The organism is Providencia vermicola, from assembly GCF_010748935.1.
Lineage (GTDB): Bacteria > Pseudomonadota > Gammaproteobacteria > Enterobacterales > Enterobacteriaceae > Providencia > Providencia zhejiangensis.
The window spans coordinates 3,002,830-3,060,500 of record NZ_CP048796.1 but is presented as its reverse complement, the minus strand read 5'-3'; the positions used below and the strand labels follow the sequence as shown (position 1 = coordinate 3,060,500).

Below are 57,671 nucleotides of genomic sequence, written 5' to 3'. Positions count from 1 at the left end.
CAAAAATATAAAGATTGTTTTTCCTATCCCTAAAAATGAACGTGGTCAAGAATTTTCAAACCTAGATGAAATCATGGCGCATGTGAGCGGGGAATCGACAGGGAACTACTTGTTGGGTCGTAATGGAATGTGGCACAGCGGTATCCATATTACCAATGCGACTACGCCTTGGTGTGCCTTAAGTGGTAATGCCATCACCGAAAAGGCGAGTTTCCCTATTCCTTATAAAGGGCAGCAAGCTATTCGCTGTATGGCGGATGGAGAAATCGTTGCCTATAGAATGAATAAAGATTATCTACCTCTAGGTTGGAAAAACGGTAATTTAAATTTATCTGGTTCATTTGTATTGGTGCGCCACTATATCCAACCAGGTGAAACACAAAAGAGCGGACTGCACTTTTATACCCTCTATATGCACCTTGCTCCATATTCCGCCTATCAAGCCAATCCCTCATGGATTACACAAGATAAGCTGCCGACTTATTCACCAGAATGGAAAGCGGTTGCTGGCACGAATACTTATAAAGACCAGAACAAATTAGACGCGCTACCAAAAGGCTCCATTGTTTCTTGGGATAAACATGATAGTCAACGCCAGCTTAAAGCAGTGAATGGGCGACTTTATGGCTTGGTGACAATTGAAAAAATAGCAGGCACATCAAAATTAAACGTGGGAGACCAATGTTGGACGTTGGTGGATAACAATAACATTTTGCCTGAGATAGAGCCGAGTTGGTGGCAACAGTTAGTCAGCCCTGCCAAAGAAATGATGCAATTTGATAAGGTGGTCAGTTTAACGACACCAACAACCATTAAGGCAGGCGATAGTATTGGCCATATGGGCTTCTATCAAGCGCCTAAAGAACAAGGGATTGATTCACGCTATCAAGTCCATATAGAGTGTTTTAGTGCCGATGACAATTTGCCTCAATTTTTGCAAAATCCAGAAAAGATTGGGCATGATAAGCCCCTGTATTTAAAATGTTTGCCCGATTTAATGCTGTGGGACAAGCAAGGTGATGATTTTATAAAAACAGAACGCGTGGTTGAGTGGGAAAAAATATTTAAACTGAGTGAGTTAAAAACAGAAAAAGGCAAAGATAATAAAGAGTTTTACTTGCTACCAGAATATTTAGGGGCAATACCGAAAATAACGTTAAATGAGCTCAACGAAACTGACAAGAAAAAATTACAAGAGTCAGCTTTCGGAGCATTAGGCAAAAAAACAAATGAGCTCGGGGCTATGGGGCATCAAGACCAACTTATTAAAGAAAATATCGCCCAATACTCAAAATTTCTTTCCCAATGCGACCTTGCAGAGTTAGGATTTAAAGCCTTAGTTGCAAATGCAGATGCATTTGACCACTTAAATGGTCATGTGCAACCCCAAGTCGAATTTATCAGCTCAGTTTATGAAAATATTAAAGCCGAAATCACGGGTTCCTCTGTGCCGCAAAAAGGAATTATCGCCCATAATTATCAGCGACTAATTAATAAGATTAAATCGGATAAACAAGAAACTTACTCACCCGAGGAATACCGCCGCGCTTTTCATAACCCGATGTTTTCCCATATCGTCAATAAAACCATAGTCAAACACCCTAGTGATTGGTATTACAAGAAAAGCGATAGTGTTTGGCAAAAATTTTTAAATATACTCAGTGAAGAAGCGCCCTTATGGCGTTCTTACAGCGAAGAGTTTCTTGATAGTATGGTTTGGATGCAGGATGTGACTAATGAAAAAATCGGTCCTGAAGTGTGGCATATGCATCCGTTAGTTTTTTTATCGGCAATTAAAACAGATTATGAATGCGTCAAATTAATATGGGGTAAAACTGTTTCAGAAAAACTTGGAAACACCAAAGGATGCGAATTTAGACGAAAAATTTTACGAATCTGTTCTGAACTATGGGGGGAGGAGAAAAAGTATGATTATGCCAATGTTTTAATGGCGTGTATTGCAGCGGAAACATCAAGAACGTTTTCATCTTCAGTGATAAAATTACTTCCATATACTGATTCAAGTGGAAAAACAAAAAAAAGATATCAAGGAGTACCTAGAGAAAATATAATCTCGGATCCTTCGATTGCTAAAAATAATGCCGTAGGTCTAATTCAATTTACAGGTGAAGCAATAACTCAGATAAATAACATTAATAACAAAAGATATACAAAACAAGATCTTGCATTAATGGATGAATTGGAGCAACTAGATGTTGTGAAACTATATTTTCTCTGCAATAAATTAATATTGAACAGAGTTAAATCTCCTGAAGATATTTATTTGTATATTTTTTGTCCTGAAGCTGTGGGTAAAGATAACGACTACATTATGTACAGTGTAGAAAAAGACAAATTAAGTGGAAAAAACTTTTATGAAGCGAATAAAAGTATAGACACAAAAGACGGTAATAGTGATGGTAAAATAACAAGAAATGAGTTGCTTGTTAGATTAAATAGACTTATATCGGAAGGCCAACAATTAATAAATAATTGTACATGCTTCGCTGAACAGGATAATACAATAAAAATAAAAGAACCTAGTGGCGTACACTGGGTTAGTCGATTTCCGACAAGCGTCGATGTTAATGACTTGACACCTGATTTTTCTTCCTCTGTCACCCGCTTTATACAAGCTATAAGAGATGCAGGGGGAAATGTAAGAATTTCTGCCACATTCAGACCACCAGAACGCGCTTACCTTATGCACTATGCATATGCCATCTCGCGGGAAAATTTTGACCCGAGTAAAGTTCCAGAAAAAGAAGGAGTCAATATTGATTGGACGCACAATGGTGATTTAGCATCAGCAAAAAAAGCTGCGCAGCAAATGGATAGGGCATATGTCATTAAATATAAACCATCATTGACCTCTAGGCACACCCAGAGAAGAGCTATTGATATGACGATTACGAATATAATTGGAAAAAGCTTGATTAACGGCAGTGGTGCAAACGTTCCAATTAAAAATTTGAAAAATCTTTTTGATGCAGGGGCATCTTTTGGGGTCATTAAATTAGTTGTTGATGAACCGCATTGGTCGGATGATGGTGCATAAATCTTTTATTAAAATGGGAGTTTAATCATATGAACTATAAACTATTAATTATATTATTATTTAGCGGCATGACTTATGCGATGAATGATAATTCATTAAGCATTGGTTTTTTTTCCTATTCACCAAATGAAAAAATATTGTACTCAACTGAAAATGACTTAAACAATAAAATGGTTACAGCCTGTGTAAATAATCAATATAACAACAGTGAATTTAAGTGTTACAATATGAATGGGAATGACTTTCAAAAAACCGAAAAAGGAAATGATGGATATAATTTGATAAATAATTTACCGTTAGTTAAATATAATTACAAAAAGAAACTACATGACGATAGTGATGGTATATTTTTTGCCTATATTTATGATAAGGGTCACAAGGTGAAAATCCATTTCACTGCCCAAGATCCATCAAGTTTCACTGTAAATTATAATAATCACACTTTAAAGCTTGCGACTTGCTTAAGCACGGAAGGGCTTTACTTTTATGATAAAAATAAGCCTAACAACCTTAAATTATACTACTATCTCGGTTACGATGTTGAAAGCAGTTGCCCTGAATATTTATATTCAGTTCAATAATCATCTTTCTTGAAGACATGTATATTACAGCTTAATATCGAAGTCTTTTTGCGAAAATTTCAAGATAAGGAAAATCATCACATTGATGATTAAATGGTTGAGGTGATTTTGTCAATTAAATTAGTGTACGATACAGCAAGGTTAGGTATAAGCGTCAATCTAAAGTCAAGCGTGTAATATATAATAAATAACGTAATTAAAAAGGAATAGCAGGTTGCTAAATAGAATTTATACAGCGGCATTATTAATGGCCGTCTCTTTTTCATCTTATTCGGTGCAAAACATCCGCGGTGCATACTCATATGAATATACAGGTGAAAAATTAAATGATGGTAACACATCTTTTATTAATTGGACGTTCAATTTTATTGACAATAGAACGGCAAAATTATCCATATCATCTTGGCATGAACTTTTTCGGTGTGATGGAAATTATGACATTCAGCACAATAAAAATGAAATTGAATTGATTTACAATAAAAATAATGAGGATAAGTGTGACGAAAACCCACCACAATTTACCATTAAAAGGGCTAATGGTAAATATTTTGTAAAAAGCCCATTATTCTACAACGATGTTTGGCACCCACTGAAAAAACTACCAAGGAATTAATCGGATGAAAACGTTTGTTTTATCTGGAATCGCATCGATGTTAGTTTTATTCAGTTACGGTGCAAATGCTGAGCGTCATGAACAATGCTATGATTATATTACAGAACTTGTCAGAAGTAGTAACTTTGATTTATCACAATGGAAAGTAAATTCTGCGGATATTAATTTAATTATTGACGAAGATAATGATGATTTTATCCGAGCAAAGCTTTTTATAGAGACGATTGGAACAGGAACAATAGGCTGGGTCTATTTTAATAAAATGAATAATACCTTGCATGATATTACATTTGATCCAGATAACACGGTGAATTTAACGTTTAATCATCAATATTTAAAAGCCTATAAAGTGTGTTTAAACGATAACGTAGCTTATTAAGCAATGACTCGGTTAAAAATTAAAGGACTAAACCATGCAACAAATTATTCGTAAAGGGGATAAAACCACCCACGGTGGCACCGTGCTAACGGGCTCTGACACCATGAAATTCGGGGGCATTGGGGTGGCACGCAAAGGCGATCAGGTTTCTTGCCCGAAAAAAGGTCATGGTCCCACGACCATCATTGAAGGCAATCCTAACTACCTCGATAACGGGATACCTGTCGCTTTTCAGGGGCATAAATGCGGTTGCGGCTGCACCTTAATCAGCTCCTTTTCCCCTGCCAAGGTAGGCTGACATGCCTGTTTGGCTTAACACCATTCCGCCTGCTGCCACGAAAGTGCCTCGTCCTAATACACGCCGCTGGTTAGTGGCGTTATTGATTATCGTATTTATGGGTTTTGCGCTGACCTTATGGTTTTGGACAAAAGACAGAACGGGATTAATTTTTTGGTTTACTGCCGTGGGATTACCTATTTGTGGTTGGGGTTTAGCCTTCGGTGCGCGGCGGATGGCGTATAAAATGCAACAGGTGGCTGCAAGCACGTGGAATGACGAACGCGAAACACTGATCCAATCTGAAATCAAACGCGGTCAGCGATTCGCCTATTTATTGGATGCTTATATTGAAACGCCTGCGGGGCAAGGTGCAAATCGCAGCCTTGAAGCGATCAACAAATCGGTTCCCTTTGTGGCATTACAACCTTCTCGTTCAGGCTCTCAGCCTCTTCGTTATGCGCCTTTAGCTGCGTTTGACCAGCCAGACTCGATGTTGATGCTCACCGACTGCATCAATAACATCGCAGTAAAAATTCAACCGATATTACAAAAAATCCCCGATGATATCCCTTGTTACTGCGTATTGGAAATCGATAGTGCGTTACAGCCACTAACTGAGCCAATCTTGTTGGAAACCTTAAAAAAGCAAAGCTCACACGTTTTTCGTCTTATATCGGGGCAAGGACTAGAGGCCATCGATGCATGGTTAGATACCCGCTGGGATGTTCCTTCACTGTTTCTTGTCGTGTCTATCGGCTATCACTCAAAGCCTGAGGAAGATAATGGTGAGGCCATTGGCAGTCTTCTCCTGAGCAATCGACTAATCCGCGATATCCCTTGTACCACTCGCTTTCATCGCCCAGAAAAAAGTCACCATGACAATCTGTCTCAAGGTTTATCTCAAGCCATGTTATGGGGAAATGTCCCCCCTGAAACGATCTCTGCGGCATGGGTTGCAGGGCAGTCAGTAGACGAAGAGGGGGACTGGAGCAAAGCCTGCGAACACAACCAGTTGCAATTTAGCATGAGCAAGGCCAATAAAATGATTGACCCGGTTCTAGGGAATACAGGAAAAACGGCGCCTTGGATAGCCACGGCCTTAGCCGAGGCCAGTTTGAACCAAGACAATGCTTCTGCTGCCCAGCTGATAGCAGTTCAACCTAAGCTCGAAGATAACGAAATTTGGATAACGGTGATTTCACGCCAAACAGACAATAATAAGGAAAGCACAAGACATGTCTAAGGTGAAAGTAAAAACATTGATGGGTGCCACCGCCGTCGTGTTGATTTTTTTAATTATCATTGTGGCTTTCTTATTTTACGCTTTTCCTGAATCGATGGCGTCATCCCTCGGATTAGGCCCTTATGAGGGTGATCGCATTTTAACCGTGAGTTGTTTGGTCGCTGTATTCGTTCTGCTATTGGGCTGGATCACCGAAAAGCTGTTTACGCTCTCTGGAAAATCCGGGCTGTATGTTCAATGGGGTAAAAATAAGCAACAGCAATTATCAAAAAATGCCTCCGTGATTGGATTCGATGACGAGCAGGGTGAGGCGGTCATTGATGCCAATACGATACAAGTTCACCTTCGATTACGCTATGGGCGCTTTTGGCGACGCAAGGTCAAATTATTGTTGGTTCAAGGGCAAGATGCGGAGATTGAATTCGCGACCCCTGGATTAAAGCAAGAAGGTTGGCAAGAACAGGATGGCGTGGTGTTATTTTACGGCGGGGCTCCGGAGCAAGTTTTACCGGATCAATACCTTTCCTCAATCCAAGCGGTGAGTCCAACGCGTCCATTAGATGGTTGTGTTCTTGTGTTTGACTTACCATCTCTGCCTACGCAGGTTGAGCGAGATAATGTTTTACGCCGCCATCAACAGCTGTCTTCATCGCTGGGTTGGCGTGTACCCGTTTGGTTGTGGTTAATTGAAAAGCCGCTATGGAAGGAAGAAAGTGGCACATCATCGCCCATTGGTGCTGTTTTTCAGTCAAGGGCAACACCTGAACAGGCCATCGCAGATTTAACTGATTTAGTCACACCTTTGCGGGACGCGGGCATGGAAGTGCTATTGCAATCACCTCAGCAGAGTTGGCTATTACGTGTCAGTGAGCAGTTACAAAAGCAACTCCAATCTCAATTGGGGGCGCTACTTCAGCACATTATGAAGGGGCATGCTTCATTACAAGTTCAAGGGGTGATCCTCAGCGCGGAGCAACGCTTTCCTCACCGCCAGAGTAATGCGCTTGGGAGTTCACCCGTCTGGCAAACCTTCTTCAATACCGCATCCGGCCTCAAAGCCAAAAAATTAGGTTGGAATGCAAGGCAAGCCGCTCAGGTTACCATCCTCATCTTATTATTGTTGTGGTGTGCAGGCGCAATCACGTCATTCATCGTGAACCAAACCGCTATTCGGCATGCAGAAGAAACCGCTCGCATTGCCGCAGATAAACAAGTTCCACTCGGGGAGCGTTTGAAAAATCAGTATGTGCTTCAAGAAGACATTGCCCGTCTGCAATACCGTAAAACGCATGGGGCACCGTGGTACACCCGTTTTGGGTTAAATCAAGACAGCCAAACTTTAGCAAGGCTCTGGCCGCTATATACACAAAATCATCAAGCGTTAATGAAAGCCGCGACGATGGATGAGCTAAAAATGCAATTAGCGGCGTATGTCGCATTACCGCCAGCGAGCAGTGCACGGGAACAAAATACACAGCTAGCCTACAACGCCTTGAAACTCTATCTGATGTTAGCTTCAACCGACCACGTTGATACCACTTGGCTCACACAAAATCTCTTGACGATTTGGCCTGAACGTAGTGGCGTTTCGAAAGGGGAATGGCAACATCTCGCCCCATCGCTATTTCAGTTCTGGGCAGACAATCTTCCTAAGCATTCTGAACTGTCTCTCAAACCCGACATGACCTTGGTAAACACCACGCGTAAGATTTTGTTAAAACAAATCGGTCAACAAAATGCGGAAGCGGGTCTGTATCAAGAAGTCTTAAAACAAGTTGCCAGCAATTGGCCCGATTTAACCTTAATGGACATGGTGGGTGATACCGATGCACAACTGTTATTTAGCACTGATGAAATAGTCCCTGGCGTGTTTACCCGGCAGGCGTGGGAAGAGCAAGTCAAAGCCGCCATTGATGAGGTCGTCAATAAACGCCGTAATGAAATCGACTGGGTATTAACCGATAAGACCCAAGCGGTGGATAACGAGGTCTCACCCGAAGCTTTAAAAGCCCGACTCACAGAGCGCTATTTCGTGGACTTCGGTAACAGTTGGCTCAATATGATCAACAGCATTCAATGGCACCAAGCGGATTCGTTATCGGAAGTGATTGCGCAGCTGAATGTGTTAGCTGATGTACGCCAATCCCCACTGGTGGCGTTAATGAACACCTTAGCGTGGCAAGGTAAGACGGGGCAAAAAACCGAGGCGCTTGCCGATAATATTGTGGATTCTGCGGTGAAATTGCTAGACAAGAAAAAGCACGTTAAGCAATTTATTGAACAAAACCAAGCGCCTAAAGGCCCGCTGGATGACGTATTTGGTCCGATCCTGGAGATGATGGACGGTAAGGATGGTACCGGGAAAAATGGCAATCTCAGTTTCCAATCGTGGCTGGCTCGTGTCACCCAAGTCCGTCTGAAATTACAGCAAGTGAGTAATGCGTCAGATCCGCAAGCGATGGCAAAAATGTTAGCGCAAACGGTTTTTCAAGGTAAAACTATCGATTTAACTGACACCTTGGATTACAGCAACTTAGTGGCAGCCAGTTTAGGGCAAGAATGGAACAGCTTTGGGCAGTCTCTGTTTGTGCAGCCGTTAGAACAAGCGTGGCGACAAATCTTATCGCCAGCTGCGGATAACCTTAATACCCGCTGGCAAACCACCATCGTGGCACAATGGAACAAAGCTTTTGCAGGGCGTTATCCGTTCAACGCGACAGGGAGTGATGCGTCATTACCGTTACTTGCCCAATTCTTACGTAGTGATTCAGGGAGAATAGATCAATTCATCAAAAGCAATCTGGGGGGCATTGTCCATAAAGAAGGCAATCGCTGGGTGGTAGACCCGTCGATGAGCCAAGGCTTAACCATCAACCCGGAATTCCTCAAAGCCATTAATCAGTTGGCGGATATCGCTGACATTGTGTTTGCACAAGGTGATGCCAATATTCGATTTGAATTGATGGCGAGACCGTCCAAAGGTGTCGCTCAAGTTCAGCTGGTTCTTGATGGTCAAAAACTGGATTACTTCAACCAAATGGAAAGTTGGAAAAGTTTTATCTGGCCGGGGGAAAGCTATTATCCGGGCGTGACGCTCAATTGGCAAAGTGTGCGTTCGGGAATGCAAATCTACGCAAACTATCAAGGTAATTGGGGATTGATACGCTTATTAGAGCAAGCCGAAGTTACACAACTCGACAGTAGCCGTTATCAGTTGGTGTGGCGCACGAAAGGGGGCGAAACATTACGATTTATTTTACGCAGTGAACTCGACAGTGGTCCACTGGCCTTGTTAAAACTCCAGCAGTTCCGCTTGCCTAATAATATCTTTCTGAATACCTCCGATGTTGTGGGTGACCTTGTTGACCCACGTTGACTTAATTGATGAGAGGCTCGGTCAAGAGCCTCCGCTATTTTCATTTTTTAATAGGTTTTAGGAAGTCCTAAAATGGATGATTTGACGCTACGCTATTACGAAGCTGAATTACGTTACCTGAAAGAAGCGGGTAAAGAATTTGCCAATGCACACCCTGATAGAGCGGCGATGCTCAACTTAGATAAACCCGGTGCGAACGACCCGTATGTCGAACGTTTATTTGAGGGGTTTGCCTTTTTGATGGGGCGCTTACGGGAAAAACTGGATGATGACCTGCCTGAGCTGACAGAAGGACTGGTGAGCTTACTGTGGCCCCATTATTTGCGCACCATCCCATCACTGTCTATTGTTGAATTTGCGCCAGAGTGGCAACATTTACGCCAAGCTGAATGCCTACCTGCGGGGTTTGGCGTGATTTCAAGACCCATCAGCGCCCAGCGCACGCGTTGCCAGTACCGCACCACGCAAGATGTGTTATTACGCCCACTTTCCATTGCCAATGCCCAATTACAGACCGAACCAAATGGGCGTTCCACCATTCGCTTACGCTTTGCCTGCCCTGAAAAAGTGGATTGGTCGAAGACTTACCTTGATAGCCTACCGATTTTTCTCAGTGCAGATGCGCCGATCAGTTCCGCATTACACCTTGCGATGACGCGCCAAGTGCATGGCATGTACCTTCGCCATGCAGAAACAGGCGAAGAACGTATTCCCTTTGACGGTTGGTTTAAACCGATGGGGTTTACCGATGACGACCATTTATGGCCGAAAGGGGATACGGCCTTTAGTGGGTATCAGCTGTTGCTGGAATACTTTAGTTTTCGCCATAAATTTATGTTTTTGGCGTTACAGGGATTAGAGAAAGCCAAGTTTACGGAAACGACGACCTGGTTTGAAATTGATATCGTGCTCAATGAAACCTGGTCCGCAGATTTACCTTTTGAAACGGAGAACTTCCGGTTGCATTGTGCGCCGGTCATCAATCTTTTTCCGTTGGAAGGAGATCCGTTAACCGTCAATCCACTGGAGAATGAATACCTGCTTCGTCCCCTGCGATTACAAGACGGCCATACCGAAATTTACAGCGTAGACAGCATTCACGGTTCAATTAAAAATGGTAAACCGAAATACGTGCCATTTAGCAGTTTTCGTCATCGTGGGGGCATGATGCGCCATGATGCCCCTGAACGCTATTTTCATACCCGCATTAAACGAGGGCCCTCCGGTCTTTACGATACGTGGCTGATTTTAGGCGGTAAAGAATTTGAACTGGCTCAGCTTGCCGAAAAGCCTGAGCTATTATCCATTCGTTTAACTGGCACCAATGGGCAACTCCCTCGTAAAGCCCTTGAAAGCACAGTGCTAGATAGCGTATTAAAAGCGGGTAAAGTGCCAGTGACAGTCCGTAATCTTACCGCACCGACCATTCCGTTATATCCGCCAGCGAACGACCGTTTTCACTGGCGAGTGATGAGCCATCTGGGATCTAACTTTTTAAGCATGATGGATAACCCGGAAGTGCTTCGCGGCACTTTGGCCCTATATGATTGGACCGATGATGAAATGAATCGTCGCCGACTGGAAGCCATTGTCGGGGTGAAACACACGTTGATACGCCGTTTCGAACAAGGCTACATGATGCGCGGGGTCGATATTGAAATCACGCTAAACGGCAATAACTTCGCAGGTGAGGGGGATGTCAATTTATTTGGCGAAATGCTTCAGCGCTTTTTTTCGCTGTATGCGGATATCCACCTGTTTAACCAATTAACCCTTGTTATTCAACCCACAGGAAAGCGCCTGAGATGGAAAGAGAATCACAGTCAACACGTACCCGGCTGATAAAACACATTGAGCCGACGATTTGGCGTGCGAATTTCTACCGTTTTTGCCAATTACTGGAAAAAGCCGCACCGCAATCGCCACTACTCGGCACCACTAACGACATTAAAGATGATCCACTACGGTTTCGTCCTTGGCCGGGTATGGGATTTCCGGCGGGTGAACTTCGCACGGTGGAACAAAACCCGAACAACCCCGAACTCCCATTAACGGTTCGCACCAACTTTTTAGGGTTGTACGGCGTCGATTCACCGTTACCGACCAGTTATCTCGATGATATCGCACAAGGTGTGGAGGGGACGGAAGCCTTAACGGAATTTCTGGATATTTTTAATCACCGTATCACCACTCAGTATTACCGTATCTGGCGCAAATATGCGTATCCCGCGACCTTTGAAGCCGGAGGCACGGATGCCACTTCTCAATGTCTATTGGGATTGATTGGCTTGGGGATCCCCGGCAGTGCGGAGAGGATCGCCACGCCAATATCACGCTTTTTAGCCTTGCTGAGCACCATGCGATTACCCACACGCAACAGCGAAGGGGTCAAAGCGCTGGTCTCTTTGCTGGCACCGAATACTCAGGCGGTCATTAATGAATACGATGTCGTTAAAGTCCCCGTCGACGAACGAACGGGGTTAGCCCGCCATCAACGTGTTTCATTGGCAACGCGGGCGACACTGGGTAAAACCGCCCGCGACACCACAAGCCGAATTCTAATCTCCCTCACCACACACCACCCCCAAGAGGCACAAGGCTGGTTGCCGGGCGGACATTTGCATGCCGACCTTTTAGTGCTATTACGCGTGTATTTGGGGTACCGCAGCGATGCGCGCTTAAAACTAACAGTTCCCGTGAGAGTGCTTCCCGAGCCGCGTTTACAAAAAACGTCGCGTATTCAATTGGGACGAACAGGGTTATTAGGGCTAAAAGGGGGCAAGCTCAGTGATAACCGGCAATTTCTGACCGTGAATTTAGGGCGTTATCACGGTATTGAGCATGCAGGGCGACCTGAAGCCGAGCGAGGGGATTATCGTTTTGAATAAGCGCGAACAAATGAGGGATACATTAATGAAAGGAAAATTGCATCCGTGAAAAACATTAGCCAAAAAATAGTGGTGCTTGGTCTGTGCGGATTACTGGCAGGTTGCGGATTAGCACAGGCAGTAAAAGAAGGGACAGTCAGCATGAAAGACGCGATCCTTTATAAAAAAATTACCACATTGCGCTTAGATTTCACCCCGCGTTCAGGGCTAAATGCCGATGAAGACCAAACACCGCTCGCCACCATGGTGTGGGTGTATCAACTGAAAGACAAAAAAGCCGTCGAAGGGGCGATGTATCAAGCACTGTTAACGCAGTCGGATGAAATATTAAAAAAGGATACCCTCAATGCTACTTCGGTCATGGTGATGCCCCAAGGGCAAGTTTCTCTGGATGAGCCCCTCGAAAAAGAGACCAAATTTGTTGCGGTGCTCGGCATGTTTCGCAATCCCGACTTATCAGAAAACACCTGGCGTTTGGTGATTAACCGTGAAGACTTAGATGCCGATAAACCACGTGTAATTGAATTGGGTGACGGTTGGCTGAGATTGTTACCGCTAAAGGATTAATAGCATGATAGAAACAGTAAACGCTTTTCTTGCCCATCAAGCTTATCAACTTGAGATCCAAGATGCTGGATTTGATATCGATATCCTAAAATTTGAAGGTGTAGAAAAATTGAATGCGACCTCATCATGGCGGATTGAATTTACGTCAACGTTCGATTCAATCCTACCTGAGCAGGCGCTATTAAAGCCAGCCACGTTCAGCATGGGGCCAAATAAGCGCGTGTCGGGGTTAATCACCCGTTTACAATGGTTATCCACCAGCGCCGATGAGTCCCATTATGCCGTGTTGCTCGAACCTCGTTTAGCGTTACTCGGTCATACCGAGCGCAGCACCATTTACCAAAATGTCTCGGTCATTGAAGTCATTGAAAATGTGCTGCAATTCCACGGTTTTGAAGGGGCAGATTATGAGTTTAAGTTAGAACAGCAATACCCCGAGCGAGAACTGATAACTCAGTGGCGTGAAACCGATTTAGCCTTTATCCAACGTTTACTCGCTGAAGTCGGGGTTGGTTATCGCCTTGAATACTCGGCAAAGACCGATAACGACAAAGTGCTATTTTTCGACAGCCAACTCAATTACCAATTTGGTGAAAAATTACCGTACCAGCTGCCATCCGGTCAACACGATAACGGGCAACTTTCGGTATGGGATGTGCAACTGGCTCATCCAGTGGTGACAGGCAACGTCACGGTAAAAGACTACAATTATCGCACCGCACTTTCGCCGATGGAAACGAGCACGCTGCATCCACTCAGTAACACAACACTGGGTGATGAGTATCACTATGCGCCGCCTTATTTGAGTGCCGGGGATGAACACGCAGAAACCCTCGACGCCGAAAGTGGCGCATTTTACAGCCGCTTGCGGCAAGAGCGTTTCCTCAATCCCTCCGCTGAATTTGCACTACAAACCAACGCCTTTTACCTGATGACCGGCAGTGTGTTGGAGATTGCAAATGTCCCTATTAATGAACTGAAAGACGGCGTATTTATCACGCAAATCACTTACCATGCGGCCCGTGATGTGTCGTTACAGATGACCCTCAAGGGCATGCCGTACAGTGAGCAATACGCCTATCGCCCTGCTGAAATACCGCGCCCGAAAATCGCCGGAACCTTGCCAGCCCGTATTGAAAGCCGTAATAGCAACGATATTTACGCATGGCTGGATGAGCACGGGCGCTATCGCGTTAAGTTGGATTTTGACCGCAGTCAGAGCGAATCCGGCTATGCGTATCTTTGGTTGCGTTTAGCCAAACCGTATGCGGGGGAGACCTACGGATTGCATGCGCCGTTGATTGCCAACACTGAAATCGCCATTGCCTTTGATGATGGGGATATTGACCGACCGTATATTGCGTTTGCGTTTCATGACTCAGAACACCCTGACCATGTTAACCGTGATAACCACACCCGCAATGTACTTCGCACCCCCGCCAACAATAAATTACGCATGGAAGATAAGCGGGAAAAAACGCATATCAAGTTAGCGACGGAATACGGTAAAACGCAACTGAATCAGGGGCATCTCGTCGATGCGCAAGGGAAAATGCGCGGCGCAGGGGCTGAACTGCGTACCGATGAATGGGGCGCTATTCGAGCCGGTAAAGGGCTGTTTATCAGTGCCGATGAACAGCCAAAAGCGCAAGGTGAGGTATTGGATATGGATGCCGCACTTAAAGAAATCGCTCATCTTCTACAGCAGCGCGAGCAACTCAACATTGCAGCGAAACAAGCCAAAGCCCTGCAAGCGGATATTGAAAGCCAAAAACAACTGTTACAGCAACGTTTAGAGCCACTGAACCAGAGCCTGTTATTTTCAGCCCCTCAAGGAATGGCGTTTACCAGTGGTGAACATTTACAACTGTCCGCCAGTGAAAACCTGTCCATCAATGCTGACGGTGATATCAGTGTGGGCGTTATCGGCAATATGACCATGTCCACAGGGGATAAGTTAGGACTGTTTGCGCGTACTGGGAAATTGGGGGTGATTGCAGGGGAAGGCTCACTGACCGTTCAAGCGCAGAATAATCGTTTAGATATCTTCAGTGAACAAAAGCAGACTATCACCTCGGGGGCTGATATCAATTTTACCGGCAAAAAACGGATTATCCTAAACGGCGGCGGCAGTTATCTCAAATTGGAGAACGGAAAAATAGAGTACGGCACCTCAGGGGATTATTTGCGCAAGATACCGAAGATGGCCACCGCAGGGCCGAATACTTTACCGATGAAGATGGCACAATTTCCGGCATTGCCTTTACCCATTTGTATTCCGTGTTTACTTAATGCCATAGCAGGCAATGATCCCCGTGTTGACCTTAGGAAATTTTAGCCATGGAAAATTTAGTTCAAGCGGCAAATCAATCACAGAAAAATATTTACCTGTTAATCGAGGGCGGGGCGTTTGCCGAACAGACCATTGAGCCTTTTCAGCAAAAACATACGCGTTCTCTGTATTCCCTTTATCAGCACCCTCAGCTAATTGAAGCCAAATGGGTGGGACCCTGGCTGTATCAGGTGAAAAACAACGCAGATTTAGCCGCTGAAATGGCGCAGTTTCAGCAAGTTGCCACCGTCATTTTTTCATCATTAGCGCTCAAACCCTTGGCGATGCAATTGGCGTGGGGATGCACCTTAGTAAAACCCGATCTCGAAACGATAGTGAGCCGGTTTTATATTCATGCGGTGATGCCAGTGTTAGCCCGTTGCCAGAAAGAAGATTGGCACTACTACCTGTTTTCGGGCACAACCACGTGGTGGCACCAGACATTGTCGGGCTGGCAACCGACCGATATCGCTACTAAAGCGCAGCCCAAAACCCACGACAGAACGGTGTATTTGGATGAGACGACTTGGCAGCAAATTGATGATGATCCAGAAGTCAAAAGTGTTTTAGCCCAATGGCAACAGATGCCAATGAGCCAGCATTTTCCGCCGTGCATTCAGCGGCAGAAGGTTATCCAAACTCTCAAAAAAGCAGAGAAAGCAGGTTTAACCGAAAGTGATGATAGAACAACCTATGCTTTACTGTATTTGGAAGGTTATCAATCTCTGCTAACGCAGTTGTTAGATGCTCCCTATATAGAAAATATTCAGCAAGGGAAATACTCCCTTGCCCATGCAATAAAAGAATTTGAACGCAAAAATAAGGCGGTTATTTAATGCAGTGGATTAAACGATGTAATGAAAAATCATTATGGTTTTTATTGTTACCCTTTGTGATAGCGATTGGGATATGGAGCTTGTTTCTACCAACAGCTAGTGCGGAGACATCTATCGAAGATGAAGAAGTTCGATTAATTATTCATAATTGGCAAGATAGACCTATTTTTAATTCTAGCGTAAATAGTATTTGGGGGGGAGGGGTATCGGCTTATACTTACAATCCATATAGCAATGGTATGGGGCCAACAACATGTTGCGGCATCATTAAAGGAAAGGAGGTAATAGTCAAATGGACGCTAAGCGTTAAAGGTTCACAGTATGATGCTGGTATGCGCCCTGAAAATTATCAAATGAAGGTGCTTTTGCCTGAACGTAAGGCAGGAGAGAAAAATCTTCATGTTCATTTTCTACCCATGAAAAAAATTAAATTAGAGTGGAGCTCAAAAATAAGCTCTTCTTACAATCCCTTCGATGAAACGCAACGTTTAACGGAGGAAAGCCATGAGTAATGAAAAAAGGGCAAGCACTGACGCTATTATAGGCGCGAGTAATCGAGCAAAACATGCACGCGAGGGGAAATTAGGAAATTGTTCGAAAACATTGCACATTGGCTTATTTTTTGATGGTGTAGGCCGTAATATAGAAAAAGATAAACCTATTGGAAAAGCAAGTAATATTGCTAAATTATATGATGTGTTTAAGAGATCTGATAAGAATACAGAAAATGATATTTATTGGAAATATTATATTTCAGGCCTAGGAACTCCTTATCAAGCTCTTACGGATAAAAAGGCAGGTCAGGTCGCATCGGAAGTCTATAGTGATTTTAAAGATGAGACTAAGGATGAAATTGTCAATGCTGAGATTGATGCGTTTAAAGATATTGGTATTGATACTTTATTTGGTGGCGGTGGAGTTAAAGAGATTGAAGAATTATTATCTCCTAAAGGGCAAATGAAATTGATGGGGGAGACTCTTATCGATTATACGGCCAAAATAACCAAAAAAGGCATTGAGGCAGCACCTTTTTTAAGAGATAACGAGTTTATTGCCTATAATTTTTTGACTGGGGTTGAAACACGGATTAATGATTTAAAAGAAGTCATAAAACAGGCTTATCAAGAAGCGAAAGATACAGGTGACATTCCACTTCATCGCATATCAGTTTCAGTCTTTGGCTTTGATATGGGCGCGACACTAGCCCGATACTTTATCGGCGTATTAATTAACCAACTTTGCCAAAAAGATTATGATACGGGCCTCTATTTTTACGGGGGGATTCACGGTGGTGCTTGGGTGGATATTCCTTTTGTTGGTTTATTTGATTGCTCTCGTGACACGCCTCAAAGTGATGACAATGGGCTGGACTATGGGCTGAAAGCACTAACGATAATGGCAAAAAGCAATAAAGTGACAGAGGTTGCGGTTGATTCATTAATTACTACCGTTGCAGGGCGTAAGTACATTGACCATATGACTCCGTTACCTAAGCAAGTTAAAAAGTCTTTGCATCTGATTGCTGCGCATGAAAAACGCAAATGGCGCTGTCTCTATTTAACAGGCAGAAGTGGGGAGCATCATCAAGAGGAACTATTACCCGGTTGCAGTGAGGATATTGGCGGGGGATTAAGAAATAATGAACAGAAGCCCAATGAAGAACTCGCTAAGGTCGCCTTAAACAAAATGCATTTAGCTGCGTTTCATGCAGGGGTCCCGTTTCCTGAACTCGATGAACTTCGCGAGACGGATTTCGAAACATGGCTCTATTTTCAAGATGAACAAGAAGTGAAAGGAAAAAATGCAACAGAGTGGGTAGATTATTATCAATCAGGCATTCCATTAAAAAAATTGACATTTACGGCCTTGAATGCTCACCTCGACAGTTATTTTGCGTGGTTAGGACAAAAACATTATGAATATAAATTCGAGCTACGAAGACTAGAGAAACAGGAAAGCGACGCGTGGCTGTCACCAGGTTCGCATCAAGGTGGGTACAATATTTCACCTACATCCAAAAAAGAAGCTCTTAGTGCATCTCAACAGATTGCATTGCTGAAAAAAGATTGGGGATGGTTATCAAAAGTAGCAAAAGAGGCTGGTCAAGTCGTCACTCAACAATTTGGCAAAATGCCTGATTCAATAAAGAGGAGTCTTTATTATCCCGCAATAGTGCGTGCTCAAAATTATATTGATTGTGGTACAGCTGGTTATGACGGTAAGTCGTGTCCGACTTCACGTGTTCCTATATTCAATGAATTGTACGGTTGGTTTGTCCATGATATACAGCGAGCTGAAGGGATCAATTATCGTTATTTTTATATTCGTTTAATGGAGCCACTCTCTGGGCAGTTTGCACCGGATGAGCCTGAGGTGTATATTCCACCACAAGCCCCTCAAGGTGTTGGAAATGATTTTATATTTACCGGATTTCCTAAGTTTTAAATATAGTAGACTTTATTACTTGAACTGATCCTAATAACGACATCAAAAAGGGAGCATATGTCAGAAGGAAAAATAGGCACCGCATTTTTATATACCAAAAGAAAGTCACTTTCATTTTTTTGTTATTATATTTTAACTGCTATTTTATTGACACTATCAATTAAGGTGATTAATTCTCTATTTGTAAGTGCTAATTATCGATACACTCATGAGGCTCTATCAAAAAGTATTGACTTGGATTTGGGGTTTTCCATTTCATTTGCTTATGGTTTGGTTATTCTTATCATTTATGGTCTCGCTTATTGTACTTTTTCATTACTGGAAATTCAGCGATTGCGTAGTATTGGTTACCGACATCCGATTGCTATCTGTTTCATTATGTTCTTACTGAATAGAGTGTCTAATTATTTTTATACACTAGCGGGTTTAAATTGGATTTCGATTGTTATCGGTGTTATTTCACTCATTTATTTTATTGCATTGATTTTCCTTTCGGAAAAAGAATTTTATATTTCCAATAAATAACTTATTTGATTGTTAAATAGTGAGATACCCTTGGCTATCGATGAAAGGATCGTAACTAAAATGATGAAACAGTGCCAAGAATATATTTATTGGGATGACTAATATGGAAAATGATACACAAAAAGAAGTGACATTTTTTGAAAAATTTAAAGAAGCTAGCTGGGAGTTCACTTATGGCAGTGACAAAGACATGGAGCGGAATATCGTTCAAGTAGGATTAACTGCGCTCTTTTATATTGATGAATGCTGGCGACCGGAAAAGCGTGAAGCGCTAGCCAATGCGGTTGAACGTTTCATTGATGAATTTGGTGATAAATTAAAATGGGGGTTTATTGATGATGTTAATAAACCAGAAAAGTTTGTTATAAAGGATAAATTAACTCGCATAAAACGGTTGGCAGATCTGGAGGATGATGCGGCAGAGTTACAGTGGTGTTCAGAATATTATAGAGATTTTGTAAGTAACTATCAGGTAAATGCTTTTTCACCAGCAGGCTGGTATGAACATGTTCATCGTCGTGTTTCATATATTCGCTTTTTTTTGCCAATAACCGAATTGGCAGATGAAAATGCTAATAAATTCGAACAGTTAATTTTAGATTTTTGTAATATTTTGAAACCGATGCATGGTGTAGCTGGCTTAGGAACACAACAACTTTATAACGGTAATATGTATCAATTTATCGAATGTGATATTGCCCGTCATTTTAATGGAATCGATGTTACTACTTCTGTTACTGATAGAGGACTACGTGATGGTATCCGTTCGATTAACTGGTACACGATTTTATCTGATGAGTGGGTTAATAAAATCGGCGGTGAAGCGTACCTGAAGCAACAATTTATGAATGATGATATTCATTTATTACCTTACCAAGGTGGGATTGTGATAAAAGCGGGTGAGTGGCCTGAATTAGGCTGGGTTGAACGCGATCTTTATCCGAAATTGTACGTCAAAGTCAACCATGTCTTAAAACCAATTAGAACACCGTCGTTTAAATCATTTCATTTGGGCTCAATTTCTGGCGAAATTCGGCTTGATGAACGTTTAACGAAAGAATGGCAAGAGCGATTTGACTCGGAAGGTGAGAAATTGGATAGACAAGAATAACAAAATGAATTTTTTTGAAAAATTTGAGCAAGCAAAATACGAATTTACTTATGGTGAAGAAGATGATCCTGAAAATCGTAATGTATTACAAGTCGGTTTAGTGGCATGGTTTTATTTGGATAAAGCCTATACCCAAGAAAACCGAGCCAGAATGGCGCAAGCATTTCAGCTATACCAACAAGAATATGGCGATAAATTAAAGACAGGCTATTTTGATGACCCGAATAAAGTGCTGGATTATACCCCAAAAAATACACACAACTTTGCAGAGCGTATCACCAACAGTTACGGGGATAATTGTGATTTTTTTTGGTGCTCAACTGATGGTTTTGATCATACAGGGGATTATTGGGTAGGCGCAGGCTCACCTGCTGGATGGTACGAATTAGCCCATAGCAGGGTAAGTTATTTTGGCTTTTATTTACCTGTAAGTGAGTTGAAAGATACCTCGCACTTAGCTGCATTATTAAAACAATTTTGCATTATTTTGCAGCCCATGCACGGCCTTATGGGGCTAGGTGTTCAACAATCTTTTGAAAGACATCGTTACCAACACTTAGAATACGAAATTGGACAAGAATTTTTAGGTATTGATATCACAAATAGCAATACTAACAAAGGAATGAGAAATGGTTTGCGTTCCATCAACTGGCAGACATTTTTTAACACTCAATGGTTAGATAAATTAGGTGGAATAACCCATTTAAAATCAGTTTTACAGATGCAGGGTATCGCGATAACGGAATATTTGGGGGGCGTAATTATACAGGCAGGAGAATACCCCGAATTAGGTTGGATAAAGGATAATCCTTATCCTTCACTGTATCTGGCGGTAAATGAAGCTTTAAAACCAATTCGAACGCCATATTCTGGTAGTTTAGGTTATGGTTCGATTGCGGGAGAAATTCGCTTTGATAAACGTTCAACACAGGAATGGCTTGCCCGTTTTGATAAAGAACCGTATACCCCACCGGAGTCCCTTCCATCCGCACCTGTTGAAAAAGCTAAAGAACGCGTCACTCGATATACGGATGAAATTGCACCGTATACTGGTCGTTGGGGCTGTATTGTGAATGGTACAAGTCAGTTTGTTCATCTTGAAGCCGGGAAAAAATTACCTTTTTTTGAAGATAAAAAAGGTAAAAAGCACCACGCTAATTGGTCATTATTAGAACGAGATGATAAGGGCAGTGTTTTTATTGATGTGGAGGATTAGGGGGAAACAACCCGTACCGCCCCTGTCCTTCTGAAAACGAGAAAGGTGCATTTTAATCCGTTAATTGCTGCATATGTCATCTTATACGCTAAGACAACACCATGAATATATTTATTGGGATGACTGATATGGAAAAAGATACACAAAAAGAAATGACATTTTTTGAAAAATTCGAAGAAGCTAGTTGGGAGTTCACTTATGGCAGTGACAAAGACATGGAGCGGAATATCGTTCAAGTAGGATTAACTGCGCTCTTTTATATTGATGAATGCTGGCGACCGGAAAAGTGTGAAGCGCTAGCCAATGCGGTTGAACGTTTCATTGATGAATTTTGATAAGGATGTTGCGGAATATTTTATCATCCGAGACCGTGTGAAAAGTCCTAGCCAATCGCCTAATGAAGCGGGTAAATCAGTTAGACACTGGGTGGCTGAATACCAAAAAATTTTGCTAAAAAAATATTTCAATGTACCGTGGATGAATCAGCATCTGAACAGCTATTTTATTTGGCTCGGTGAAAAATTTTATGAATATCGGTTGGAATTACAGAAGCTAGAAGCCCGTAAAAGAGAAGAGTCAGGTTATGTTGGTATGACTTATGGTGCGATTCGAGCTGATAGAGACACTTTCCAAGATACATCAAAAGAAGTGGCAACATTGAAAAAACACTGGGGATGGTTGGATGACGTGAATGATGAAGCTGTTAAACTTTATCGAGATTATCATCAACGGGGTAATTATTACCGTCGAGGGGATATGCGTTTTCATCATGAAGGGTTACTGAAGAATATATGGTATCCCGCATACTGTAGAGCTGAATGGTTCATGGAGTGCCAAGTAAGTGCAAATAAAGGTTTGCCTTTCCCTCGACGTCCCTCTTGGGCTCCACCTGTCGATAACGTTTTGTTTGCTTATTTTGTGCATGATATTCAGGCAAAAGATAAAAGCGAAAGTATTACAGATAACTTTTTTGCCATTCGTAAGTTGGAGCTGCCCGGGGATGAGGAGATTAGAATTAAACAGGAAAAAATTGGGCAGCCAAAGCAAGTCAAAGAACCCACCGCTTATGATCCGAATAAAAGCATTGAGCAATTTTGGGGGCAGTTGGGTAAGCGGTTCTAATTCCCTGTTAAATTAGATGTTGGCCGTGATCACAGTAAATCAGGGAATACTTATCTTTGGTCGACCCTATATTGCCTTTGGCTTTCATGACGCATTATCCCGTTCTCGTTAACGGTGATAATTACGCCTGAAATAACCTTAATTTTATTGTGTAGAACAGTTTCAATTCTTAATGAATGAAAATAGAGTCGAATAATAAGGATGAAAAGTGGAGTCCGATACAATTGAAACAAGATGGACTTGTATTGAATGTTATAATGTAGAAATAGAACCGCATGGAGATTATTGTGAGGAATGTAATAAAAAATTCTATACCCAAATAGATGGCTGGTTATGGTTTCCTTTGATTAGCTTACTGTTAACGATTGTATCATCGCTATATTATTTTTTTGATTATATGATAGCGCTAGGCTACTACGGTTCATCGACAGTAACATTAAACATAATGGCGATAATTAACTGTATTAATATCATTATATCTGTAATCACTCTACATTATTTTCTTAAGCGCTCCCATAAGATTTCTTATGTTTTTTATGGCTTCATTTCTTGGAAAATACTAGCACCCATCATTATCGGTATTAGTATTTGGCCATCATATTTTAACTGGGGATTTTCAATTTCTATAATTGTAGATGTGATATATGCTATTTTTTATGGTTTGATCTGGGGTTTTTATTTTCATAAATCAAAACGTGTCAAAAAAACATTTATATATTAATGATTCAATAAATGAAGTTTTCAAAATTTAAAACATTAATATTAACAAAATAATTAGGGTGCTATGATGTGGGATATCCATCAAACTATGAGTGATTATGTATTACTAACACAATACCTTTCTCCTCTAGAAGCAAGAATTCAGGCTGGTTTACTGAGAACTGAAGGTGTCACACCTATGTTGTTAGATGAGAATATGGTTTGGAATAACCAGATGTATTCTCAAGCTGTGGGCGGTGTTAAGTTATTAGTGAATAAAGATGAATTAACAATGGCATTAGACATTTTAGAAAAGTTACATCAAGGTGAGTTTGCAATCACGGATGACGGTGAACATGAGGTGTTAGTATCGCGGCCTGTATTAAAAAATAGTATCTCAGATTATTTTAATATGACGATAGTCTTTTTGCTTTTTATTACTACCGGAATAGCATTGCCGATAGCAAAAACTAGAGTATGAAATAAGCCGTATAATAATACCTGAATTCACGAACAAAATTAATCAGATGGAATTCATAAATATGAATAAATATATTGTACTCTCTATGGTTTTATTTGTTTCTGAGCCGTCATATTCAAAAAACATTTTTCCGATTGGAACTGATTATCCAGTTAAACAGCTTTATCAAGGAGCAGTTGCAAAACAAGTCGATCTAACCGATGAATTTACAAGAATGTTTCGCACTCGCTTCAAAGCGGCATTAAGTGGAAAAATTACTTTTGCAGGTTTGTATGCAAGTACCGTTTGGGGTTGTGGTTCAAGTGGTTGTCATTCAACTGCGTTTATTAACAAACAAACAGGGAAAGCATTAAATAAATCGTTTACGGTATATTACTCAATGCAAGGTGAGGTTATTGGTGAAAAAATTGAGTATATAGATAAATATAGTCGATTAATTATAGCTGCTGGCACTGATGAAGATACGCATGAAACCTTTCGATATTATTATTTATTGGAAAATGGAGAGTTAACGTTGATAAATAAAACTCCCATTGAAAAAATTATTGATGTTCGATTTGAGATGAATTTTTAATATTATTTTGGTTTAGCTTCGAATGCTTTATTTAGCTGTAGACTGAAATAAAATTTAAAAAATATACTTTATTGGAAATACTATGAACTTTACTAAGTTTAATGATTTAGTTTTCTTCCTGAGGAAAAGGTGGCTTCCCTTAGGTGTTAAGATGGTTGAAATTAACGATCATGAAACTCATTTTTATTATGAAGGTTTTATTCTAACTCTAGCAGATTCACTGCACCCAGAAATTGAGATGCAAATTAATCCTGATGCTGAAGATTGGGGATGTGATGAAGAAGAGATGGGGATGAATTGGGAGAGTGATTATTTGTCTATATCCGCGGCTCCAGTCGATGAAGGTGTATTTATGATAACTGTAAATGAACTTGAAGGGAAAATAAAACATCTTGAAAAATTTATGCAGGTATTTTTAGCTCAGCAGAATAAAGGCTAACAGTAGGTTTAATGATATATTTTAAATGGCTGAGACTGTGTAGCCAAAAAACTTAAAGTTCAAATTTAAAATAACATTCAACTTTTAGTTAACTTGAAATTTTTTAGGGGGATGTTAACCACTTAATAGATTATTACACCTATTAAATCACTAAAGTACCATTAATATCATTGGGCGTGCACAATATTAATTCTGGTTAGATATATACTGATATACACAACCCAATTTAAAAAATCACATCATTTTAATATATGACATAAAAAATAATGAGTTCAATATTATAGGTAATAGCACACCGCCCGATCTCATTCGAGCAAACGTCAAAACACATGAAAGAAGAATTAGCATGATGCTCACATCATACTGGTAAATCATGATCCTCACCCAAATCGAAGGAGAAATTACATTAGTCATTGTATAAATGTGGAATATAACAAATGGTATAACAGAAAATAACCAAATGATTGTTTTGTTTTCTTTTTGGATTGCGCTAAACACAATGCCTCTAAAGATGACTTCATAAACAATGGGGCTTATGATAAATGTTAGAATGAATAACAATATGTTATTGATAACTCCCTCATCAAATATGAGGAGTTCTCTTGTAACCATATCACCGCCTAATTTAAAATAAGCAATGACAAGCACAGATAGAAGAATGGTTAGAAGAAATGGGATAACTGATTTTATTGAGAACACCCTTCCCAGCGCTATTTCACCAATGTTTTTGCTATACCATCGAAAAAATAAGAATAGTAATACAAATAGTGCAATTGATGTTAATCGGTATATTAGAATAAAAAATGCTTCTAGATGCAATGGTTCCACAATATATGCCAAAAAAATTTGCAATAAATTATAATCAAGGTTAAACCATATTACTGCCAAAGAAATAGCTAAAAAAATTTTCAATCCATTTTTTTCTTTTATTCGAGTTGTTATGTCAGTGAAGTTCACTTATTAGAATCCTTATTGAAATTAAAAAATCAGTCTGTTTTAGCATTATAATAAACAGGGATTTGCATAAAATAGCGCTAACCAATTCATTAAAATAACTATTTAACCTTAACCTCATCAATTTGATTAATCATCCATTTTCCATCCGTGTTGATTAACCGAACAATTAAATGAAGCGGATAAGGTTTTCCCTCACCTAAAATTAAATCGACAATGGCATTTTGTTTGTTAATTGACAGTACTTTGGCTTTGCGATTCTCTACCCATGAATTAAGGACATCTTGTGACTTAGTATAATAGTTAGCGCCTCCTGGTATCCACGTCCCATCCCAATTACATCCTCGTTGATCGCATTCCCTTTCTATATCACAAATGGCTTTTTGCTCTGCTGAAAATTCATCTTCATCACCATAATCACATGTGATGGAGTTTGAAATTTTATCCAAAAGTTCAGGTGTAATGAAATCAGACTCATAGTTGTGGTGAAATGAGTAGTCAGAGGGGAGTAGGTCATTATCATAAAAGTCTAAAACAACGATATCTGGCGGTATAGCTGGCAGTTCGTTAGGGTCCATTACATTAGGCTCTGAAACAAGCGGTTGTGTTTGTAGCCAGCCAAACGTATGTGTCCCCGTAGAGGAATGAGTAAAGCTTACAAAATAAAAACCATTAATGGGGTCCGGGTATACTGCTTTAACGCGGTCATTTTGAATTAAGTAACGTTTATTATCTTGGCAATCAAGATCTGGCGCGGAATATATGGGGGTTCTTGGATAATTAATCAAATAGGTCTGACCCATTCTTCCTTTTTGGCTGCTTGCTTCTTCCTGCGCTAATTTATTAATTTCATCACAGTTTTTTTCCTCAGAGGCTTCCACTTGACGTGTATCTATCCAGCCAAATACCCCATTATAACTAAGAAGTATATATGTATGCTCATCATTAACAATGGGGGGTTGAGTCGTATACCCGACGAAACCTAAACGGTCCCCAGGGATCACAAATTTATTTTCATAACGGCACATTTCTGATGGAAAGGCATGAAAATAGGCCCTTTCATTACCTGTTATGATAAAAGTACTCGTGGTAGGCAGTGAAGCCCTTAATGGTGTACTATCAATCAGTGTTTGGCAGGCTATTTCGCGTTGTTGACATTGCTCATATTTATCATTGTTTTGGTTGTATTTTTCACAGTTAAAAAGTGAATCAGATGGTTGTGCTACGACAACAATGGGGTAGCTCAGAGAAAGGAATACGGGCAATAAATATTGTGTCATTTTTTTACCCCATGAATGAAAGCAGTTGGCTTAAATGTAAGTGATAGGATATTCATGATTTTTCCTGCGTATCGCGTAACAACGCATATCGATTCAGTAATTGTTTAAAATGGGTATCGATACGTTGGTATTCCGATTCAGGTACCACACCTTGTGCTTGCCGCTCTTCCAAGCGGCGAAGTTCTTCCTCAAGGGGTAAACCTTGATTAAAATGCTGGCGAGCAGTAAAAATAATCGTTTTTAGTTCAGAGCCCGTGATGTAGCTGCGCGGTTTACCGTCTAATTTGTCCAATCGTTCACTCAAATGATTAAGCTGCTCCATTCCCTGAGACCACTGCCTCATTTGCGTTGCTGAAACGGCATTGATCTGCATGGCTTGTAGCCATTTATCATTCAATACGCGCACTTCAGGTTGAGTGCCAAATTGAGTTGTCAGGTAATTGACCATATTCCAGCTATATTGCTGTGCCCAAATCGGTGATACCGCGCCCAGTTCGGTTAGATAGCGGTCAATAGCACTCAGTTTCTCATTAGAAAAAGAAGTTGTCTGGTTTGGATTAGGTTGTAATTGTTGCTCAATTATCGATGCAATATTAGGTGTAAATTCAGGTAATTGGGGTAGTACTTGCGCTAAGATATGGTTATTGACTGGTGGATGGAGAATATATAATGCCCCAGCACAAAGTGTCCCTGTAAGAACGGTGCCCAAAGCGATCCCAATACAAAGTCCCTTACGATAAGATGGCTTAGTGGGAGGCGCAGTACTAATGGTTGCATTAGCCTTAATCGATACAGGTGTTGTCGCGATATTGGCATGAAACGTAGTAGGGGGGACTTTTGGTATCTGTAACGATGTTGGTGGGATAAAACCACTGTCTGGCGCATCGGTGCTTTCTAATTGTTTTGCTTGAGTTGTCAGTAAGTTGTGCAGCCGTTCTAGTTGGGTAAGGTGTTTTAATTCTAGAGTTTGTAGCAACTGTCCAATCTGTTTGAGGTGAGATTCGGCTTGGTAAAGTGCAGAAAGGTCGGTATAGACAGGGGGATGACTTCGTAATCCAGTGATTAATTGTTGACTCAGTGTCGCCAGAATTTCAACACGAGCGTGAATTTGTTGCGGCCAGAGCCCTTGCCAGTGCTGATTCAATAAATGTTGAAGTAGAATGAGGCCTTCATTGAGGCCAACAATACCGTTTTGGTGTTGGCGAATTAAGGTAAACCAAGCACAAGTTTGTAAGTCAGCCCCGTTTTGATTGAATAAGGATAAGCACAGCTCATGTGCACGCGTCCAGTCAATATCGGGACGAGCAGGGTGAAAGCGTTTATTTAGTTCATTTTTTAGAGCAGAAAAATCAGCTAATGTGCGTGGGTCGCCGCCTAGGCGTAATGTGTTCAAATCAGGGGTCATCATCGTCTCATGCAATTGTTGGTCTAAATCGAAGAAAAAAGCACACTTGGTAGAAATTAAATTGTGTCAAATTGTTTTTTTAAATGATGGAGTAGAATACGTCCATCAGGTACAAACTCAGTACCATAGCGGATCAACCCTTTTTCATATAGTTCCACCTCAAGGGCATAACGTAGTGTCCCAAAACTATTTTGTGGCAATAACACTAATGAGAGTGACTTGATCCTCGGTTCATACTTTAGTAGCGTTTTTGATAAAAGATTCATCATATTATGAGCTGTTCCGGGAAGCCCTTGGATAAGTTTGCTCATATCAGGCAAACCATAATCAGGCAGGTGCTCAATGCTACCTGCGCGTGCGTTAAGGATACGACGGATATTATCCATGACAGAAAGGATCACCTGATCGTGTTCAGGAATGTCATCAATCATTAGCCCCCCAGCAAAGTAGCCCGTCAACATTTCATACAGCGAAGGTTGGGACATGATCATTTTTCTCCGAGTGGCTTTAAAGTTATAGTGTTATCGAGAAGAGTAAGTAGGCGAGGCTCATCAGGTAGTAAACGTTTTTTAGGAATAATTACTCGCCAGTTGTCTGTCACAAGGTCGGGATGATGGAACATAGCAGCAACCGCGACAAATTCAGCCTCTTTTTCGAGGGGCATATCGAGAGAAATCGATTCACCAGGACGAATTCGCAGGTCTTTTTGTGTAACTAATGAGGATTTGAGTACTTGGCTATCTTTAGCGAAAAGTGTGGCATAGTCGCTTTCTGCAAAGCTTTCGAAATTTTTTAGTTGATAAACACGGATAATGGTTGATAGCGAGGTGCCAGTATCATCGGTATTTAAGGCTTCTCGTGCAACAAAATCTAAGTGTACAACTTTGACTTGTTTGTAGAAAATCGCGTTTGCAGCACTACGAGTACCATCACTGACCATTTGGGTGAGCCCACAAGCCGTGAGGTTTATCGTGGCGATTAACAATAAAGCTTTACCGAAAAATGACAATAAAAGTCTCTGTTTCATGAATATATTCCAAAATTAAAATCGATAATTAGCATAATTTGTGGTGGGTATAGGTTGTGGTGAAGGAGTCAATCGCTGATAGCGCCCCAAATTTAACACAATCAAAGGGTCATTAAGGTTAGCTTGAGGGTTTAATGCGCCCACGGCCGCAGTGCGGCCTAGTTGTACTCCTTGATGAGATTGTGTACTTAACGCTGCATTAGGTAATAATGATCTCGGTAATTTTAGGCTGAGTCGAGCATTAACGCGCGAACCAAGATAGACATGAAGTAACGCGAGTAAATCCTGATACAACTGCCCATCAGGTAGCCAGTTGCGTGCCTCATTAAGGTTATCTGTTTGTAACATAATTAAGATTTGACTATTTACATCCGTTGCATACTGACCTAAAACGGGTTTGTTGATTAATGTCATTGGTTTTTGACAAGATAGCTTTGATAGACTTTCTTGCTCAATACGTCTCGGGTCATGAGGTTTTACTTGTACCTGAGTATCAGGAGCGAGTAATTTCACTAGTGAAATGACTCCTTCAGCAGTGCGCGTCGGAAAACGTAATGTGCCGAGTAAAGCTAAAAAGCGCGATAGTGGTGCTTGAATATGCTGCGCTGTTCCTGGGATACCTAAGCCGATTAATCCATATAAATACTGGGAAGTTTCATCTTTACCACCCGCTAAAAAAGTGGCTGGATAGGAATATTTACGCCATATGCGATAAAACTGGGTGATGAGCCGATGGTTAAAAATATCTAGAAAATCGGTGAGTGATTCAGTGCCTTCTCGCCTCTGCGCTATGTCATCAATATAGGCAGTTGGTAGTGGAGACGTTATACCATATAAGCCTAAAAAAGTGGTTCGAATACTGGGAACGGAGCTGTTTCGATATCTATCTTCAATATCCAGCCCTTTAATTTCAGTGACTGGAAATCCCATTCCGCGATGAGGGCGAAAGCGAATGGCGTCTGTTTTTGGATCTTGAGTGCTACCTAAAGGTAGGTGTTGCTGATTATACTGCTCTAGAAGTTGACAAAACCGATAGAAATTAACTAACGGAAGGCGTGCCCCAAGAGCATCAATAATTTGATTTACTGAGGGTGATTCTCTGTCCATGTTAGGCTATTTCCTGTCGGTACAATATGTAAAGTCAGTTGATTAAATAGGTGTACATCAGTATAGAGAGCAAAAAAGCGATTAAGCATTTCACCAAAAAGATGGATATCCCCATCACCATTAAAACCACTACTGTCGAGAGTGATGTCAATAGCAATACCACGTTGCAGAAAACCTTTCTCAAAACGTTCGATAAGATGCTGTTCAACATGGAGCATGGCGTCGAGTTTACGGCTGTTGAGATCATCTTCTCGCCAATCATAAAGCGCCAAAGTGCCACGTAACACATCCACATTGTCCATCATATTAAGAAAGCTAGCACCGAGATGGCTTAATACACGCCAGTGAAACCTATCTTCAGCGGGGGGATAGCATGGTAAGGTCGGTTTGCATAAGTTATGCACCCTTAAGTGGGTTTGTAAGGTTTCTTCAGTTCTATCGAGTATTGTACTCTGTAGTGATTTGCGAGGAAGCTGCCCGTTCGTACCTGTTAATTGTAGAGATAGTGTTTCGCTTTCAAGGGATGCGATTGGGGGTTCACGCTCTCCACCTAAAATTAACCAAGTGTCATGCAAACCGTTTACGCCACGCTTAATTCGCGTATGGTAGTAATGCTCAGGAGCATTGTGACGTAGCATACCTCCACGATGGCGAAAACTACTAAAAGGCACATAATGAATATGCTCTCCTCGTCGTGTGCCATGAACCTTATCGACAGCATAAATTTCTGTATGCCCATCTTGCAAGCGGCGAGGACGCAGTAAATATTCACTTTCTAATCCGTTTACAGTGAGTGGGTCGGCCTCAACATTGAATAAATTAATTACTGGAACGCTATGTAGTTTTAAATTATCTATACTTAACGGGATGTCACTATCCCATTGTGTGTTAAGCACAATATCCAACTCAAAATGGCTAAGCTCTGTGGGGAGCTGGATTTCCCCCAGTCCTTTCAAGTTGACGAAAAAAAACTTTTCACGAAAAGAAAAATACTCAAGCAGTAATTGATAACCGCTAAAGGTACTATCGGCTTTTGGCCAAAGACGGTCTTCTTCGGCAAATCCACCTGGTGAAAACCAGTATGGTAAACGAATACGATCAGGTGAAGAAGGCAAACGAATATAGGTTGCTGCAACTTGCTTTGTTAGCGCTAAGTGGAGTGCATATGTGGTTGGCACATCGCCAGCCAAATAAAAAGAAATTGTATTAAGGGAAATTTGTTTCCAGTCTGCTAGCTTTGCACAGTCGAAACGCAAACGCAAAACTGAGCGACCGTCGGGCTCAGTGGATAAATTGACCTCCGATAAGGCAATTGGGTTGAGTGTTAAATCGCGTGTTGTACGGTAGCGGCATACGGTTTTTTTGGGGCCTATAGGACGTGAAAGCACTTCAAAGCCAGCAGGGATCACTGATGAAAGCTTCATTTCCTGAATATCCGGCGATAGCTCAACAATTGACAGAGATGGAATTGTTTGCAAGTAATGTGGCCATAACAGACTTACTAGTCCTTCCGTTAACTCTGGCAAATCATCATCAATTTTTTGACGAAGTTGCCCCATTGAAAAGGCAAAACCTTCAAAGAGTCGTTCTACAAAAGGATCGGGAGTTCCGGCTTTATCTAAATCTAATAACGCTGCGCGATCAGGGTGAGCTTGAGCGAACTCTTTCGCTGCTTCACGCAAATATCGCATTTCGGCATCATAGTAGCGAAGGGTTAAATCATCCATTAGCGTGACTCTCCGTTCATCAAGTTTAATAGTGTTAATTTTAAGGATAAAGTACGAGTGCTCTCACGGGGTCTAACCGTGTTAATTGAGCGAGTAAATCTGTCATTTGATGATGTAAGTCGGCTTTATCTGGGGTGTTACGTTGGCATTTTCCTCGTAGTAAATGTAACTGGCGCGCTTTGATTTCGAAAATAAAATGAGGTTCCCAATCAGAAAGGTGCATTTGTTCAGCGCGATGGTCTAATTCTCGCAGTAAATTCAAGGCTAAATCATGGCGAGCAAATTGCTCTGCGACTCTTGCCATCACCAGTTGCAATAACCATTTTTGGCGGGAGGTTTGTATATGCGGACGAGACATTAACCACGCTAAAGCGGCCTCCACGCCTTCCATGTCGGCTTGGGTTAAGGCTTCTTGTTCTAACGCAAATATGGAACCGTTATCCCCTTCATCGGTATCTTGAGTGGGTATATGGTGTAGGGATTGCATATTCTCTTCAAGGATATGTTGTTTGATCCAAGCTAATGTGACTTCATCGGCAAAAGGAGTGCCATCTTCCCAAGCGAGATTTTCTAATCCAGGCAAACGAAGTAAAAATTGTTTTAAATCAGACGCAATCACGTCCGCCCAACCATCCCAAGGTGCAGGTGATTTACTCAATGCTTGATGTAAATACCACTGCACATCTAACCAAAAATGGTTAACACCCTCGGCAAATAATCGGTCAGCTTGCTCAGTTAGCTCTAGCCAATTTTGTTGTAAATATAAACGTTTTAATTGCGCTCTGGCATCTGAGCGTGGAGGGGCAAGTCGAGTACAACCTTGCTGATTTTGAGGAGGAGACTGGTGTAGGGTATCCCAACGTACTGATTTCATCAGTCGATGACCGGATAGCCAACCATTGGGTTGGTTACGTAGATAATTCGCTAATACTTTAGCTTGATCCAGTAACTCTCGACCCGATTGGATAGGGGCAATTGTGCTGATGCCTGAAGCCGTTTGTTTGGAGGATATATTTTCAGCAGCTTTGATATTCTGCGGAACAACAGTATTCGCTCCCCCCGATTGGGCGAGTCGGTTTTCCAATGCTCGTAGTAGTGGACTGAGGTTAGGGCGACTCGCTTCATCCCATGCCGTAAATTCTTCAGTAATAGCTCCAAGTAGTGCGACGATGCGAGAAAACTCGTTGCTATCCACTTCAGGGTAGAGAGACAAGCTATCAATAACACGTTGACCTGCAAGCCATTCAATGGCTAATTTCCGACTATTTGGGCGGCTTGGTAATAAGGTATCATGGTAACGGCGAAGTAACCCAGCGAGTAAACCTAATCCGTCGGCTAAACCTTTTTCGCCTTCTCGATGTAATCGCGCCCAAACGTAGTAAGTAACAACACGTGCATCCTTACACCTGTTAGTCAGAAGATTTTCGGCAAGGGAACAAATCAATTCGGTATCTGATCCTGACAGTTTATTGACTTCTTCTTTCATGCGTTCGAAGTCATCATCATAGCCAGGATCTTCTCCAATTGGCTTTTCGGGAGTAATAGGCAGTAACCAGCGTTCCCACAACACAACTTGTTGTTCTACTAATTGATCCGCAGCAAGTGGGTTACCTGTAAAGCAGGCTGTGCGTAATGCAGTCATTAAAGGCATGTAACAATTTCCTATTAGGACTAATCCAAGAAGATTTTTTCTGGCAGTACAAAGTTGCGAAGTTTTAATAATGCCAGTGGGCCTTGGCCCATTTCAGTGCGAAGTTGATAATTGAGCGTGCTACCATCAGGTGTTTTCCATGTCACAGTATAGCTACTGGTGCTTCCCGCATAGGGGGCAACATGGGCAGTTTCAAGTAAACGAATAAAACCCCATACTCCAGGGTAATCGCCATAGAGTCGTGTTCCCGTCGAAGTCGCCATCCAAGAAAGTGATGCACCGGACGCAACTGTATCGGCAGGCCACACAAAGCGTTGCCATTGCGGGAATTGGTTATCGTAGGTAAGTTTTTGCTTATCAATCACCAATATGGTTTGCATCACCTGTTTACTAGTTCCCGGACGTAGCTCAAAATAGAGGCGTGCTTCTCCATTGGCGAAGGCTACATCGCCTAATTCAGTGAGCGTGTTTAACGCTTTCAAAAATGCGGGATTAAAGTGTAGCCCTTGCGCATTAGTACTATTTGGCACCCAGTGATTCCCTTCTTTACGTAAAACGCCTTGCAAACGAGTTTCTAAGAAGCGCTGAATACGGCCACTGTCAGGGCGCAGGTATTGTGCCATCAAAGGCAAAGAAATATTACTTTGGGTCTCTTTGAGTGGGTAGCGCCCACCAAAGGCGTTATTCCATTCATTGACAATGGCATTTTTCCATTCGCTATTGATGCCTTGAGCGGTTGGTGTCAGTAATTGTTGCCAAGCTTGGGTCATAGGTTCCACTAACAGTGCATCACCAAAACTTTGCCACTCTTGTCCAAAACTGGCGGCTATCAAGCTACCCATATCTCGTGTTTCGGAAAAATCAACGCTTTTTCCTTCTAAAATGCTTTGAGCAAAGGATTGGGACATCGCTTGTGGATCGGGGGCATTGACCACTTGCTGTAGTTTTAATCGTACGCGAGTGATACGGGTTAAATAGGCTTGCAAACTGAGGTTATCGCCAGCTTGAGAGTTGGCTTGCGGCTCGACAAAGTTCAGAATGGGAGCGAAGGTGTTTTCCAATGGTCCCGTAAACTCGGCTTTTTGGCTGATTACCGGTTTTTGTTCTTTGTTGAGAAGTTCTTTAGCTGAGTTGACAAAAGAGTCAGCCAGTTTTTCTGTTTGACGCCCAGTTTTACCTTGGTAAGCAAGGGTATTCATCAGTGCAATTACGGGGGACTGGCGAACATCGCTCATTAATGAGAGTTGGTCAATGGTATCGGATAGGCTTTCGGTATGTCGCCATTGCAGACTGTTCAAAAAGTTTAACCAGCTGCTTGAAAAATCGGCAAAATAACGCTCAGTTAGCTGCTGTTTGAGAACTTCTGGGGAAACCTCTTGGCTCAGTTCGTGCTGGCTATCACTCAGTACCCAATCAATTTCATTGCGGCGCGATTCGACAGTTTTTATGATTGCTGGCTCAATGGACTCTTCCCACGCTTTGCGGGTGAAAATTCCTGGTACAAACTCTTCAGTAGTTAATAAGAAGCTAACATCGGTATCGCCAGTCATATCATTTAATGTCATATCAGGGAATTGATGTTGTGCTTGCAAAAGCACCTTTTGATATAACGAGGCACTTTCGCTACGTTGGCCGATTTGTCGAATGAGCAACGTACGACTTTGATTGATAAGGTTATTATTAGATTTTAATTGCCACTCAGGATGTTGGAGTAGCTGCTGGGCATAGAACATTAACAACTCTTTTCCGAGTGTGTGCCATTCTCCTTCATTCATTCCTTTAGGTGCGGGAAGGTTAGTCAGAACGCTGTTGGTGAAAAAAGTCGGATCCATACGCTCTGGTGTACTCATCATTAGATAAGTTTTTAAATCTTGATACGCACTTTGAGTGGCTTGGCGACGTTCATCACTATTTGGTGATAATTGGGCATAGGCTTGTAATCGTTGCTCAAGTTGCTGGCGGATATTATCTCGCAGAGGAGGGAGTACTGTTTGCTGATACAGTGGCCATAAATGGGCTAATAGTGGCTGATTACTGTTTAGCCCAAAATGGAGCCAGAAAGGCACAGAAGTTTGTTCGCGATGATTGAGTAAACCTAGGGTTTGCTGGAAATCATATTGGGCTTTGAGGCGTTCTGTTTCAGGTAATTGGTTATTTGCGGCGACGGTGGCACTTTGATAGCTTTCTTCAATAAGTTGGCGGTTGGCAAGGTAAGAGACAATCATACCTGCGCCCCAGAGCGTCATGGCAGTGGCGGCACCGTATTGAACGATACGTTTCTTATCAACACCTAAAGAAGCGGGTTGTAAAGCTGCTGCCAGTTCAGATTGCACATTTAACCAGCTTCTCCAACGGATATCAGGATGCCAGCTATTAGGTAAACGTTGCTGATTGGCGCGGCTGATCGAAGGGCTAAATGCGATCCCCGAAAAAGGCAGTGTACGTAATTGTGTATTGAGCGGCGCTAATGCAGTGGCGAGTTGTTGGCTTCCTCCAGCTTGTAAAAATTGTGCTAAAGCAAGCAGGTATGTGTGTTTTTGTTCACGTAGTAACGCTTGAGTTCCGTTAACGATTAATGCAGGAATGAGGCTTAGCAGGCTGGGTGAAAGTGATTCAGCAGACATATTAGGCTCAGTCATACAGAGGATGGAAGGGGTTTCTGCTGCACTAAGGGATTGTTGTTGATCACTGACACTCCAAACCCAGACAGGGGCGCGCCAACCTAACGTTTGAAAGAGGTTTTGGATAGTCCGCCCCGCGTTATGAGCTGTAGCAGTATTCAGGTTGGTGAAGTTAATTTTGTTGTCTAAAAGTTGAGATGAAATGCTGTTTACTGTCACCCAAATAACGCCATTGAGCGGGCGACGTCGACGCAGTTGTTTGAGGGTATCCAAACGCTCAGTGTCTACCGAACTACCAATATCCCCACCGTAGATAAGCAAGGTACCATCACACTCTTGCCAAATTTCTTGCGTCAGGCTAGGAGCGAGTTTTTCGACCGCGGAGTGGGAGCCGAGGAGATAAATAACAGAAATTTTATGTAAACCAAATCGACCATATACTTGCCTTAGAGCCTGCAACATTTCATTCGACGTATTATTATCATTGGCTTTTTTTAACCATTTATATTTATGTAAAAATGGCGCTATTGATGAAAGCGATATTCGGCGCATGAAGAACAAATAGACTGGGGCAATTAAGAGCAGAATGAACCAAGAAATAATTGAATATAGAAAAATGGATTTATCAGAATATTGGGTCGCAAAATAGTCATTTCCGGATAAGGAATAAAAAGTGCCCGCTAAGATCACTATTACAGTGATCGCGAGTAAATAGCCAATAATCAATGCACTTATTGGGGTTTTGGGGCCTATTTTATTTTTGCTCATGACGGGAAATAACTCCAGCAAGGTGTTTATTGTCAATGATGTTCGACGTCCATCCACAAGAATCGACATTATTCTGTATGCAATGGGTTGTTGATTGAGAAATAGCTAGAAACGGAGAAGAGCGAGTGACTCCGCCGTAGTATGGAAAAAGAACATTATCGATACAGTTCCAATCGGTAGAAGTGAATGCAATGGCACTGTCACTATCCATGGAAATGGTGAGGTTAGGAGCCGTTTCTAAGTTTGCATATCGCTTTAAGTGTGTTGTTAACTGATTAATATCTTCATGATGAGCATCAATGGTTTCACAGCGATGAATAGCGTAATTTCCCGTATTCCCAATTAACCATAGAAACCCGCTTTCGGATTGAATTACATGCTCTGATTTATCAAACAGATTTGTTCCAGCAATGATGAGCTGTTCGTTATCACCATAATGCTCATAATGATTATCAATAATATCATCGAGATCATCAATTGAATGGATGATATTCCTATCGATAGGCGTATTACTATATAGCTCATTAAATAAATTCAAGAAAATCGCTAGCGTTGATTCTGTTCCGAGCCAGTAAATACGTTTAATATTTAAATTTGAGTTCATGTGTTTAAACTTAAATTCATTAAATAATAGTTTGGCAAGCATCTCATCTTTATTTTTTTGATGACCGATTAAAATGGGACATCGTAGAATTTGTTTTTCACCACTAATTTCTGGTGGCGGAGGGACGATTCTATTACGGATTAGCATCTGCCAATCTGTTTGCTTGCTCCCCAAACAACCAATAATGATAGTATCTATAATAGGTAAGTATTTTGATTGATAGTCCCACCACATACTTTCATCTTTTTCAATTGACTCAAGGTGAATATTTTTATGATAGATGCGTATTTGGTAAATAAAGTAATAAATAGAAAATATCAGTAGATAAACAAGAGCAGGTAAAATAAAACCAATAAACCAAAAAAGAGTGGTTTTATTTGGTGTACCTTCAGGCCAAAAAATATTAGTGATGAGTAAGAATAAAGAAATGATAATAAGGATACCTTGTCCCCACCGTTTCCAATTGATCGGAGGGACATTGGGTGTTTTAGGGTAGTAAGGGGGCATTCTCATGGCTTAATGTTCATCATTGCAAGGGAGCTGACCAGCGTGCAACCGCATGCGCAGCGATGTCCGTCTAATGCGACGGGATTGCCATTCATGGATGTGCCTGATGTCCCTTCGACGATAGTGGTGTGCCCATGACGGTTGCATACCGCGCTATCGCCAACACAGGCAACGGGTTTACCAAAGGCAAGGTATTGACCCGATAGCACGCTTCCGCCATAAGGCTTTAATGTATCGCCAACACGAATAATGTTTTTCATAATTGATTTACGTTATAGAATTTGTTTTAAATTGAATTCAGGTAAATGATTATTTAATCCCTAAATAACATTATGTGAGTAATGTTGTATTTGGAGATGAAAGTAATTTATTTTGATTATTTACATAAATCTCAAGTGATTTTTGTTCTTGTATATAAGAAAGTAAAACATCAAACTCATCGGTAGGAAACGATATTTGACTGTTTGGAATGATGCTTTTTTCCCCTGTTATATTATCTATATAAGCAACTTTTTCATTATTGTCTAGAATAATAAATCCTTGGCGCGAGACAATTTTTCGTTTAAAGTTTTCATCATCAATTAATGCAACCAAACAGTATTTATTCCATTTCTGACCAAAATAAATCATTCTCATCAAAAAGTAATCACCTGCTAATTCACGAATTCCGAGCTCTGAATGCATAAACCACGCTCTAGAGTCATGGATTTGGTTATCATAAAGATCTACTATAAGTTGTATCTCTTTATTAGTATTTGTCTTATTCAATGTTGGTAGAATTTCCCCTTGGTAAATTTTTTGAGCCTTTTCTTTTAGAAAATGATATTCAACTTCTGGATTTAAGAACATTACGTTATAGAATATTTCTTGCACAAGACTATCGGCAATAGAAATTGCCCATTTACCTTGCAGTGCATTAAAATCGTCAAAGTCGTTAAGACTATCATCATATCGACGCCTAAAATCTAAAGCTGCGTCCCATAATTGTCCTCGCGCGTTTGTTGCGTCATATAACGGTGTACCGATTAATGGCTCTCCTTTTTCATTGATTTTGGGTGGAACCCAATCAGGATTATTAGCGAATTTATCTTCCTCTAATTTTCGGTTTTTTTTGATAATATCTAAATTATCATTACACGCTTTTTCTTCATTTGAGAGTGCAATATCTATTTTCTTAGCAAAAAGCGGATCCCAGGGGGGTATAGTGACATCACTGTGTTGAGCCGCATGTTGGAAAAAGGCTTGATGTGTAATGTTGTGTGGATTTTGTCGAGAACAGGCGAAGCGCGCAATACGCCAAGCTGTCATCCATACCATTTGCTCTTCAATAACGTTTTCTAGTGAAAAGAGGTTGCATTGTGAAGGAGAATATAAGCCTTGCGAAACAGGGTTGACTGAGTCTGTGATGGTTGTACGCCATGCGTTAAATCTCATAGTAAGGCTTGATGATATTTGAAACTCATCAATGCTGTCTTCACTCATCTCTCTGAATGATTGTTTTTCCCTAATATTAGAGTGCTGTATTAGACTTTCTGGTAAAATCGCCAATGGTGCTCCTGCTTCAAAAGCAGCAGCATACATATCATGTAAAATAATTTGCGAAAGTAATTCGCCGTCGGAATCCCGTGCTTTGCCTTGGTCACCTTGTGGGTAACCCCCGCCAATATCAGAATGCATCCCTGGGTAGACGACTTCTATCGCATTTGTGGGATATGTACCGTCAGGATAGCGAATGGAATCAAGTGAAAAACACTGGCGCTGTTCATGTGCAGCAACAAAATGGCAGCAGCGCTTGACTAATCCAGAACGCGGAATTTCTTGGGTTCCCCCCGCCCAGCCGTTGTGGCCACTAAACCCTGGGCCTATATTGGCTATACCAACTGCGGGTACAGTGTCACAAATACCCATAAATTCTATCGAAACAGGAAGCTCTAATAATGTACCTTTTGAGGACAAGGTAGAGTTAGATAAAATCTCATCTAACCAAGTTGCAAAAGTGCGGGCTTCGGCAGCCCCACGAGAAAATCCATAAATAAATAATTTAATGTTTAATAATCGAGGATTAAAATAATAAACCTTATCTTTAAGTGGAGCTAATAGCGATTCTATTTGTTGCAAGCGGTCTAAACGAGCAGAAAATTTTCCTTGTTGAGCATCTTTATAATTTTTCACTGTTTGCTGACTTGGCATGCCTGGTCTAATGGTGATTGCATCCATGACTGCACTGGTATGTGCTATCATGGCTTTGTCTGAATCCATGTTTTTTACTGCGGTTTTCATGACGCCATTAGGAATAAAGCTTTGCGTTAATGTATGTTGTAGGGCATTACAAATTTGTATGAGCGCCCAATTAATCCTGGATTCCCCTCCCGTTGCATATTTAAGGCCATCAGCATAATAGTCATAGGTTCCTATTTCGGGGAAAGGTGTGCCGACTCCAGGCATATAAAAGGAATAAAAACCCTGCTCATTTGCTTCTGTGTTTTGTGGTGTTGTAGCATGAAATAATTTTGCAATATTAGTGGGATGAGCAGGTGTGGCAATATTGGTATCATAAGGCTCATTATTATTGGTCCCATCAAAAAATAGACTGATATGAAGGCTTTTACAACATCTGTCCTGCTGTAACTGAGAGGCTTGTCGCTGATATAGGCGTTCTTCCGCAACAATTTTTTTGTAATTAGTTTCAATTTGTTTAGGTGTCAGTACAAGCCTTCCCTGCTCAGGAAATTCGGGGGGGACCCAACATGGGGCTCCACACTCAGTCTTATTCCAACCAGTTATTGCGGGCATGATTGATTCTCCTGTTGATTTATGAGAGCTTTGAATGGGTGGTCGGGGTGTTCTATTCCCATGCAGGTTGCGGTAACTTTGACTTGATTGCAGGCAAAAAAATGCACTTGTAGCCCACAAGAGTCACTGTATTCAGGGACATCAACGATAGTACTATACCGGCGATAATTGGCTTTGTGTTCTTTCATCCAATTACCATAATTCGGGTCGTTAAAGCGGGGGATATCTTTAGAGTATGGGGCGGGGTCTATTTCCCATTCCACTCGAACTTGCATACCCGGTTGCCATTTTTCAGGCAGCATAATGCAACAAGTAAACCCCCCAACACGACCGTAGTAGCCATTGACAGAAAATTTATTGACGGCAATACTTTTATATTGATGGTTGTACCCTAGGAGATTAGCCCCTACATAGTTGACTTTTTCGGGCTTGGGTGGCGTCTTATTGTCGTTAGGTTTTGTGTCTGGGGAACAGGCGGTTAATAGGACAATCGTCAACAAGCACATCATTTTTTTCAGTTTATGCGTCATTATTAAGCCCCCTTATGAATTGGGCTCGCGTTCTTCCTCGGAGTTACTGCGGGCATGATTGATTCTCCTGTTGATTCATGAGAGCTTTGAATGGATGGTCGGGGTGTTCTATTCCCATGCAGGTTGCGGTAACTTTGACTTGGTTGCAGGCAAAAAAATGTACTTGTAGCCCGCAAGAGTCACCGTATTCAGGGACCTCAACGACGGCACTGTATTGACGATAATTGGCCTCGTGTTTTTTCATCCAATTATCAAAGTTTGGGTCGTTAAAGCGAGGTATATCTTTAGAGTATGGAGAGGGGTCAATTTCCCATTCCACTCGAACTTGCATACCCGGCTGCCATTTTTCAGGCAGCATAATGCAACAAGTAAAACCCCCAACACGACCGTAGTAGCCATTGACAGAAAATTTATTCACCGCGATCCCCTTTACATGAACATACCCTAGGAGATTAGCTCCCACATAGTTGACTTTTTCGGGCTTGGGCGGGGTCTTAATGTCGTTAGGTTTTGTGTCTGGAGAGCAGGCTGTTAATACAATAATAGAGCATACGAGTATCAATTTAGATATACTTAGCATTCATAAATACCTTTTTTAATGGAAAGCTGATGCCATTTAATTCAATATTTGTGGATGATACTTATTAATATAACTTTCGAAATCTCCGAGGTATTCACTGTTGTTTGCTTCAATAGCTAATGCATAAATGTCAGAAAAAATATCTTCAGCGTTTTTATTTTCAGTAATAGATAAATTGTCATCTATAAATAATGATGCATCACTAATACAGCCTAATCGATTTAGCTGTGTGTCATTTAGAATGATATTAGGTTGAATATCATCAATAAATTCAATTTTGTGATCACAAACCAACCAGTTGACTTCATGATTTCTATCCATCCAGCCCCAAAGCCTGGCGACTTTACTAAAATAATCTCGTTGTTCTTCATTTAATATATCTTTCATCAATTCAGGAAATATACGGGAGTCATAAAATCGAAAAAGGCATACTTGGTTACCATAGCTAGCTTCAGATAGTTTTTGTAAGTATCGTGATAATTTATTGAAATTAATATAAGATAAAAGCGCTAAAACTCGAGGGGTACAAATAAATAATTTAAAAATCTCATGAAGTAATAATTGTTGTTTGGGTTTATCCCATTCAATACGAATAAGAATAGGGGATTGGTCAATGTAATTTTCTTCTGGAAAACCCGTAAATAATGAAAACCATTGTAATTGATGGTCAATATTTTTTAATGCTGGAATTATCGAGGTTTCATAGCCAGCTAAATCTATGATGATATCAATATAATTTAATTGATAACTGAGGCTATGTTCTTTTAACTGTTTTATCCAGTAGGTAATTAAATTTTCTTTAGAATTGGCAGTCATATTATTCACGATATATTATTCCTAATGCAGATTCTTGTGCTTTTTTTAAACACTCTTCACACACAGACCGTGGTAAATCCGGCAATGGGAAATCTTGACCTTGAGGTCCATCCCACAGATGTTGACCTTTAAAACTGATACGACTTGGGCTATGAATTTCAATTTGACCGTCAGGAGCGATACGAATATAGCCGCCACCACAACCTAGGGTGATCCCATTTTTAGCTGTGACTTGAATATGCCCTTGGGTAGATTGAACAGTGATATCTTTCAGTGCTATCGCATCAAGCTTATCAGCGTGTGATTCGATTTCAAAAGGCCCTTTGCCTGATATTAATCTCACGCCTTCTTTTTGCGACAACATGGATATTTTTTGACTTGCATTCAGGCTGATATGTTCGCCACTGGCAATGTGCATTTCCCCCATGCTTTGGGAATAATGAGCTTGCGCACTTTGCAGCAAAATAGATTGTTCTGTGACTAACCCAATCCCCTCTTTTCCATGTATTAAAATGGCTGGTGAAGCTAAATTTTGTGCATTCTCTTGGAATGTTTTTAAACTGTCTTGTTCAGGTTGCGCGTTATTATGTTGTTTGGTGATTTCTCCCCAATTGGCGAGTTGATTGTTAGCGCCTTTTATTAACGATGTGGCAGGTGCCATCGCCAACACATCCCCACCGGCCTTATCCTGCTTATCGGTGGTAATAAACAACCCGTTACCCGCACGGATCGCGCCCCAGCTATCTGTACGTAGCTCAAAACCGTCGCCGCGTTGTTCGCGTTCGGCGTTGACCAAATGCCCCAAGTTTAACTGGGTTTTTCCGCCATATTCCGTGCTGAGCTTAATATGCTCTTGCCCGCGTTTATCCTCCATGCGCAGTTTGTTATTTGCAGGCGTGCGGATCACATTACGGGTGTTATTTTTATCCGTTACGTGGTCGGGCTGGCGGGAGTCATGGAGTGCATGAGCAATGTAAGGGCGGTCTGGGTCACCCTCATGAAATGCGATAGCGACTTCAGTCCCTTGAATTAGTGGGAAATGCATCCCATACGTATCCCCCGCATAAGGTTTCGCCAAACGCACGGGCATACTTTCATAGCCCTTGGTTTTATCATCTCTGTCCGCATCGAATTTGACCCAGTAAAGCCCGTGTTCATTTTGGTGGGCATAAATATCGTGGTCTTTTGCGCTGGTCACGCGTGCCATTAACGTTCCCGCAATGACTGGACGCGGTTTAAGGGCAGGGCGCCAACACAGCGACTCTGTGTAAGGTACGGCATCAAAACGTACGGTTAAGGCCTTATCTCGGCTAGCTGTAAAGCGTAATCGCGTAATTAGAATTGGCGATTTGAAGACGGTAGGCAGTGTTGAGGTAAGTGAGTTGTCTTGAATATTTAATACTAATAATGGTGTTAGGTCTGCTGCACTACTTTCTCCACGAAGCAATGTTTGCCTTGCTAAAAAACGTTCGTGGTCGAGTCTTGCCCAGAAGTTAGCGGTTTCAGTTTCAGGGTGAATTTTATCCCCACGGGTTAAGTGACGACCTTTATAGTGGTAAACATCGCCGTAGTTGGTTTTCTCTCCATCACCGTGCGTCATGTCAGCGACAGCGGAAATTAAGGTATCTTCCGCAAGCCGATGATTATAATCTTTGGCAAAAACAGTGCTTTCAACCACTTGATGACGTAAAGATAATCCCCAAACACTGTCAACATGGTTATCGCTCAGCCCAGATGGGCTATTTAATGGCAGCGTTTTGTCATACACATAGCCGCGTTGACTATCGGTAAAATGAAGTACCTCGGTTTGGGTTTCATCTTGTAAACCAAAACGATAAAAAATCCCCATTTCACTCAATAAACGTTCGATAAACTGACGGTCACTTTCATTGATTTGGTTAATTTGTTCGCGTTTAGGATACGTTTTTTCTAAATTAAACTCGAATTCCCAACCTTTAAAGTTATGTTCACGCAGAATCTGTTCAACCACATCAGGGATAGATTGATTGATAAAGAAACGGTGGCTACGAATTTGGTGACGTAATAAGGCGAAAAAAGGCTCAATCACCAGTTGATAGCGCGCTTCATCAGCAGAGCCTGAAAGGCGACGAAAATCGGTGACCACGCCATGGACGCGTTTGGCAACACTAGGTTGAGTGGCGAGTCCCATTAAGTTACTCATTGGCGCTGAAAAAGTCAGGTTGGCATTGCGGCGTAAGAATTGTTGTGCGGAAAGATCTTGGGCTGAACACGTAAATGTAATTTGATAGCGATAGGTATCGCTGGCGGCTTCACGCCCTGTAAAATGTTCAACATCCAATAATTCATTACAGCCTTGCACTTCAAGACGATAGCGATTTTGACCTTGTTGCAAGTTTTTGACTGTGTCGAGTAGGCTCATAGAGTCATCTCCTTAATATCACCAAAACTCAAGGTGATCCCTTCCTCTTCGCTGTAACCTAAGGTGAGGCTTTGAGCTTGCTGGTGGTTAGCTTGTCGCATGAGTAATTGTTGGCTAAGTACTGGTAAAATTTGCTGGTTGAGTAGGCTGTCAATATTGCGTGCACCGGTATCGGGTAATAAACAGGCACTCACGAGGGTGTCATATAGGGTTTCTTCCACAATGCATTCAAGTTTGTAGTGGGTATAGAGGCGTTTGATGACGCTGCCCAGTTTCATTTCGACAATTTTGTGTAGCGCCTCTGTTCCTAATGGGCGGTAAATTAGTGTTTGGAAACGGGCAAGTAAAGCGGGCTGGAAGTGGTCGCGCAAGGTTGGGCGCAGTAGTTCTTGTAGTTCCCCGTCTGTCGATTCAGGGAATTCTTCCAGTTGTTGCATCAATAAATCACTGCCTAAATTGGCGGTCATTAAAATCACGGTATTGCGAAAATCAATTTCACGACCTTCACCATCACGCATAAAGCCTCGGTCGAAGACTTGATAAAATAGATTAAGGACATCGCGATGCGCTTTTTCCACTTCATCGAGTAAGACCACACTGTAAGGACGTTTGCGTACCGCTTCAGTCAAAATACCCCCTTGATCGTAGCCCACATATCTCGAAGGGGAGCCTTTCAATTGGCTAACTGTATGAGCTTCTTGGTATTCAGACATGTTGATAGTGATAAGCAATGAAACAGAGACGATAACAAGAATACCTTGTTCCCAGCGTTTCCAATTAATCGGGGGGACATTGGGTGGTTCAGGGTAGTAAGGAGGCATTCTCATGGTTTGATATCCATCATTGCAAGGGAGCTGACCAGTGTGCAGCCACACGCACAGCGATGCCCATCTAACGTAACAGGACTGCCGTTCATCGATGATCCCGATGTCCCTTCCACGATGGTGGTGTGCCCATGGCGGTTGCACTTCGCACTATCGCCAACACAGGCAACGGGTTTACCAAAAGCAAGGTATTGCCCCGTCAAAACGTTTCCGCCGTAAGGTTTTAATATATCGCCGACGCGAATAATGTTTTTCATTGCAATTACCCTACCTTTAAGAGTTTATTAGGATCAACAGATTGGCTAAGCGTATCAATGATTCCTTGTGAATAGTTATACGCGGTTTGGGCTTGTGTTATTTTCAACACCTCGCTGGTATCTCGGGTGGGTTGAAACAATTCAGCGGCATTATTAATGAAAGGAATGCTCAGACCAGTAGCGATATCAATCACTTCATATTCTAATGAAAGCAGTCCAACGGTGCCGCTAATGCCTCCGAGTACGCCTTTAATGTCTTTTTGTTTAACCGTATAAATGGCACTACCAATTGCGCTTGCAACCCCAATTAATTGTCCTGCAAGCGCAATTGGTGATAGTGATTTATTGGTTTCATTACCTGAATAGATCATTCTATAGCGAAAATACCCAGCCCACGGTTCACGAGTGCCGAGCTCAAAATGCATAAACCATGCACGAGATAGGCTCGATGCCCTTTGCTAAAACCCTCTTTAATTTGTGGTCGACGCACAGTATCAAGTGGAAAGCATAGTCTCTGCTCATGAGCTGCAACAAAATGACGACAACAACGTACAAAGTCAGGGTAGCGTTTTTCATCGGGTAATGGTTGGGTGCCATTCGCCCAATCAAAATGTCCTGTAAATGCGGGAACTAAATGCACAATACCGACGGAAGGCTCCGTATCTAAAATGCCTAAAAATTCGATGGATAACGGTAGGTTAGCGAGGAGTTGTTTGCGTGAAAGTGCTAATCTACCATCCAAAGGAAACTCGGGGGGACCCCAAGCAGGTTGTGCGTTGGTTATTTCGGACATACGGCAGGCTCCTTCATGTCCATCGGTTCGTTAATGGGGTAACCATCAGAACCATAACTTTTACAAGATGTGGTTACTTTGACTTGATTGCAGGGTAAAAAATGTACATCTAAGCCACAGGCCGTTTTACTGTCATACTCTGGGATCGGTACACTGACTTCATGTTGGGTACTGTAGCGTTCGAGTTCAGCTTCCCATCGCTTATAAGCTTCTACTTGACTAAATTTGGGCATTGGCGACAATTTGCTTGTATTCAAGCTTTCCCATTTTATTCTGGCCTGAAGGCCGGGAGCCCATTTGGCAGGGAGTAGCACACAACATTGTACCCCACCGACACTAGCACTCGAGCCATTGACTGAAAATGAGGTAATGCTGCCTTGTGTATGGTTATAGCCACTAAGTCCAGCTGCCATGGGGTGGTTTGTACTGGCGGCGAAAGAACAACCGGAGAGCATCAAAACCAGAGTGCAGAGGGTCGTCGCGATAGTTCCTTGTATAATCATTAGTCGTGAGAGGGTTATTTCGGGCATACGGCAGGCTCCTTCATATTAATTTTTTTGATAAACGATTTCCTTATCAATTATTTTTTCATAATTAGTAATAAGCTGCTCTTTGGTTAGCGCTAAACGACCCTGATTAGGGAACGGAGGAGGGGCCCAACAAGGATCACCTTGAGAGTGAGCTGGACGGATAGCAAGATACTTTGCTGATTCTTCTTTAATCATCTCAATAAGTGTTGAATTTATTTTGTTGGGCATACAGTAGGCTCCTCCATTTTAGAGGGGTCATTGATGGGATAATCAGGATGGCCCCATGATTTGCAAGATAACGTCACCTTTACTTCCTGACAGGGTAAAAAATGAACTTTCATACTGCAAGGTTCATCATATTTGGGAACCTCTACCATTTTGCTGTAGTGACGATAATTGGCTTTATGCTGTTTTATATAATCCTGATAAGTCGGGTCATTGAACTCTGGTACATCAGTGGCATAGGCATCAGGGTCAACTTCCCATTCAACCAATACTTTTTGTCCGGGTGTCCATTTAGCAGGCACCATGATGCAACAAGTACCGCCCCCACCTCGACCATACGCGCCGTTGACTTTAAACCAGTTAACGGAGGTGCTTTTGACATGGTTAAAGCCGTGTAAATTGCCTGCAAGATATTCATCTTTTTTTTCGCAGCCGATAAGAAGCTGTGTGGCAGTGAGGAGCAGAAATAATACGAAGGGTTTCATTAAAGCTTTTCGATATTCTCCATTATTTATATTAAGACATATTTTATGCTTATTTTTCATCTTATTTATATCTACATTTGCAATCAATTTTATCGGACTAAACGTCTATGTTTTTGGCTATTGGTATATAACATACCTAATGTTACTCAATAAAAGATGTTGTTGATTGCAGCTGAAGAATGTAACTGTTTAAGTCACCTAGATAATCACTGTCAATAAACTGGAGGGTAAGTTGATAAAGAACTGAAAAATTCTGTTCTTGTGTTAGTTCTGGTCGATGAAACTTTTTCATTGACATAAGTCGTGTTACGTCGCTAATACCATCTAGCATATTAAATAGCCAATGGGGCACCGGCATCAATGGCCGCAGCATACATATCATGAAGGGCTATTTGAGAAAGTATGTCACTAGCGCTATCTCTCGATTTTCCTTGATCGCCCACTGGGTATGCACCTCCTACATCTGAGTGCATACCAGGATAAATCACTTCATACGTATTGGGAGGATAAGTTCCTTCAGGAGTACGAACAGAGTCTAAACAAAAGGATTGTCGTTGTTCGTGGGCGGCAGCCAAGTGATAACAACATTTAACTAAATCAGATTTTGGTAATTGCTGAGTGCCTCCAGCCCAACCATTATGCCCTGTCATCATCGGTACTACGTTGGCTATTCCCACCGCTGCTACAGTGTCGTATAGCCCCAAAAAATCCACTGAAACGGGAATGCCATATAAATGTCCCCTAACATGTTGAGGGTCTTTTTGTTGGGCAGAATGATGAGCGCTACCGAGTAGTCTATCTAACCAATAGACAAAGGTTCGAGCCTCAGCTGCCCCTCGGGAAAAACCATAAATATACAATTTTAATGCCACTAATTTAGGGACATGAGTTGACAATTTATCTTTAATCGGTTTGAGTAGCTCAAAAATTCCATATATAGGGTTGTAATGGTTAAATGATGGTAGGCTCGTATCATAGGTACCGTTAGTATAGGTTCCTTCAGTTGTGCGAGTGCGGATATTGTCTAACACGCGGCGCCGCTCTGCGATAGAAATTTCCGTTTTAGTTACTTCATAATGTAACGCATTGCAAACATTCATCAATGCCCAACTTACTCGATCTTCTCCCCCAGTGGCAAAGGTTAGCCCAGAACTGTAATACTCATTAGTGTTAATTTCAGGGAAAGGTGTACCGACGCCAGGTAAATAATAAGCAAAGAAACCGGATTTCATCGCCCTAAAATCATTAGGTGCACTGGCATGGTACAGCTTAGCGACATTGGAAGGGTGTTTGGCTGCTGTATCATTGTTTTCATTATTATTGGTACCATCAAAAAATAGGCTAACATGCACTGTTTTGCAGCATAGGCTACGGTTTTTTTTAGGGAAGCCTTGGCGGTATGCACGCTCTTTATCTTCAATTTTTTCAATATTGGCTTTCAGTGTTTTTCTAGAGAGCGGTAAACGACCTTGTTCAGGAAATGGAGGAGGGGCCCAGCAAGGGTCTCCGTGAGTAACCTGCTTTCTAGCAATAATACTTTTAGCGCCGCTTATTAAAGCAATTAGATTGAGGTTGGTGACGGACATTCAGCGGGTTCCTCTTGGTCTAAAGGCTCTTGAATTGGGTAGTCAGGGTGCCAAGGAGCTAAACACGACAAGGTGATTTTCACTTCTTGGCAGGGTAGAAAATGCACTTTGACATCACAGGCTTCATCATACTGTGGGACAGGTACCACTTTGCTGTAATGGCGGTAATTGGCTTCGTGTTTTTTAACAAAATCACTAAATTCTTTTGTTCCCATAGGGGGGGAGCTAACGTATGCATCAGGGTCCACTTCCCATTCAACTAATACAGTTTGGTCAGGTGTCCATTTTTCAGGCACCATAATGCAGCAGGATGCAGTTGCACCACGACCACGGGCACCATTGACTTTATACCAGTTAACTGCCGTGTCTTTCACATGGTTAAACCCCCAAATATTGGCCGGTAGCATGTTTGTTTTTTTCTCCGGAAAGCAGCCTATTAAGCTGAATAGGGCAATGCAAAACACACCGATTATGACGGTTTTTTTCATTGGAACCCTCCGAAACTAAGAATATTTAGTGAACATTGTGGATGTCTTCAAACGTTAGGATTATTCCTTCTTCTGCATCATAACCTAAGGTGAGGCTTTGAGCTTGCTGGTGGTTAGCTTGTCGCATGAGTAATTGTTGGCTAAGTACTGGTAAAATTTGCTGGTTGAGTAGGCTGTCAATATTGCGTGCACCGGTATCGGGTAATAAACAGGCACTCACGAGGGTGTCATATAGGGTTTCTTCCACAATGCATTCAAGTTTGTAGTGGGTATAGAGGCGTTTGATGACGCTGCCCAGTTTCATTTCGACAATTTTGTGTAGCGCCTCTGTTCCTAATGGGCGGTAAATTAGTGTTTGGAAACGGGCAAGTAAAGCGGGCTGGAAGTGGTCGCGCAAGGTTGGGCGCAGTAGTTCTTGTAGTTCCCCGTCTGTCGATTCAGGGAATTCTTCCAGTTGTTGCATCAATAAATCACTGCCTAAATTGGCGGTCATTAAAATCACGGTATTGCGAAAATCAATTTCACGACCTTCACCATCACGCATAAAGCCTCGGTCGAAGACTTGATAAAATAGATTAAGGACATCGCGATGCGCTTTTTCCACTTCATCGAGTAAGACCACACTGTAAGGACGTTTGCGTACCGCTTCAGTCAAAATACCCCCTTGACCGTAGCCCACATATCCCGGAGGGGAGCCTTTCAATTGGCTAACTGTATGAGCTTCTTGGTATTCAGACATGTTGATAGTGATAAGGGATTTTTCACCGCCGAATAACACATCTGCCAAGGCTAAGGCAGTTTCCGTTTTCCCTACACCACTTGGGCCGACCAGTAAAAATACCCCTTGCGGGCCATTTTCTGATGCGAGTCCCGTACGAGCGGCACGCAGTCGTTGTCCAAGCCCCAATAATGGGCTTTCTTGACCAACTACGCGTTTGCCCAAAGAATCTTCCAGTTCAAGTAGTTCGGTTTGCTCGTCTTTTAATAAGCTGGATAATGGCACGCCAGTCCAGTCGGCAATCACAGTGGCCACCGTTCGCACATCGACATCAGGGGTGATCAGTGGTTCGCCTTGCTGCACTTGTTCTAATTGAGATTGGATGTCACTCACATCTTGTGATTGGCGGCGCTGCTCGAGTAGTTCACTGATAAGATTTTTTTCTTTCTCGAAGCGCTGTTCCAGCTCCGTTAGTTGTATCGCTATTTGTGCATCTTGAGTGACTAATTCACTCAGAAGGGTTTGGTTAGCGGTATTGCCTATGGCGAGATCATCAAGGATCGCCTGTTGCTCCAGTTCTAATGCATTGCGCTTGGCTTTTAAACGCGTCAGCTCTTCAGGCAGCGTGTCGAGGCTCATACGAATACGCGCACTGGCAGTATCAAGTAAATCAACTGCCTTATCAGGTAGTTGACGACCGGTTAAATAGCGGCGAGATAAAGTAACAGCAGCTTTTACTGCATCATCTGTGATATGAACACCATGGTATTTAGCATAGCGTGATTTTAAGCCACGTAACATTAAGCAAGCTTTTTCATCATCTGGCTCATCGACTTTTACTACTTGGAAACGGCGTTCAAGAGCAGCATCACGCTCAAAGTATTGCTTGTATTCTGACCATGTTGTTGCAGCAATAGTGCGCAACTCACCACGAGCGAGAGCTGGTTTGAGTAAGTTTGCTGCATCGGCACCTCCTGCTTGGTTACCGGCCCCAATGATAGTGTGTGCTTCATCAATAAACAGCAAAATTGGTGTAGGGGATTGTTGTACTGCTTCAATGATATTCTTTAGGCGTTGCTCAAACTCACCTTTGACACCCGCACCTGCTTGCAGTAGACCTAAGTCTAAGGTGCGTAGCGCAGTAGTTTGTAAGCTGACAGGCACATTTCCCTCAGCGATACGTAGGGCTAAGCCTTCAACTAATGCGGTTTTTCCCACTCCAGGTTCACCCACTAAAATTGGGTTGTTTTTGCGGCGACGAGAAAGAATGTCCACCATTTGGCGAATTTCATCATCACGCCCAAACACAGGGTCAATCGCACCTTCACGGGCTTTTTCCGTGACATCGACAGTAAATTTATTCAGTACTGCAAGTAAAGCCTCATTCAGTGTATCGCCTATGGCATTCGGGGTTGTGTGGGCTTCTGTTGATGATGGCTCAAGTGGGGTTTCTCGGGATAATAATTGATTATGTGCGGCCAGTTGTTGTACGTTGGGACGCTCATCAGATTGAGCATCAAGCATGGGCCTTAAGCGTTGAAGTTGAGTTGCACTTAATGTCATTAGTGGCCATAAGTTATCGTTAGGCACCAGTGACGGTTGCTGAGTCATAGCAGACAATAAATGTACGCTGCGAATATGTTCGATATCTTCATCTAATGACGCTATTACCCATGCTTGTTGAATGAGTTTAAGTAGGGATTTCGATAAGGCAGGGCGGGTATGAATAGAACGCGGTAAGCTATCGATTTCAGTCAGTAAGTCTTGCCAAAGGGCGGAAACATCCCATTCGTAGCGACGAGCTAATACGGTGATATCACTTTCACCCATTTCCAATAATTTGAGCAACCAATGTTCAATGGTGATTTCCGCATGCGCTCGTGTCTGGCAGAGCGAAGCCGCGGCTTCTAATGCGCTGGCACAGTAAGGATTTAGGCGACGTAATAGCATCACGGATGAATTGTCCATATTCTCTCTCTCGTATTGGGGGGAAAAGTTTTTTTAGGGGCAGCAAGGCATGCTACCGCCCCTAACCGTTAACCGAGGTTCATTAGGTATCAAGATAAATTGTGTGTTGTGTGTATCATTGGGGTGCAAATAAGCACAAAAAAGCAGGCGGCAAGCGCCTGCATAGATCATTAAGCGGTTGCACGCTCATTCCATGAGTCGGAATGAATGATGTTGCCGTCTTTATAAGTCCAAGTGATTTTTTCGTAGCGCAGCTCAATCTCTTCTAAGTGATTGTGCTTCTCTTTGTTTGGGTCTTTGATATCGTGCATTTTAGGCGCGACTTTCACGACTTTGACGTTTTCTAGTTTAGTGTTGAAATACTCAACTTCTTGCCCTGCATCATCAATGCGGTACCATTTGAATTCAGCCTCTTTCAAGGTTTGACCAGTGGTGACCGCTTTGTACAGATACGGGCTGGATGCATCAATTTCTTTCACAAAAATGAATGGTGTATGGATACGGGTTCCAGTTAACTTACCAGTATTATTATCGGTTGGTATGTATAGGTTATGGTCTTGTGCAACCACTTCAATGCTACCTTCACGATCTTGTACATTAACAGAGCCCTTGATATCCGCGCCACCGTCATCTTTTAGCCATAAATAAACAGGAATAGCCATTGTTATTTCTCCTTTTGGGTCGAATGTGTGTCATCGTCCATCGATGACACGATTTGAGTATTTGTTCCTTGACAAGCATCAGCTTGGGGGATCAAACGAATTTCAACGCGCCGATTCTTTGCTCGACCTTCAGCAGTCTGATTATCGGCAACGGGGTTATTTTGACCGTCTCCTCGAACGGCAAAACATGCTGGGCTGATATCACTGGTAGAAATCATCCAATCCCTGACGGATTCCGCACGTTTTAAAGACAGTGTTTGGTTAAGTTCAGCGTTTCCAGTGTTGTCGGTATAGCCGGAGACGACAATTAACCAACCGGGCTTCGCTTTAATATTGAGTAATGCATCTACCAAGACTTTAGTGGCGCCTGCTTTGAGTGTGTATTGGCCCACATCGAATAACGCTAAGCTGTCAAGCGTAACCACTTCTGGAGCATTTTGAATAATGGTAGGTGGTGATGGTTGTGGTGGTGCCCAACTACTTAATAGTGAGTGCAAGTAAGGCAACATACGATCACCTTGGTATAAGGCGAGAGAATAAGACGTTGGGATTCCCTCACGCGCCCAACTTGCTAATTGAGCCGCATCATCTTGCAGTTGCTGGTAAGCAGTCATTTTAGGGGGCAATGGGGTATCGGATAACTGTAAAAAACGCGTTATGTCTTCCCCTGTATGACGAATTAATTGCTGATTGTGGTAGTAACTACCAATTAAAGCGCCTATTAAGAAAATGCCAAAAATAAGTCCAGTCATACCGACAGTTTTCTCTGTACGACTTAAACTAATATCATGATGTAAACGGCGTAACATGACATCGGGTAAAGGTAGTACGTCGACTTTTTGAGTAGAGACAACGAGTGGTAGCGAGGTTTTCGCTTGAATGAATTGTTGCCATAAATTATTAGGCTCACTCGTTACATCAATCCATTGGATTGCCCATGCAGAGGGCGTCAGTTTAGGAGCGCCTGTTTGAGCTAAAGTAAACTGAGGAACTAAAATCTGATTTAACCAATGCTGTAAGTTATCAAGCCATAAAGAAAGTTGAAGGCGTTGCTCAGAATGACCAATATGTGTAGGTAACCATGCAGAGTATGCAAGGGAAATAGCCCCTTCTTGTTCTACTTGAAACTCTGTTTGATGACTGAGTAAGGTCATCCACGGTATCTGCCCATCACTAAGAGAGAAGATATCTTCAGATTGTTGTGGAAATGTCAGGTAAATAGTAACCCAAAACGGGAGTTTTACCCCTGTTTTTTGGCGACCTTCACCGATGGCTCTACGCCAATTGAGGGCGTCTTGAGTGAGTGTTTCTTGTTGGGTCAATTGCTGCGGTAATACAGCATAAAGTAATGACATTTGCCCTGATAATGAGGGAGCATATTCCATCAATGCTACTAGTAAGTTAACGAGCTCTGGTGGATTAGGAACACGAAGGTACCAGCCTTGCTCGGTTTCACGATGCAATTGCTCATCAGGAAATAGTGCTTGTGATTGCCCGCATACCAGAATGACGGGACCTTGGTAATTATTGGCAGGAAGTACATCATGATAGTTATGCTGAGTGGAAAGCGTTTGCGCCCGTTGTTTGTATTGCCAAAATAGTACCCCGCTAGTGAGTACGAGGACTAAGATGGAAACAAAAAGGGTGACAGTTTGCCCAAGGGACCAAAATCCCCAGAGTAACCACAGAAAAAGTCCCATCGCAAAAAGCGTTAGGCATTGCTTAATTAGATTTTGCATGCCTACCCTTGTATCATCCATTGTTGCAATAATTGTTCTAAGGATGTACTGAATCCCCACCACATGGCAGCGAGCACAAGAATACCGGCGACCCAGCCAAACCAGTAAAGTCGGCGACGACTGAAACGTAGCTTTGGCTTCACCACAAGCGGAAGCTCTGACGAAATTAAGTAATCGGGTAGTTGGGTATTGAGCTGAACAACAATACGCTCACGTTCAGGTGCATCTATCCGGCGAAACTTTCCCACAAATCCAAGTGTAAGCACGCGATGAAAACACAGTAATACATCTTGGTTTGGCGTGGTTTCATTTAAGATCTCACGTAGGCGATCCCATAGTTTATCGCCCGCCTCTAGTGTATTGAAATAACGAGCTTGTAATGGGGATTGGAGCCAAGTGTTATAGCCTTCATCTTTTTGCTGACGGTTCATCACACTTTCGTCAATCAGTGCACATTGGGCATATTGCATGTGCTCAATAGCGGCTTCCGAATATCCGAGCTCAAGTAATTTTTGTCGAGTTTCATCGATTAATTGGCAGACTCGACGATAAAAACTATCACCGTGGGCGATAGATATTCCTTGATGAAGTTGACAGACCATCAACCAAGTTGGCGCAAAGATCATATCAATAGTATGGTGTGATGTAGTTTTATTCATGAACGAAGTACCGCAAATAGCTCTAATTGAACATCACCTAATGTACTGGGGACATAAAAAGCACACTGGCTAGAGGACAACATGGCTTGACCCTCTGGTGTTTCAATATCTAACGCGAAATATTGATTTTCTAAGCGAAGAGGAACTGCCGTTGGCACATGGCTAAGAGGTTTTAGCGGTATACCATTTAAAGCAATATTCACTACATCCGCGACATCGTCATAGCTACCAGCTTTGCACAGGAGAGGGAACTGGGCGATTAATAAATGCGCAGGTAAGGAGGAGCGAACAGATAAATAAAAATCGGCTTCCTCACGTAATCGACCATCATGGAGTTGCCCTTTCCAGAATGGACCTTCTTTTATCAGTTCAATATTGATGACGCGAGAAGGTAAACTGGCTTCAAGTAAGGTGTTTAATAGTGTAAAAAGTGGTGGGAAAACCTGTTCAGGTTGATCATGCTTATACAGCGGAATATCTTCCAGCTTACTTTCTAATGAGAAAGTTAATAAGCTTCCAGCTAAACGAGCAAGTTCCCGATAGAGTAATTCAGGATGACGATGTAATGCCGTACAAAATTCATTTAATACGGGTTCTGCACTATTTAGAGAATTTAATAGCCAAAATAGTGATACATCAGCCACCACGAAGTCAGCCATTTTTTCATTACTTTCACGGCGTAATGTCATTAAACGACGGCGTTTGGCCACTAAACGATGCATAAACTCAGAGAGCAGCTTTCGTAACTCGAGACTTCCCTGACAGGCAAGTAATGGTGGAATAAAATGGCTGTCGAACTCCCACATGCCTTGCGTATTACGTATGAGTCTAGCAACAGGGCAAGTCATGTAAGCTTTGTTTTCATCGTGGGCAAAACGCAGTGTTGCTTCATGGCGTAATACAGCAATATCCGTTTGTTCATGCCCCAGTAAATCTTGGACTTTAACCCATTCTTGGTTAAATCGACGTGGACGGTCTGTTCCGGTTTCAGGGACTAAGTTACCGCCATTAGCCAACATTAAAGGCAGTGCTAAAACGATATCTAATGACTGGCGATCAGCATAGTCATTGAGGGATAATACTGGAGGTAATGAATCAGCAAGAGCAGTATCAATGAGTGTACCATCTTGGAATCGCACAACCATTTTTTGAGCGCTGACTCGAGAGAGCGTTAAGGCGCTCTCATCAAATTCAACGTTAA

52 protein-coding genes and 1 pseudogene (2 of these 53 only partly in view) are annotated in these 57,671 nt (G+C 42.1%); 23 read left to right on the top strand and 30 right to left on the bottom strand.

All coding sequences use genetic code 11. From position 1 onward, the window contains the following. The 23 genes from G3341_RS20550 to G3341_RS13750 form a co-directional block, all read left to right on the top strand. On the top strand, positions 1–3,058 hold the 3' portion of the coding sequence (locus tag G3341_RS20550; RefSeq protein ID WP_208852752.1) for a hypothetical protein. 86 nt of this gene lie to the left of the window's left edge; the window shows 3,058 of its 3,144 coding nt (coding positions 87–3,144); its start codon lies off the left edge, out of view; it ends in the stop codon at positions 3,056–3,058. Positions 3,059–3,087: 29 nt separating this feature from the next. Continuing rightward, entirely contained in the window at positions 3,088–3,639 is a 552-nt protein-coding gene (locus G3341_RS13855) for a hypothetical protein (RefSeq protein WP_154635743.1), read from the top strand. A gap of 214 nt (positions 3,640–3,853) precedes the next feature. After that, positions 3,854–4,252 carry a hypothetical protein gene (locus G3341_RS13850; RefSeq protein ID WP_154624965.1) on the top strand — a complete coding sequence of 133 codons (399 nt, stop codon included), beginning with the start codon at positions 3,854–3,856 and terminating at the stop codon, positions 4,250–4,252. 4 nt (positions 4,253–4,256) lie between these two features. Next, positions 4,257–4,631 carry a hypothetical protein gene (locus G3341_RS13845; RefSeq protein WP_154624966.1) on the top strand — a complete coding sequence of 125 codons (375 nt, stop codon included), beginning with the start codon at positions 4,257–4,259 and terminating at the stop codon, positions 4,629–4,631. A gap of 34 nt (positions 4,632–4,665) precedes the next feature. Continuing rightward, positions 4,666–4,929: a PAAR domain-containing protein gene (locus G3341_RS13840; protein ID WP_006662537.1), complete on the top strand. Its 264-nt coding sequence runs from the start codon at positions 4,666–4,668 to the stop codon at positions 4,927–4,929. A gap of 1 nt (position 4,930) precedes the next feature. After that, on the top strand, positions 4,931–6,154 hold the full coding sequence (locus G3341_RS13835) for a hypothetical protein (RefSeq protein ID WP_163862577.1): 1,224 nt from the start codon (positions 4,931–4,933) through the stop codon (positions 6,152–6,154). Further along, the gene (locus G3341_RS13830; RefSeq protein ID WP_163862574.1) at positions 6,147–9,530 is read left to right on the top strand and encodes an ImcF-related family protein; all 3,384 of its coding nucleotides are present in this window, start codon (positions 6,147–6,149) and stop codon (positions 9,528–9,530) included. Before G3341_RS13835 ends, G3341_RS13830 begins: the two co-directional genes overlap by 8 nt. 72 nt (positions 9,531–9,602) lie before the next feature. Next, entirely contained in the window at positions 9,603–11,372 is a 1,770-nt protein-coding gene (gene tssF, locus G3341_RS13825) for a type VI secretion system baseplate subunit TssF (protein WP_163862572.1), read from the top strand. Then, positions 11,336–12,418, top strand: coding sequence for a type VI secretion system baseplate subunit TssG (gene tssG / locus G3341_RS13820; RefSeq protein ID WP_154624970.1), 1,083 nt, complete (start codon positions 11,336–11,338; stop codon positions 12,416–12,418). Before tssF (G3341_RS13825) ends, tssG (G3341_RS13820) begins: the two co-directional genes overlap by 37 nt. Before the next feature lie 45 nt (positions 12,419–12,463). Next, positions 12,464–12,985 (top strand): type VI secretion system lipoprotein TssJ, encoded by a 522-nt coding sequence (gene tssJ / locus G3341_RS13815; RefSeq protein WP_163862568.1) that lies wholly within the window; start codon positions 12,464–12,466, stop codon positions 12,983–12,985. A gap of 4 nt (positions 12,986–12,989) precedes the next feature. Continuing rightward, positions 12,990–15,323, top strand: coding sequence for a type VI secretion system Vgr family protein (locus G3341_RS13810; RefSeq protein WP_163862565.1), 2,334 nt, complete (start codon positions 12,990–12,992; stop codon positions 15,321–15,323). 2 nt (positions 15,324–15,325) lie between these two features. Beyond that, positions 15,326–16,153 carry a DUF4123 domain-containing protein gene (locus G3341_RS13805; protein WP_163862563.1) on the top strand — a complete coding sequence of 276 codons (828 nt, stop codon included), beginning with the start codon at positions 15,326–15,328 and terminating at the stop codon, positions 16,151–16,153. Then, positions 16,153–16,665: a hypothetical protein gene (locus G3341_RS13800; RefSeq protein ID WP_163862560.1), complete on the top strand. Its 513-nt coding sequence runs from the start codon at positions 16,153–16,155 to the stop codon at positions 16,663–16,665. Before G3341_RS13805 ends, G3341_RS13800 begins: the two co-directional genes overlap by 1 nt. Next, positions 16,658–18,598 (top strand): DUF2235 domain-containing protein, encoded by a 1,941-nt coding sequence (locus G3341_RS13795; RefSeq protein ID WP_163862558.1) that lies wholly within the window; start codon positions 16,658–16,660, stop codon positions 18,596–18,598. The genes G3341_RS13800 and G3341_RS13795 overlap by 8 nt, the downstream gene beginning before the upstream one ends. Before the next feature lie 57 nt (positions 18,599–18,655). After that, entirely contained in the window at positions 18,656–19,123 is a 468-nt protein-coding gene (locus tag G3341_RS13790; RefSeq protein ID WP_163862555.1) for a hypothetical protein, read from the top strand. Positions 19,124–19,226: 103 nt separating this feature from the next. Further along, entirely contained in the window at positions 19,227–20,234 is a 1,008-nt protein-coding gene (locus tag G3341_RS13785) for a type VI immunity family protein (RefSeq protein WP_163862552.1), read from the top strand. Positions 20,235–20,238: 4 nt separating this feature from the next. After that, on the top strand, positions 20,239–21,450 hold the full coding sequence (locus G3341_RS13780; RefSeq protein ID WP_154625018.1) for a type VI immunity family protein: 1,212 nt from the start codon (positions 20,239–20,241) through the stop codon (positions 21,448–21,450). 128 nt (positions 21,451–21,578) lie between these two features. Continuing rightward, positions 21,579–21,785: a hypothetical protein gene (locus G3341_RS13775; protein WP_163862549.1), complete on the top strand. Its 207-nt coding sequence runs from the start codon at positions 21,579–21,581 to the stop codon at positions 21,783–21,785. Beyond that, the gene (locus tag G3341_RS13770; RefSeq protein WP_163862546.1) at positions 21,754–22,572 is read left to right on the top strand and encodes a hypothetical protein; all 819 of its coding nucleotides are present in this window, start codon (positions 21,754–21,756) and stop codon (positions 22,570–22,572) included. Before G3341_RS13775 ends, G3341_RS13770 begins: the two co-directional genes overlap by 32 nt. 208 nt (positions 22,573–22,780) lie before the next feature. Beyond that, a complete protein-coding gene (locus tag G3341_RS20975; protein ID WP_154635721.1) occupies positions 22,781–23,293 on the top strand; it encodes a DUF2569 family protein in 513 nt (170 codons plus the stop codon). Between the two features lie 87 nt (positions 23,294–23,380). Continuing rightward, the gene (locus tag G3341_RS13760; RefSeq protein WP_244316441.1) at positions 23,381–23,752 is read left to right on the top strand and encodes a hypothetical protein; all 372 of its coding nucleotides are present in this window, start codon (positions 23,381–23,383) and stop codon (positions 23,750–23,752) included. A gap of 61 nt (positions 23,753–23,813) precedes the next feature. Continuing rightward, entirely contained in the window at positions 23,814–24,326 is a 513-nt protein-coding gene (locus G3341_RS13755) for a hypothetical protein (protein WP_154635719.1), read from the top strand. A gap of 151 nt (positions 24,327–24,477) precedes the next feature. After that, entirely contained in the window at positions 24,478–24,765 is a 288-nt protein-coding gene (locus G3341_RS13750; RefSeq protein ID WP_163862543.1) for a hypothetical protein, read from the top strand. 234 nt (positions 24,766–24,999) lie between these two features. Here the strand turns inward: G3341_RS13750 and G3341_RS13745 are convergent, their stop codons facing one another. From G3341_RS13745 to tssK, 30 genes and pseudogenes are all read right to left on the bottom strand, one after another. Further along, positions 25,000–25,722, bottom strand: a complete 723-nt coding sequence (locus tag G3341_RS13745) for a CPBP family glutamic-type intramembrane protease (RefSeq protein ID WP_154635717.1) — start codon at positions 25,720–25,722, stop codon at positions 25,000–25,002. Positions 25,723–25,820: 98 nt separating this feature from the next. Further along, positions 25,821–26,999, bottom strand: a complete 1,179-nt coding sequence (locus tag G3341_RS13740) for a DUF3828 domain-containing protein (RefSeq protein ID WP_163862540.1) — start codon at positions 26,997–26,999, stop codon at positions 25,821–25,823. 52 nt (positions 27,000–27,051) lie between these two features. Continuing rightward, the gene (locus tag G3341_RS13735; protein WP_163863624.1) at positions 27,052–28,404 is read right to left on the bottom strand and encodes a VasL domain-containing protein; all 1,353 of its coding nucleotides are present in this window, start codon (positions 28,402–28,404) and stop codon (positions 27,052–27,054) included. A 56-nt stretch (positions 28,405–28,460) separates the two neighbouring features. Continuing rightward, on the bottom strand, positions 28,461–28,889 hold the full coding sequence (gene tssE / locus G3341_RS13730) for a type VI secretion system baseplate subunit TssE (RefSeq protein ID WP_154623921.1): 429 nt from the start codon (positions 28,887–28,889) through the stop codon (positions 28,461–28,463). A gap of 2 nt (positions 28,890–28,891) precedes the next feature. Next, positions 28,892–29,431: a type VI secretion system lipoprotein TssJ gene (gene tssJ / locus G3341_RS13725; RefSeq protein WP_163862538.1), complete on the bottom strand. Its 540-nt coding sequence runs from the start codon at positions 29,429–29,431 to the stop codon at positions 28,892–28,894. 15 nt (positions 29,432–29,446) lie between these two features. Further along, the gene (gene tssG / locus G3341_RS13720; protein WP_163862522.1) at positions 29,447–30,538 is read right to left on the bottom strand and encodes a type VI secretion system baseplate subunit TssG; all 1,092 of its coding nucleotides are present in this window, start codon (positions 30,536–30,538) and stop codon (positions 29,447–29,449) included. Next, positions 30,514–32,265 (bottom strand): type VI secretion system baseplate subunit TssF, encoded by a 1,752-nt coding sequence (gene tssF, locus G3341_RS13715; protein ID WP_154623924.1) that lies wholly within the window; start codon positions 32,263–32,265, stop codon positions 30,514–30,516. Before tssF (G3341_RS13715) ends, tssG (G3341_RS13720) begins: the two co-directional genes overlap by 25 nt. Positions 32,266–32,305: 40 nt before the next feature. After that, entirely contained in the window at positions 32,306–33,916 is a 1,611-nt protein-coding gene (gene tssA / locus G3341_RS13710) for a type VI secretion system protein TssA (protein ID WP_163862506.1), read from the bottom strand. A gap of 20 nt (positions 33,917–33,936) precedes the next feature. Then, positions 33,937–37,305: an ImcF-related family protein gene (locus tag G3341_RS13705; RefSeq protein ID WP_163862486.1), complete on the bottom strand. Its 3,369-nt coding sequence runs from the start codon at positions 37,303–37,305 to the stop codon at positions 33,937–33,939. Beyond that, a complete protein-coding gene (locus tag G3341_RS13700) occupies positions 37,292–38,422 on the bottom strand; it encodes a hypothetical protein (protein ID WP_163862483.1) in 1,131 nt (376 codons plus the stop codon). Before G3341_RS13700 ends, G3341_RS13705 begins: the two co-directional genes overlap by 14 nt. Next, positions 38,419–38,676: a PAAR domain-containing protein gene (locus tag G3341_RS13695; protein WP_163862479.1), complete on the bottom strand. Its 258-nt coding sequence runs from the start codon at positions 38,674–38,676 to the stop codon at positions 38,419–38,421. Before G3341_RS13695 ends, G3341_RS13700 begins: the two co-directional genes overlap by 4 nt. A 70-nt stretch (positions 38,677–38,746) precedes the next feature. Then, positions 38,747–41,209: a T6SS phospholipase effector Tle1-like catalytic domain-containing protein gene (locus G3341_RS13690; protein ID WP_163862476.1), complete on the bottom strand. Its 2,463-nt coding sequence runs from the start codon at positions 41,207–41,209 to the stop codon at positions 38,747–38,749. Next, complete coding sequence (locus G3341_RS13685) at positions 41,197–41,739, bottom strand: DUF3304 domain-containing protein (protein ID WP_163862474.1); 543 nt, start codon at positions 41,737–41,739, stop codon at positions 41,197–41,199. Before G3341_RS13685 ends, G3341_RS13690 begins: the two co-directional genes overlap by 13 nt. A 43-nt stretch (positions 41,740–41,782) precedes the next feature. Next, a complete protein-coding gene (locus G3341_RS13680) occupies positions 41,783–42,157 on the bottom strand; it encodes a DUF3304 domain-containing protein (RefSeq protein WP_244316440.1) in 375 nt (124 codons plus the stop codon). Positions 42,158–42,355: 198 nt separating this feature from the next. Continuing rightward, on the bottom strand, positions 42,356–43,135 hold the full coding sequence (locus G3341_RS13675) for a DUF4123 domain-containing protein (RefSeq protein ID WP_244316514.1): 780 nt from the start codon (positions 43,133–43,135) through the stop codon (positions 42,356–42,358). 1 nt (position 43,136) lies between these two features. Continuing rightward, complete coding sequence (locus G3341_RS13670) at positions 43,137–45,536, bottom strand: type VI secretion system Vgr family protein (protein WP_163862465.1); 2,400 nt, start codon at positions 45,534–45,536, stop codon at positions 43,137–43,139. Further along, positions 45,533–46,264: pseudogene (locus G3341_RS13665) on the bottom strand (AAA family ATPase); the annotation flags it as partial. The pseudogene G3341_RS13665 and the gene G3341_RS13670, both read right to left, overlap by 4 nt. Before the next feature lie 95 nt (positions 46,265–46,359). Next, on the bottom strand, positions 46,360–46,617 hold the full coding sequence (locus G3341_RS13660; protein ID WP_163862462.1) for a PAAR domain-containing protein: 258 nt from the start codon (positions 46,615–46,617) through the stop codon (positions 46,360–46,362). 5 nt (positions 46,618–46,622) lie between these two features. Further along, entirely contained in the window at positions 46,623–47,042 is a 420-nt protein-coding gene (locus G3341_RS13655; protein ID WP_375097469.1) for a hypothetical protein, read from the bottom strand. Next, positions 46,985–47,410 carry a DUF2235 domain-containing protein gene (locus tag G3341_RS13650; protein ID WP_163862457.1) on the bottom strand — a complete coding sequence of 142 codons (426 nt, stop codon included), beginning with the start codon at positions 47,408–47,410 and terminating at the stop codon, positions 46,985–46,987. Before G3341_RS13650 ends, G3341_RS13655 begins: the two co-directional genes overlap by 58 nt. Further along, positions 47,398–47,940, bottom strand: coding sequence for a DUF3304 domain-containing protein (locus G3341_RS13645; RefSeq protein ID WP_163862454.1), 543 nt, complete (start codon positions 47,938–47,940; stop codon positions 47,398–47,400). The genes G3341_RS13650 and G3341_RS13645 overlap by 13 nt, the downstream gene beginning before the upstream one ends. 18 nt (positions 47,941–47,958) lie before the next feature. Then, a complete protein-coding gene (locus tag G3341_RS13640; protein ID WP_163862451.1) occupies positions 47,959–48,168 on the bottom strand; it encodes a hypothetical protein in 210 nt (69 codons plus the stop codon). Beyond that, the gene (locus G3341_RS13635) at positions 48,153–48,650 is read right to left on the bottom strand and encodes a DUF3304 domain-containing protein (RefSeq protein ID WP_163862449.1); all 498 of its coding nucleotides are present in this window, start codon (positions 48,648–48,650) and stop codon (positions 48,153–48,155) included. The genes G3341_RS13640 and G3341_RS13635 overlap by 16 nt, the downstream gene beginning before the upstream one ends. A 332-nt stretch (positions 48,651–48,982) precedes the next feature. Continuing rightward, on the bottom strand, positions 48,983–50,236 hold the full coding sequence (locus tag G3341_RS20740; protein WP_244316439.1) for a T6SS phospholipase effector Tle1-like catalytic domain-containing protein: 1,254 nt from the start codon (positions 50,234–50,236) through the stop codon (positions 48,983–48,985). Beyond that, positions 50,212–50,724 (bottom strand): DUF3304 domain-containing protein, encoded by a 513-nt coding sequence (locus G3341_RS13625; RefSeq protein WP_154623937.1) that lies wholly within the window; start codon positions 50,722–50,724, stop codon positions 50,212–50,214. Before G3341_RS13625 ends, G3341_RS20740 begins: the two co-directional genes overlap by 25 nt. Positions 50,725–50,749: 25 nt before the next feature. After that, positions 50,750–53,410: a type VI secretion system ATPase TssH gene (gene tssH / locus G3341_RS13620; RefSeq protein ID WP_154623938.1), complete on the bottom strand. Its 2,661-nt coding sequence runs from the start codon at positions 53,408–53,410 to the stop codon at positions 50,750–50,752. Between the two features lie 170 nt (positions 53,411–53,580). Next, positions 53,581–54,072 carry an Hcp family type VI secretion system effector gene (locus G3341_RS13615; protein WP_004912469.1) on the bottom strand — a complete coding sequence of 164 codons (492 nt, stop codon included), beginning with the start codon at positions 54,070–54,072 and terminating at the stop codon, positions 53,581–53,583. A gap of 2 nt (positions 54,073–54,074) precedes the next feature. After that, positions 54,075–55,811 (bottom strand): OmpA family protein, encoded by a 1,737-nt coding sequence (locus tag G3341_RS13610; RefSeq protein ID WP_154623939.1) that lies wholly within the window; start codon positions 55,809–55,811, stop codon positions 54,075–54,077. Between the two features lie 2 nt (positions 55,812–55,813). Continuing rightward, the gene (tssL, locus tag G3341_RS13605; protein WP_154623940.1) at positions 55,814–56,470 is read right to left on the bottom strand and encodes a type VI secretion system protein TssL, short form; all 657 of its coding nucleotides are present in this window, start codon (positions 56,468–56,470) and stop codon (positions 55,814–55,816) included. Next, positions 56,467–57,671: the 3' portion of a type VI secretion system baseplate subunit TssK gene (gene tssK / locus G3341_RS13600; protein ID WP_154623941.1), read on the bottom strand. 133 nt of this gene lie beyond the right edge of the window; 1,205 of the gene's 1,338 nt are visible here — the last part of the coding sequence; its start codon lies beyond the right edge, outside the window; it ends in the stop codon at positions 56,467–56,469. Before tssK ends, tssL begins: the two co-directional genes overlap by 4 nt.

What these genes read in the sequence shown, in the direction of transcription:
- G3341_RS13800 (WP_163862560.1), top strand. Translation starts at nt 16,153, where the DNA reads ATGCAGTGGATTAAACGATGTAATGAAAAATCATTATGGTTTTTATTG.
- G3341_RS13685 (WP_163862474.1), bottom strand. Translation starts at nt 41,739, where the DNA reads ATGACGCATAAACTGAAAAAAATGATGTGCTTGTTGACGATTGTCCTA.
- G3341_RS13830 (WP_163862574.1), top strand. Translation starts at nt 6,147, where the DNA reads ATGTCTAAGGTGAAAGTAAAAACATTGATGGGTGCCACCGCCGTCGTG.
- G3341_RS13785 (WP_163862552.1), top strand. Translation starts at nt 19,227, where the DNA reads ATGGAAAATGATACACAAAAAGAAGTGACATTTTTTGAAAAATTTAAA.
- G3341_RS13790 (WP_163862555.1), top strand. Translation starts at nt 18,656, where the DNA reads ATGTCAGAAGGAAAAATAGGCACCGCATTTTTATATACCAAAAGAAAG.
- tssJ (WP_163862538.1), bottom strand. Translation starts at nt 29,431, where the DNA reads ATGAAACAGAGACTTTTATTGTCATTTTTCGGTAAAGCTTTATTGTTA.
- G3341_RS13640 (WP_163862451.1), bottom strand. Translation starts at nt 48,168, where the DNA reads ATGCCCAACAAAATAAATTCAACACTTATTGAGATGATTAAAGAAGAA.
- G3341_RS13700 (WP_163862483.1), bottom strand. Translation starts at nt 38,422, where the DNA reads ATGAGAATGCCCCCTTACTACCCTAAAACACCCAATGTCCCTCCGATC.
- tssH (WP_154623938.1), bottom strand. Translation starts at nt 53,410, where the DNA reads ATGGACAATTCATCCGTGATGCTATTACGTCGCCTAAATCCTTACTGT.
- tssG (WP_154624970.1), top strand. Translation starts at nt 11,336, where the DNA reads ATGGAAAGAGAATCACAGTCAACACGTACCCGGCTGATAAAACACATT.
- tssF (WP_163862572.1), top strand. Translation starts at nt 9,603, where the DNA reads ATGGATGATTTGACGCTACGCTATTACGAAGCTGAATTACGTTACCTG.
- G3341_RS13770 (WP_163862546.1), top strand. Translation starts at nt 21,754, where the DNA reads ATGCGGTTGAACGTTTCATTGATGAATTTTGATAAGGATGTTGCGGAA.
- G3341_RS13835 (WP_163862577.1), top strand. Translation starts at nt 4,931, where the DNA reads ATGCCTGTTTGGCTTAACACCATTCCGCCTGCTGCCACGAAAGTGCCT.
- G3341_RS13695 (WP_163862479.1), bottom strand. Translation starts at nt 38,676, where the DNA reads ATGAAAAACATTATTCGTGTTGGCGATACATTAAAGCCTTATGGCGGA.
- G3341_RS13735 (WP_163863624.1), bottom strand. Translation starts at nt 28,404, where the DNA reads ATGACCCCTGATTTGAACACATTACGCCTAGGCGGCGACCCACGCACA.
- tssL (WP_154623940.1), bottom strand. Translation starts at nt 56,470, where the DNA reads ATGAATAAAACTACATCACACCATACTATTGATATGATCTTTGCGCCA.
- G3341_RS13625 (WP_154623937.1), bottom strand. Translation starts at nt 50,724, where the DNA reads ATGAAAAAAACCGTCATAATCGGTGTGTTTTGCATTGCCCTATTCAGC.
- G3341_RS13675 (WP_244316514.1), bottom strand. Translation starts at nt 43,135, where the DNA reads ATGACTGCCAATTCTAAAGAAAATTTAATTACCTACTGGATAAAACAG.
- G3341_RS20740 (WP_244316439.1), bottom strand. Translation starts at nt 50,236, where the DNA reads ATGTCCGTCACCAACCTCAATCTAATTGCTTTAATAAGCGGCGCTAAA.
- G3341_RS13705 (WP_163862486.1), bottom strand. Translation starts at nt 37,305, where the DNA reads ATGAGCAAAAATAAAATAGGCCCCAAAACCCCAATAAGTGCATTGATT.
- G3341_RS13855 (WP_154635743.1), top strand. Translation starts at nt 3,088, where the DNA reads ATGAACTATAAACTATTAATTATATTATTATTTAGCGGCATGACTTAT.
- G3341_RS13670 (WP_163862465.1), bottom strand. Translation starts at nt 45,536, where the DNA reads ATGAGCCTACTCGACACAGTCAAAAACTTGCAACAAGGTCAAAATCGC.
- G3341_RS13810 (WP_163862565.1), top strand. Translation starts at nt 12,990, where the DNA reads ATGATAGAAACAGTAAACGCTTTTCTTGCCCATCAAGCTTATCAACTT.
- G3341_RS13780 (WP_154625018.1), top strand. Translation starts at nt 20,239, where the DNA reads ATGAATTTTTTTGAAAAATTTGAGCAAGCAAAATACGAATTTACTTAT.
- G3341_RS13750 (WP_163862543.1), top strand. Translation starts at nt 24,478, where the DNA reads ATGGTTGAAATTAACGATCATGAAACTCATTTTTATTATGAAGGTTTT.
- G3341_RS13740 (WP_163862540.1), bottom strand. Translation starts at nt 26,999, where the DNA reads ATGACACAATATTTATTGCCCGTATTCCTTTCTCTGAGCTACCCCATT.
- G3341_RS13615 (WP_004912469.1), bottom strand. Translation starts at nt 54,072, where the DNA reads ATGGCTATTCCTGTTTATTTATGGCTAAAAGATGACGGTGGCGCGGAT.
- G3341_RS13840 (WP_006662537.1), top strand. Translation starts at nt 4,666, where the DNA reads ATGCAACAAATTATTCGTAAAGGGGATAAAACCACCCACGGTGGCACC.
- tssE (WP_154623921.1), bottom strand. Translation starts at nt 28,889, where the DNA reads ATGTCCCAACCTTCGCTGTATGAAATGTTGACGGGCTACTTTGCTGGG.
- G3341_RS13760 (WP_244316441.1), top strand. Translation starts at nt 23,381, where the DNA reads ATGAGTGATTATGTATTACTAACACAATACCTTTCTCCTCTAGAAGCA.
- G3341_RS13690 (WP_163862476.1), bottom strand. Translation starts at nt 41,209, where the DNA reads ATGCCCGCAATAACTGGTTGGAATAAGACTGAGTGTGGAGCCCCATGT.
- G3341_RS13610 (WP_154623939.1), bottom strand. Translation starts at nt 55,811, where the DNA reads ATGCAAAATCTAATTAAGCAATGCCTAACGCTTTTTGCGATGGGACTT.
- G3341_RS13660 (WP_163862462.1), bottom strand. Translation starts at nt 46,617, where the DNA reads ATGAAAAACATTATTCGCGTCGGCGATATATTAAAACCTTACGGCGGA.
- G3341_RS13655 (WP_375097469.1), bottom strand. Translation starts at nt 47,042, where the DNA reads ATGCATTTTGAGCTCGGCACTCGTGAACCGTGGGCTGGGTATTTTCGC.
- G3341_RS13775 (WP_163862549.1), top strand. Translation starts at nt 21,579, where the DNA reads ATGGAAAAAGATACACAAAAAGAAATGACATTTTTTGAAAAATTCGAA.
- G3341_RS13845 (WP_154624966.1), top strand. Translation starts at nt 4,257, where the DNA reads ATGAAAACGTTTGTTTTATCTGGAATCGCATCGATGTTAGTTTTATTC.
- G3341_RS13805 (WP_163862563.1), top strand. Translation starts at nt 15,326, where the DNA reads ATGGAAAATTTAGTTCAAGCGGCAAATCAATCACAGAAAAATATTTAC.
- G3341_RS13650 (WP_163862457.1), bottom strand. Translation starts at nt 47,410, where the DNA reads ATGTCCGAAATAACCAACGCACAACCTGCTTGGGGTCCCCCCGAGTTT.
- G3341_RS13645 (WP_163862454.1), bottom strand. Translation starts at nt 47,940, where the DNA reads ATGCCCGAAATAACCCTCTCACGACTAATGATTATACAAGGAACTATC.
- G3341_RS13795 (WP_163862558.1), top strand. Translation starts at nt 16,658, where the DNA reads ATGAGTAATGAAAAAAGGGCAAGCACTGACGCTATTATAGGCGCGAGT.
- tssF (WP_154623924.1), bottom strand. Translation starts at nt 32,265, where the DNA reads ATGGATGATTTAACCCTTCGCTACTATGATGCCGAAATGCGATATTTG.
- tssA (WP_163862506.1), bottom strand. Translation starts at nt 33,916, where the DNA reads ATGCCTTTAATGACTGCATTACGCACAGCCTGCTTTACAGGTAACCCA.
- tssG (WP_163862522.1), bottom strand. Translation starts at nt 30,538, where the DNA reads ATGGACAGAGAATCACCCTCAGTAAATCAAATTATTGATGCTCTTGGG.
- G3341_RS13755 (WP_154635719.1), top strand. Translation starts at nt 23,814, where the DNA reads ATGAATAAATATATTGTACTCTCTATGGTTTTATTTGTTTCTGAGCCG.
- G3341_RS13635 (WP_163862449.1), bottom strand. Translation starts at nt 48,650, where the DNA reads ATGAAACCCTTCGTATTATTTCTGCTCCTCACTGCCACACAGCTTCTT.